Source organism: Nocardia ninae NBRC 108245, from assembly GCF_007990755.1.
GTDB lineage: Bacteria > Actinomycetota > Actinomycetes > Mycobacteriales > Mycobacteriaceae > Nocardia > Nocardia ninae.
The window spans coordinates 1-52,779 of sequence record NZ_BJXA01000066.1; the positions used below are offsets into that span (position 1 = coordinate 1).

50 protein-coding genes and 1 pseudogene are annotated in these 52,779 nt (G+C 68.1%); 26 read left to right on the forward strand and 25 right to left on the reverse strand.

Annotated features, from left to right (window positions below):
* From NN4_RS33465 to NN4_RS33475, 3 genes are all read left to right on the forward strand, one after another.
* Positions 1-1,287 (forward strand): glycosyltransferase (locus tag NN4_RS33465; protein WP_246181217.1); only part of this gene is annotated, 1,287 nt, incomplete at its 5' end.
* 25 nt (positions 1,288-1,312) lie between these two features.
* Positions 1,313-2,080, forward strand: coding sequence for an ABC transporter permease (locus NN4_RS33470; protein WP_246181218.1), 768 nt, complete (start codon positions 1,313-1,315; stop codon positions 2,078-2,080).
* Positions 2,081-2,149: 69 nt separating this feature from the next.
* Complete coding sequence (locus tag NN4_RS33475) at positions 2,150-3,031, forward strand: alpha/beta fold hydrolase (RefSeq protein ID WP_186818758.1); 882 nt, start codon at positions 2,150-2,152, stop codon at positions 3,029-3,031.
* Between the two features lie 4 nt (positions 3,032-3,035).
* Here NN4_RS33475 and NN4_RS33480 read toward each other — a convergent pair whose 3' ends face one another.
* The 9 genes from NN4_RS33480 to ligD form a co-directional block, all read right to left on the reverse strand.
* Positions 3,036-3,866, reverse strand: coding sequence for a MerR family transcriptional regulator (locus NN4_RS33480; protein ID WP_246181219.1), 831 nt, complete (start codon positions 3,864-3,866; stop codon positions 3,036-3,038).
* A 42-nt stretch (positions 3,867-3,908) separates the two neighbouring features.
* A complete protein-coding gene (locus tag NN4_RS33485) occupies positions 3,909-5,414 on the reverse strand; it encodes a flavin-containing monooxygenase (protein ID WP_147139744.1) in 1,506 nt (501 codons plus the stop codon).
* A gap of 5 nt (positions 5,415-5,419) precedes the next feature.
* On the reverse strand, positions 5,420-6,340 hold the full coding sequence (locus NN4_RS33490) for a ferritin-like domain-containing protein (protein WP_147139812.1): 921 nt from the start codon (positions 6,338-6,340) through the stop codon (positions 5,420-5,422).
* A 7-nt stretch (positions 6,341-6,347) separates the two neighbouring features.
* Positions 6,348-7,253 carry an SDR family NAD(P)-dependent oxidoreductase gene (locus NN4_RS33495; RefSeq protein ID WP_147139746.1) on the reverse strand — a complete coding sequence of 302 codons (906 nt, stop codon included), beginning with the start codon at positions 7,251-7,253 and terminating at the stop codon, positions 6,348-6,350.
* Between the two features lie 2 nt (positions 7,254-7,255).
* Entirely contained in the window at positions 7,256-8,284 is a 1,029-nt protein-coding gene (locus NN4_RS33500) for an alpha/beta hydrolase (RefSeq protein ID WP_147139748.1), read from the reverse strand.
* Positions 8,285-8,437: 153 nt separating this feature from the next.
* Entirely contained in the window at positions 8,438-8,857 is a 420-nt protein-coding gene (locus NN4_RS33505; protein ID WP_147139750.1) for a hypothetical protein, read from the reverse strand.
* A gap of 48 nt (positions 8,858-8,905) precedes the next feature.
* Positions 8,906-9,262 carry a nuclear transport factor 2 family protein gene (locus NN4_RS33510; RefSeq protein ID WP_107654826.1) on the reverse strand — a complete coding sequence of 119 codons (357 nt, stop codon included), beginning with the start codon at positions 9,260-9,262 and terminating at the stop codon, positions 8,906-8,908.
* Between the two features lie 142 nt (positions 9,263-9,404).
* Entirely contained in the window at positions 9,405-10,355 is a 951-nt protein-coding gene (locus tag NN4_RS33515) for a D-isomer specific 2-hydroxyacid dehydrogenase family protein (RefSeq protein ID WP_147139752.1), read from the reverse strand.
* Positions 10,356-10,576: 221 nt separating this feature from the next.
* A complete protein-coding gene (gene ligD / locus NN4_RS33520) occupies positions 10,577-11,551 on the reverse strand; it encodes a non-homologous end-joining DNA ligase (protein ID WP_147139754.1) in 975 nt (324 codons plus the stop codon).
* Positions 11,552-11,692: 141 nt separating this feature from the next.
* On the opposite strand from ligD, the gene NN4_RS33525 reads away from it, so the two are divergent.
* Both NN4_RS33525 and NN4_RS33530 read left to right on the forward strand, forming a co-directional pair.
* Positions 11,693-11,941, forward strand: coding sequence for a DUF6364 family protein (locus tag NN4_RS33525; protein WP_147139756.1), 249 nt, complete (start codon positions 11,693-11,695; stop codon positions 11,939-11,941).
* On the forward strand, positions 11,938-12,246 hold the full coding sequence (locus tag NN4_RS33530) for a hypothetical protein (protein ID WP_246181220.1): 309 nt from the start codon (positions 11,938-11,940) through the stop codon (positions 12,244-12,246). Before NN4_RS33525 ends, NN4_RS33530 begins: the two co-directional genes overlap by 4 nt.
* A gap of 278 nt (positions 12,247-12,524) precedes the next feature.
* On the opposite strand, the gene NN4_RS33535 is transcribed toward NN4_RS33530, so the two are convergent.
* Positions 12,525-14,648 carry a RecQ family ATP-dependent DNA helicase gene (locus NN4_RS33535; RefSeq protein WP_147139758.1) on the reverse strand — a complete coding sequence of 708 codons (2,124 nt, stop codon included), beginning with the start codon at positions 14,646-14,648 and terminating at the stop codon, positions 12,525-12,527.
* A 183-nt stretch (positions 14,649-14,831) separates the two neighbouring features.
* Here NN4_RS33535 and NN4_RS33540 point away from each other — a divergent pair, with 183 nt between their 5' ends.
* Complete coding sequence (locus NN4_RS33540) at positions 14,832-16,058, forward strand: GGDEF domain-containing protein (RefSeq protein ID WP_147139760.1); 1,227 nt, start codon at positions 14,832-14,834, stop codon at positions 16,056-16,058.
* Between the two features lie 18 nt (positions 16,059-16,076).
* Here the strand turns inward: NN4_RS33540 and NN4_RS33545 are convergent, their stop codons facing one another.
* Positions 16,077-16,967: an alpha/beta fold hydrolase gene (locus NN4_RS33545; RefSeq protein WP_147139762.1), complete on the reverse strand. Its 891-nt coding sequence runs from the start codon at positions 16,965-16,967 to the stop codon at positions 16,077-16,079.
* Between the two features lie 182 nt (positions 16,968-17,149).
* Here NN4_RS33545 and NN4_RS33550 point away from each other — a divergent pair, with 182 nt between their 5' ends.
* Positions 17,150-17,632 (forward strand): hypothetical protein, encoded by a 483-nt coding sequence (locus NN4_RS33550; protein WP_147139764.1) that lies wholly within the window; start codon positions 17,150-17,152, stop codon positions 17,630-17,632.
* Positions 17,633-17,672: 40 nt separating this feature from the next.
* Here the strand turns inward: NN4_RS33550 and NN4_RS33555 are convergent, their stop codons facing one another.
* The 4 genes from NN4_RS33555 to NN4_RS33570 form a co-directional block, all read right to left on the reverse strand.
* Positions 17,673-18,896: an RtcB family protein gene (locus tag NN4_RS33555; protein ID WP_147139766.1), complete on the reverse strand. Its 1,224-nt coding sequence runs from the start codon at positions 18,894-18,896 to the stop codon at positions 17,673-17,675.
* A 99-nt stretch (positions 18,897-18,995) separates the two neighbouring features.
* Entirely contained in the window at positions 18,996-20,066 is a 1,071-nt protein-coding gene (locus NN4_RS33560; RefSeq protein ID WP_147139768.1) for an amidohydrolase family protein, read from the reverse strand.
* Between the two features lies 1 nt (position 20,067).
* Positions 20,068-21,438: a type I glutamate--ammonia ligase gene (locus tag NN4_RS33565; RefSeq protein ID WP_147139770.1), complete on the reverse strand. Its 1,371-nt coding sequence runs from the start codon at positions 21,436-21,438 to the stop codon at positions 20,068-20,070.
* A gap of 54 nt (positions 21,439-21,492) precedes the next feature.
* Positions 21,493-22,371 carry a ribokinase gene (locus tag NN4_RS33570; RefSeq protein ID WP_147139773.1) on the reverse strand — a complete coding sequence of 293 codons (879 nt, stop codon included), beginning with the start codon at positions 22,369-22,371 and terminating at the stop codon, positions 21,493-21,495.
* 69 nt (positions 22,372-22,440) lie between these two features.
* Between NN4_RS33570 and NN4_RS33575 the strand changes: the two genes are divergently transcribed.
* The 11 genes from NN4_RS33575 (at position 22,441) to NN4_RS33630 (ending at position 34,584) form a co-directional block, all read left to right on the forward strand.
* The gene (locus NN4_RS33575) at positions 22,441-23,706 is read left to right on the forward strand and encodes a glutamate-5-semialdehyde dehydrogenase (RefSeq protein WP_147139775.1); all 1,266 of its coding nucleotides are present in this window, start codon (positions 22,441-22,443) and stop codon (positions 23,704-23,706) included.
* Positions 23,707-23,744: 38 nt separating this feature from the next.
* Positions 23,745-24,629, forward strand: coding sequence for an AAA family ATPase (locus NN4_RS33580; protein ID WP_186818759.1), 885 nt, complete (start codon positions 23,745-23,747; stop codon positions 24,627-24,629).
* A gap of 4 nt (positions 24,630-24,633) precedes the next feature.
* Positions 24,634-26,061 (forward strand): vWA domain-containing protein, encoded by a 1,428-nt coding sequence (locus NN4_RS33585; protein ID WP_147139778.1) that lies wholly within the window; start codon positions 24,634-24,636, stop codon positions 26,059-26,061.
* 8 nt (positions 26,062-26,069) lie between these two features.
* Positions 26,070-26,411: an MmcQ/YjbR family DNA-binding protein gene (locus NN4_RS33590; protein WP_147139779.1), complete on the forward strand. Its 342-nt coding sequence runs from the start codon at positions 26,070-26,072 to the stop codon at positions 26,409-26,411.
* A gap of 79 nt (positions 26,412-26,490) precedes the next feature.
* Entirely contained in the window at positions 26,491-28,341 is a 1,851-nt protein-coding gene (locus NN4_RS33595) for an HSP90 family protein (RefSeq protein WP_147139781.1), read from the forward strand.
* Between the two features lie 3 nt (positions 28,342-28,344).
* On the forward strand, positions 28,345-30,579 hold the full coding sequence (locus NN4_RS45330) for a hypothetical protein (protein ID WP_186818760.1): 2,235 nt from the start codon (positions 28,345-28,347) through the stop codon (positions 30,577-30,579).
* A gap of 47 nt (positions 30,580-30,626) precedes the next feature.
* A complete protein-coding gene (gene nadD / locus NN4_RS33610; protein ID WP_135235536.1) occupies positions 30,627-31,268 on the forward strand; it encodes a nicotinate-nucleotide adenylyltransferase in 642 nt (213 codons plus the stop codon).
* A 26-nt stretch (positions 31,269-31,294) separates the two neighbouring features.
* Positions 31,295-31,711: a ribosome silencing factor gene (gene rsfS / locus NN4_RS33615; RefSeq protein WP_135235537.1), complete on the forward strand. Its 417-nt coding sequence runs from the start codon at positions 31,295-31,297 to the stop codon at positions 31,709-31,711.
* Positions 31,712-31,760: 49 nt separating this feature from the next.
* On the forward strand, positions 31,761-32,420 hold the full coding sequence (locus tag NN4_RS33620; RefSeq protein WP_107654842.1) for a histidine phosphatase family protein: 660 nt from the start codon (positions 31,761-31,763) through the stop codon (positions 32,418-32,420).
* Between the two features lie 601 nt (positions 32,421-33,021).
* Entirely contained in the window at positions 33,022-33,738 is a 717-nt protein-coding gene (octT, locus tag NN4_RS46790) for a diglucosylglycerate octanoyltransferase (RefSeq protein ID WP_147139818.1), read from the forward strand.
* A gap of 3 nt (positions 33,739-33,741) precedes the next feature.
* Positions 33,742-34,584, forward strand: coding sequence for a DegV family protein (locus NN4_RS33630; protein WP_147139783.1), 843 nt, complete (start codon positions 33,742-33,744; stop codon positions 34,582-34,584).
* A gap of 186 nt (positions 34,585-34,770) precedes the next feature.
* Here the strand turns inward: NN4_RS33630 and NN4_RS33635 are convergent, their stop codons facing one another.
* A complete protein-coding gene (locus tag NN4_RS33635; protein WP_147139785.1) occupies positions 34,771-35,553 on the reverse strand; it encodes a DUF5984 family protein in 783 nt (260 codons plus the stop codon).
* A gap of 306 nt (positions 35,554-35,859) precedes the next feature.
* Here NN4_RS33635 and NN4_RS33640 point away from each other — a divergent pair, with 306 nt between their 5' ends.
* From NN4_RS33640 to NN4_RS33660, 5 genes are all read left to right on the forward strand, one after another.
* A complete protein-coding gene (locus NN4_RS33640) occupies positions 35,860-36,768 on the forward strand; it encodes a ComEA family DNA-binding protein (RefSeq protein WP_371865788.1) in 909 nt (302 codons plus the stop codon).
* Positions 36,769-36,911: 143 nt separating this feature from the next.
* Entirely contained in the window at positions 36,912-39,290 is a 2,379-nt protein-coding gene (locus tag NN4_RS33645) for a ComEC/Rec2 family competence protein (RefSeq protein WP_246181222.1), read from the forward strand.
* A 62-nt stretch (positions 39,291-39,352) separates the two neighbouring features.
* Positions 39,353-39,616: a hypothetical protein gene (locus NN4_RS33650; protein ID WP_147139790.1), complete on the forward strand. Its 264-nt coding sequence runs from the start codon at positions 39,353-39,355 to the stop codon at positions 39,614-39,616.
* Between the two features lie 148 nt (positions 39,617-39,764).
* Positions 39,765-40,733, forward strand: coding sequence for a DNA polymerase III subunit delta (gene holA / locus NN4_RS33655; RefSeq protein ID WP_135235543.1), 969 nt, complete (start codon positions 39,765-39,767; stop codon positions 40,731-40,733).
* A gap of 429 nt (positions 40,734-41,162) precedes the next feature.
* Positions 41,163-42,347: an LCP family protein gene (locus tag NN4_RS33660; RefSeq protein ID WP_371865787.1), complete on the forward strand. Its 1,185-nt coding sequence runs from the start codon at positions 41,163-41,165 to the stop codon at positions 42,345-42,347.
* A gap of 250 nt (positions 42,348-42,597) precedes the next feature.
* On the opposite strand, the gene NN4_RS33665 is transcribed toward NN4_RS33660, so the two are convergent.
* From NN4_RS33665 to NN4_RS33675, 3 genes are all read right to left on the reverse strand, one after another.
* Positions 42,598-43,230, reverse strand: a complete 633-nt coding sequence (locus NN4_RS33665) for a maleylpyruvate isomerase family mycothiol-dependent enzyme (RefSeq protein WP_147139793.1) — start codon at positions 43,228-43,230, stop codon at positions 42,598-42,600.
* 81 nt (positions 43,231-43,311) lie between these two features.
* Positions 43,312-43,563: a DUF2798 domain-containing protein gene (locus NN4_RS33670; RefSeq protein WP_107654851.1), complete on the reverse strand. Its 252-nt coding sequence runs from the start codon at positions 43,561-43,563 to the stop codon at positions 43,312-43,314.
* Between the two features lie 165 nt (positions 43,564-43,728).
* On the reverse strand, positions 43,729-44,799 hold the full coding sequence (locus NN4_RS33675; RefSeq protein WP_147139795.1) for an aldo/keto reductase: 1,071 nt from the start codon (positions 44,797-44,799) through the stop codon (positions 43,729-43,731).
* Between the two features lie 124 nt (positions 44,800-44,923).
* On the opposite strand from NN4_RS33675, the gene NN4_RS33680 reads away from it, so the two are divergent.
* Positions 44,924-45,865, forward strand: coding sequence for a helix-turn-helix domain-containing protein (locus tag NN4_RS33680; protein WP_246181223.1), 942 nt, complete (start codon positions 44,924-44,926; stop codon positions 45,863-45,865).
* Here NN4_RS33680 and NN4_RS33685 read toward each other — a convergent pair.
* Together NN4_RS33685 and rpsT are read right to left on the reverse strand one after the other, a co-directional pair.
* On the reverse strand, positions 45,849-46,100 hold the full coding sequence (locus NN4_RS33685; RefSeq protein WP_107654853.1) for a hypothetical protein: 252 nt from the start codon (positions 46,098-46,100) through the stop codon (positions 45,849-45,851). The two genes, NN4_RS33680 and NN4_RS33685, sit on opposite strands and share 17 nt — an antisense overlap.
* A 163-nt stretch (positions 46,101-46,263) precedes the next feature.
* Entirely contained in the window at positions 46,264-46,524 is a 261-nt protein-coding gene (rpsT, locus tag NN4_RS33690; RefSeq protein WP_107660148.1) for a 30S ribosomal protein S20, read from the reverse strand.
* A 342-nt stretch (positions 46,525-46,866) separates the two neighbouring features.
* Between rpsT and NN4_RS33695 the strand changes: the two genes are divergently transcribed.
* Positions 46,867-47,655, forward strand: coding sequence for an aquaporin (locus NN4_RS33695; protein WP_147139797.1), 789 nt, complete (start codon positions 46,867-46,869; stop codon positions 47,653-47,655).
* Between the two features lie 103 nt (positions 47,656-47,758).
* Here the strand turns inward: NN4_RS33695 and NN4_RS33700 are convergent, their stop codons facing one another.
* Positions 47,759-48,310 carry a type II toxin-antitoxin system PemK/MazF family toxin gene (locus NN4_RS33700; RefSeq protein WP_147139798.1) on the reverse strand — a complete coding sequence of 184 codons (552 nt, stop codon included), beginning with the start codon at positions 48,308-48,310 and terminating at the stop codon, positions 47,759-47,761.
* A 299-nt stretch (positions 48,311-48,609) separates the two neighbouring features.
* On the opposite strand from NN4_RS33700, the gene lepA reads away from it, so the two are divergent.
* Positions 48,610-50,469 carry a translation elongation factor 4 gene (gene lepA / locus NN4_RS33705; protein WP_147139801.1) on the forward strand — a complete coding sequence of 620 codons (1,860 nt, stop codon included), beginning with the start codon at positions 48,610-48,612 and terminating at the stop codon, positions 50,467-50,469.
* A gap of 33 nt (positions 50,470-50,502) precedes the next feature.
* Here lepA and NN4_RS33710 read toward each other — a convergent pair whose 3' ends face one another.
* The 3 genes and pseudogenes from NN4_RS33710 to NN4_RS45335 all read right to left on the reverse strand — a co-directional run.
* Positions 50,503-51,861 (reverse strand): sensor histidine kinase, encoded by a 1,359-nt coding sequence (locus tag NN4_RS33710; RefSeq protein WP_147139803.1) that lies wholly within the window; start codon positions 51,859-51,861, stop codon positions 50,503-50,505.
* Entirely contained in the window at positions 51,858-52,550 is a 693-nt protein-coding gene (locus NN4_RS33715) for a response regulator transcription factor (protein WP_107654860.1), read from the reverse strand. Before NN4_RS33715 ends, NN4_RS33710 begins: the two co-directional genes overlap by 4 nt.
* Positions 52,551-52,569: 19 nt before the next feature.
* A pseudogene (locus NN4_RS45335) lies at positions 52,570-52,779 on the reverse strand (hypothetical protein); the annotation flags it as partial.

A 52,779-nucleotide genomic window follows, 5' to 3' on the forward strand; every position in this document is an offset into this window, starting at 1 on the left:
GCTGGCATGAGAGTGGCGATTCCGTTGACGGGCACCCGCGGCGACGTGCAACCCGCGGTGGCGCTCGGGCTGGAGCTGCGCAGGCGCGGCCACGACGTCCTGGTCGGCGCGCCGCCGAACCTCGTCGACTTCGCCACCCGCACCGGCCTGGCCGCCGTCAGCTGCGGGCCGGACGTGCAGCAGCTCTACTCGTCCGACGAGGGCCAGAAGGCGCTGGCCGCGGGCAGCAGCTTCCGGCTGATGCAGCTGGTCGGCAAGCAGATGGCCGACTACGCCGAGCAGATGAACCGCGAGGTGATCGACGTGTGCGCGGGCGCGGACGTCATTGTGGCGACCATGCTGACCGAGGATCGGGCCGCGTCGGTCGCCGAGGCGATGCGGGTGCCGATGGTCTCACTGCACGGCTTTCCGTGCCGGAAGAACTCCGCGTATCCGTTCCCCGGCTCGCTGCCGCCGGCCTGGCACCCGCCCGCCGTGGTGAACCGCGCCACCTGGCTGCTCGCGGAGAACCTGCGCCGCGTCGTCTTCATGCGCTACCTCAACCAGCTGCGCAAGGAACTCGGCCTGCCGCGCACCACCGCCGCACCTGCCGACATGCTGGCGCGCGCGGGCGTGCCCGAGGTGCAGATCTACGACCGTGCCCTGGTGCCCGGCCTGGCCGAGGAGTGGGGCGAGCGCAGGCCGCTCGTCGGCTTCCTGCCGCTGGAGCGGACCGCCAGGGAGGCGCTCGGCGAGCTGGCCGCCGATCACGGGGAGGTGATCGCCTGGATCGCGGAGGGCGATCCGCCGGTGTACTTCGGTTTCGGCAGCATGCCCATCCGGGATACGCATGCCGTGCTCGCCATCGTCGAGGAGGTGTGCGAACGGCTGGGTATCCGCGGTTTGGTGAGTGCGGGCTGGAGCGATCTGGCCGCCGCCGACGCCGAAACCGGGCAGCAGGTCAAGGTGGTCGGCCCGGTCGCGCACGACATCGTCTTCCCCGTGTGTGCCGCCGCCGTGCACCACGGCGGCATCGGCACCACCTTCGAGAGCCTGCGGGCCGGGCTGCCGACGCTGGTCTGTTCGGTGTCGTTCGACCAGCCGATGTGGGGTGCGCAGGTCGAACGACTCGGTGTCGGTGCGCATCTGAGCTTCCGCAAGCTCGACCGGGAGCGGCTGGAAGCAGGAGTACGGACACTGCTGGATCAGGGAACCGCGCAACGGGCGAAAAACCTTGCCGGAGAGCTGCAATCGCACGCGGACGCGACGCCGCGCACCGCCGACATCGTCGAGGCGACCGCCGGGTGAGCAGGCAGACCGCAGGCGGGGCGCTATGAGTGGAGTGGCCCGCGCTTGCGGCGATTGCGCCGTCATGTTCCGGCGGGCGGTGCGGCATACGCTGCGTAGCCGAGACACGCTGCTGATCTCGCTGTTGTTGCCGGTACTGATCATGCTGCTGTTCGTGTACGTGTTCGGCGGCGCGATACAGGTGGACGGTCCCTACATCGACTATGTGATTCCCGGAATCATCCTGCTCTGCACCGGATTCGGCGCCTCGATCACCGCCACAGCGGTGGCGACCGATCTGCGCACCGGCGCGGTGGACCGATTCCGGACCTTGCCGATCTTTCGGCAGGCATTGCTGGCCGGGCATGTGGGGGAGGGGGTCGTGCGCAACATGCTCGCCGTCGCCGTGGTGCTGGTGGTCGGGGTGATCCTGGGCTTCCGTTCTAACGCAGGGTTTTTCGGGTGGATCGGCGCGCTCGCGGTGATCGTGCTCTTCGTGCACGCGATCACCTGGATCGCGGTGGCGCTGGGCCTGCTTGCGCAAAACCCCGAGGCCGCAGGCGGATTCACCTACGCCATCATGTTCATCCCCTACATCAGCAGTGCCTTCGTGCCGACCGCCACCATGCCGTCCTGGTTGCGCGGCTTCGCCGAGTATCAGCCCGCGACGCCGGTGATCGATACGCTCCGTGGCTTGCTCATCGGCGGCGAATGGCACAGCAGCGCGGCTCTTGCGGTGCTCTGGTCCGTCGGGCTCGCTGTGGTCGGCTATGCCTGCGCCGCAGGGCTTTTCGCTCGTCGGTCGCGGGTATGAATCCGTTTTGATGGTATGCCCGTACCATTTATATGGTACGTTGATATCACCAACACGGGAGGGGAGATCATGCCGAAGATCGGACGATTCACCAGCGACGAGGCGCAGGCCACCTACCTGCGAAGCTACGACGCCATGGCGGCACGGTGGCCGGTGTCATCGACAGAGCTCGATATCGAAACATCTTTCGGGACAACACGAGTGCGTAGGTCAGGCGCGGGGGAGGGCGTCCCGCTGCTGCTACTCCCGGGCATGTCGGGCAACAGCCTGGTGTGGGGCCCGTTCATCGAGGACCTGGCCCGCCACCGCATCGTGTACACCACCGATGTCATGGGATGGGCGGGCCGCTGTGTGCAGACCACGCCGATGCGCGACGAGACCGATATCGCCCGCTGGGCCGGCGAGGTGATCGCCGGACTCGGTGCGGATCGCGTCCACCTCGCGGGCTACTCGCTCGGCGCGTGGCTGGCCGCCGTTATCGCCGCTGAGCATTCCGATCGGCTGGCCAGTCTGAGCCTGCTGGAGCCGACCCCGGCCATCTTCGGCAGGCCGCCCTGGCGGGTGCTGCGGAAGTTCATCGCTGCGGGCTTCCGCCCGACCCGGGAGAAGATGCAGAAGCTCAACGATTGGCTCCAGCCGCGTATCCAGTTCACCGAGGAGGAATGGGGAATGATTCTGGCGGGCGTGAAGTTCCGGATGGCACTACCGTGGCCCCGCCCGCTCACCGACGACCGGCTGGCCGCGATCACCGCACCGGTGCTCGCCCTCTACGGCGCCGAGTCGGTCATTCACGATCCCGAGGTGGCGGCAGGTAACGTCCGACGGCATTTCCCCGCGGCCGATATCGAGACCTACCCCGGCGTCGGGCACGACATGCTGTGGGCGATCCCGGATCGGGTGATCTCGCGTTTCCTGGATTTCGCCGGAAAGCACGACTCGGTCCAGGTCTGAGCCGTCAGGACGGAGTGTCCGGCCGCGAATCCGTCTTGGCGCGTTCGCGTTCGGCGGCGGTGGCGAGGTAGTCGCCGAGCTCCCGCCGCAGCGTGACGTCGAGCGAGCGGGCCAGCGTGGAGTGCACCGAAGTGACGGCCAGCTCGCGCATCTTGCTCAACATCGTTGTGGTGTCGGCGATTTCGCCGCTGGTCTCGGGGAGCCAGCCCGCGCCGTGCTCATCGATGATGTGCTGCTTGGCGGCGGTGATCATGATGTGGGTGATGTCGTCGATCCGGGCGGCGACCTCGGCGTAGATCTCGATGAGGGTGCGCAGTTCCAGGCCGTACTCGTGCAGCTCGGCGAACGAGGTGAGCAGCTGCGTCTCGGTGAACACCACGGTGTCACCTTCGAGCCGGACCAGTTTCATCTCGCGCAGCCGGTCGACGAGCTCGTCGGCCTCCGCGCCGAGGATGGTGCCGATCAGCTCGCGCGGCACCTCGAAGGCTTCGTCCTTCGACCACGACGCGGTGACCGCGTGCTGCAAGCCGAGCACCTCGGTGAGGTCCTTGCCGGTCTCCCAGCTGGTGATGAAGTCGCCGATGTGCGCGGTGGTGAAGCCGCGTTGCAGCAGCGCGTCGATCAGCCGCAGTCGCTCGAGGTGCGAATTGTCGTAGATGCTGGCCCGGCCGTCCTTGCCGACGGGCGGGGGCAGCAGGCCACGCTCCTGGTAGGCGCGCACATTGCGGGTGGTGGTGCCCGCGGCGCGCGCGAGGTCATCGATGCGGTACTCCATCGATTCCACCTCCTCGCCCACCTGCGCGCCGGAATGCCGGCGACCGAACAGCCCGGTCATTGATCGACCGAGTCTATCGCCAAGGCCGCCGGCACCGGTCATCTAGGAAACCGCCGCGATCCGGGGCTTGCGGGCGTTGCGGTCCGCGGCGACGACCGTGTAGTCGGCGAGGTCGACGGTCCGCAGCTGATTAACGTACTGGGTGGCGAAGCCCGGATACATGGTCGCGTTGAAACCGTCCTCGGTGAGGTACCAGCTGCGGCAGCCCGAGTTCCAGGTGGTGCCGGTCAGCCTGCGCTGCATGCCCGCGTTGTAGCGGTCCTGCCGGTCCTTGCGGACGTCGAGCACGCGCAGATCCTGCTCCAGGATGGTGCCGATGGCACTGACCAGGTAGTCGATCTGGGCCTCCATGTACACCAGCGCCGAGTTGTGGCCTGGCCCCGAATTCGGTCCGAAGGTGAAGAACAGGTTCGGATACCCGGACACGGCGACACTCTTGTAGGCGTACGCGCCGCGCGACCATTCGTCGGCCAGCACCCGGCCGTCCCGGCCGACGACCGGGATCGGGGTGCCGGTCTTGGATACGTCGAAGCCGGTGGCGAAGACGATGCAGTCGGCCTGGTGCTCGATGCCTTCCGCGGTGCGGATGCCGTTTTCGGACAGCCGCGCGATGGGCCAGGTGATCAGCTTGCAGTTGTCCCGTTGCAGCGCGGGGTAGTAGTCGTCGGTCATCAGCAGGCGCTTGCAGCCCGCCCGGAAGTCCGGGGTGAGCTGGCGGCGCAGCCAGGGATCCTTGACCTGCCTGCGTAATTGGGCCCGCCCGACCAGTTCGACGACCCTGGTCAGCGGCGTGTTCCAGACGACGCCGAGCGCGACCGACTCGTGGCCGTAGAACCAGGCCTGCCGGGCGAGCTGCTCCGCGGCGGGCACCCGGCGGTAGAGCTCCTTGGTGACCGCGTTGGTGCGCCGGTTGACCCGGGGCAGCACCCAGCCCGGGGTGCGCTGAAAGACCTTGACCGAAGCGGCTTTATCGACCAGCTCCGGAATGATCTGCACCGCGCTGGCACCGGTGCCGACCACCGCGACCTTCTTGCCGGTGAAGTCGTAGTCGTGATCCCAACGGGCACTGTGGATCTTGTGCCCGGCGTAGTCCTCGATGCCGCGAATGTTCGGAAAGCTCACATTGGCAAGCGGTCCCGAGGCGAGCACCACGGCGCGGGCCCGGACGGCCTCGCTGCGGCCGTCGATGGTGATCTCCCACAGCCCGGCCGGCTCGTCGAAGGCGATGCCGGACACGTTGTGGCCGAACCGGAAATGCGGTCCGAGGCCGAACTCGGCCGCCATCGTCTCGATATAGCCGAGGATTTCGTTGCTGCCCGAGTAGGTGTGCGACCAGTCCGGGTTCGGCGCGAAGCTGTAGGAGTACAGCCGCGACGGAATGTCGCACGCCGCACCGGGATAGGTGTTGTCGCGCCAGGTACCGCCGATCGCGTCGCCGCGCTCGAAGATGGCGAAACTGTCGATCCCCTGCTGTTTCAGGCGAATCGCGCTGCCGATACCGGCGAACCCGCCGCCGATGATGGCGACGTCCAAAGTCTTGCTGCTCATCTGCCTCACGCCGCCGGCTCGTAGGTGACTTCCTTGACCCAGGTGGGGTCCCTGCGCAGCAGCGCCTTCGGCACCCTGGCGGTGATCTTCACCAGTGCGTCGGCGAACAGGTGGTACGGGTGGCCGCGGTCGATCACCCAGCCGCCCTGCATCTTCACCAGCTGATACATCGGCAGCCTGCGCGCGAATTCGCTGCGCTCACCGACATTGGCATAGCGCTTGAGCGCCGAGTACAGCTTCTCCTCGTCGACGCCCATCTCGACGATGTTGTCGCGCATCTTGTTCAGCAGCGGCACATAGCTCAGCACACCGATGATCAGCGACGGCTTCAGCCAGCCGCCGACGAGGTCGGTGGCGAGTTTGCGGATATGTGCGTGACCGAGCAGATCCATCACCGCGAAATCGACGGCCAGATGCCGGGATTCGTCGTTGTTGATCTTCTTGAAGACGTCCTGGCAGACCGGGTCGTGGATCTCGTCCATGATGAACTTGACCAGCGCGCCGTCCAGCGCGACCTCGAGCATCGGAATCACGGTGCCCAGGAACGACAGCGACATGCCGTCGGCGTACTTGTCCAGGAAGTCGATCACCAGCTTGACGTTCACATTCGGCTGCGGGATCTCGTCACCGTCGAGCATGCCCCAGCGCCGCATCAGCGCCAGCTCGGCATTGGCGTGGCGCTGCTCCTCGGCGTGGAAGTAACGGTAGATCTCGCGCAGCGTCTCGGTGGGCGCCTTCTTCGCCATGGCGGCGAAGCCGCGCGCGCCGACGTTCTCGATCCACATCAGGTCGGCCATGAACGGCTTGAGCTTGGCGTGCAGCTCGGGCGAGATCGTCTCGGCACCCGGTGCGTCCCAGTCGATATCGGCCAGCGCCCACTGCCGGTCCTTGATCTTGGCGAGCATGTCGTCGAAGTCCATCGTGATGGCCATGTCAGACTCCTGTCTTGTCGGTGACCGAGGTGCGGTCGGTGGCGGGGGAGTTGTCCTGGGGCAGAACCCGATCCAGGAGGCCGAGGACATAGGTGTACTGGGCGGGGAAGTAGCGCTTGAGCCGCCAGACGACGTGGGCGTCCAGCTGGGGCAGCACATACAACTGCCCACGATCGTGGGCGTCGAGGGTGTTGCGGGCGACGTGTTCTGGCGTGAAGCCGGTCCAGCGCATCAGGGTGTCGGCCAGCCGGGCCGACTGCTGGGTGATCCGGCCGTCCTTGGCCACATTGGTTTTCACGAAGGTGGGGCACAGCACGGTGACCGCGACGCCGGTGCCGCTCAGCTCGGCCGCCATCGTCTCCGACAGCGACATCACCCCGGCCTTGGATACGTTGTAGACCGACATCGACGGTGCGGCGGCGAACCCGGCCGCCGAGGCGACATTGATGATGCCGCCGCGCCGGGCGGCACGCAGCTGCGGCGTGAAGACCTCACACCCGTGCACCACACCCCACAGATTGATGCCGAGCGCCCACTCCCAGTCCTCGAAGCCGACCTGGCCGACCCGCTTGCCGCCGATCCCGACGCCCGCGTTGTTGATGACCAGGCTGACCGGGCGCTCGAACAGCGATTCGGCAAAGCGCGCAAGGTTTTCCACGTCCTCGCGGTGTGCCACATCGCAGCGGAACGCGTGCGCGGTGCCGCGATGCTTGCCTTCGATCAGCGCGACGGTCTCGTCGGCGCGCGCCTCATCGATGTCGGCGCAGATCACCTGCCCGCCGCGCTCGGCGATCTCCAGTGCGAAGGCCCGGCCGATGCCGCTGCCCGCCCCGGTCACCACCGCTCGCGCGCCGTAGCTGCGCCGTGGCCGATTACCCAGTGGCAGCAGCTTTTCCAGTCCGAACATCGTCAGCTCACCTTCTCGGAGACAGTGCGGGCGGCCAGTGCGGTCCGCAGGAAGTCGGCTGCGCGGGCCAGGGCCTGATCGGCCTCGGGCACCAGCGTCGGCAGCGCCTGGAAGACGTGCACCTGGCCCGGCCACACCTCCAGCTCGCAGCTGCCGCCAGCGGCGCGCACCATCGCGCAGAGCGCTCGCGCATCGGCACTGAGCATTTCGGTGCCGCCGACCTGAATCAGCATGGGCGGCAGCGACATGCCCTCCGGCACGGTCAGCCGCAGTCGCGGGGTGTCGTCGGGCAGGCCCCGCGTATAGGCGCGTGGCATCCGGCTCGCCGCCTTGGCGGAGATGAGCGGATCCCGTTGGCGCCGTTCTTGTTCGGCGGCCAGCTGCAGGGTGAGGTCGAACAGTGGGGAGAACATCACCACGGCCGCGGGCTGCGGAATGCGGCGGCGTTCGTTCTCGATGAGCAGGTCGAGCGCGAGATGCCCGCCCGCCGAATCCCCGGCGATCACCAGGTCGTCGGCGGTGTAGCCGCGGTCGAGCAGCCAGCGGTAACCCGCCTCGACATCGTCGGCCGCGGCCGGGAAGCGGTGCTCCGGCGCGAGCCGGTAGTCGGTCAGGAAGACCGGGAGACCCGTCTTGCGGGACAGCTGCGCGGCCAGTCCGCGGTGCGTGCGGGCGGAGCAGATGACGTAACCGCTGCCGTGGATGTAGTAGACGGCGCGCTTGCCGAAGGAGACGCCGGGCGCGCGGACCCATTCGCCGCGCACCGCCCCGGACCGCACCGGGGTGACGGCGGTGCCGCGGGGCACCGGGCCGCCGACTGCCATGAAGGTGGCGACGAGCTTGCGGGCGAACCAGACTCCCGGGGCGTTCATCGGCACCGCGTTGTTCAGCGGGCGCAACCCGAACTGGGTGGCCGCCGCGGCCAGGGTGGCCCGCGTGGAGGGTGCGGTGGGTACGCCTGTACTTACCCACCCCGCCGGCTCCGCCGGCTGCCGACCTCGGGAGATCGAGGTCCTCGTTGACCTTGTCATGTGTTCAGAATCATCGATGAATGTGCCAGTTGTCAATGGCACATTTGTTGCAGGCTGATCGCGATAGGGTCTGACCTGCGACGACGACCGCGGCATCAGCTGGTGTGCTGGTGCCGCGGTCGTCGGGGGCGGGGCTGTTCAGTTGTCGGATACTCACTGCGCTTTGCGCAGGCCCAGGTACTGCAGGGCGGCGAAACCGCCGACGGTGGCGGCCTGCATGACCGTCCAGATCGAGCCGACCAGATTCAGGTCGAGGGCGCCTGCGATGAGGGCGGCGAGGCTGACCACGGTCCACGCGGCGTTGCCTGCGATCACCACGCGGGTTGCCGCGGGGCTGATCGTCTGCCGGGTACCGACGATCGCCACCGCCACGCCGTACAGCGTCAGGAAGATCCCGATCGGAATGCCGAGCTCGGTGTTCAGGCCGAGCAGCGACTCCAGCGGTCCGGCGAGGGCGAGGTAGGCCAGGCCGTTGACGCCGGTGACCACGGCATCCAGGCGGAGCGAGAGGCGGAGCAGCTGCGGGCCGGGGGCCATGACGGAGGACAGGTAGGACGGGGCGGTGGCGTTCATGACTGTGGTTTCCTTCGGTGAATCAGTATGTGGTGGAGCGGGTTTCGATCAGGCGGCGGCGGGGACCTTGTCGAGGAAGCCGTACACGTTGGCGATGCGGCCGTCGGTGACCACGGCGACGTCGAAGCCGACAACCACCGCGGGGGCGTCGGCGGGGCCGAGCTCCCAGGTGAAGCGGACCTGGTCGTGGTGGGCGTCCACCGGGCCGGCCAGCCGGAAGGTCCAACCGGGGAATTGCGCTTGCGCCGCGGCGATCCCGGCGTCGATGGCGTCGTGCCCGGCCACCGCCATCAGCGGGTCGGTGTAGCCGGCGGTCTCGGTGAACACCCGGGCGACGGCGGCCTTGCGGGCGGCGGCGTCGGTGGTGTTCCAGGCTTCCAGGTACTGGGCGACGATGGTGTCCATGATGAGCTCCTTCGGGGCTGTGATCTGCGGTTTCGCTGTCGTTCTTGCTGACAGGAACTACGTTATGGCCGCAGGGGGGTGCCCCGAATCAGTCATCTATAAGTACTTTTCGCCGCCGTATACGTATAGGCGGCGCGTGGGATCAGTAGCCGCGGTCCGGATCGATCGGGGCCAGAAGATCTTTGCCCGCGACGAAGCGCTGCACGTTCGCGCCGACATGGTCGGCGAAGGCGGCCAGTCGCAACTGCGGCGGGTTCGAATCATGCGGCGTCACAATGGCATTCGGCAGCACCCAGAGCGGGTGCCCGTCCGGCAGCGGTTCCGGCTCGGTGACGTCGAGACCTGCGCCGGCGATCGCGCCGGAGGCGAGCGCGGTGACCAAGGCGTCGGTGTCGACGAGGCTGCCGCGGGCGATATTGATGACCCAGGAGGACGGCTTCAGCCTGGCGAGCACGTCCGCGTCGATGAGATGGTGCGTCGCGGGGGTGGCGGGAGCCGCGACGACGACGTGATCGGTGCGGGGCCACACGCGGGAGAGGTGGTCGGTGGAGATCGTCTCTATCGTGTCGGGGATGCCGGGGCCGGTGACCGGGCGGCCGGACCGGTTTACCGCGATCACCTGCGCGCCCAGCGGAGTGAGCATGGGGATCAGTGCGCGGCCGATACCGCCTGCGCCGACAATGGTGACCGTCTTGCCGCGCAGCGAACCGATGTGCGGTATGAAATCCTGCTGCCGCCAGCTGGCCGCGCGTAGATGCTCGGGCAGATAACGCACCCCGGCCAGCAGCAGCATCAGCGCGTGCTCGGCCACGCTCGCCGCGAAAGCGCCTGCGGCGGAGGTGAATTGCACCTTCGGGTGGGCGGCGATGATGCCCGCGTTGAACCATTCCTCGACGCCGGCGGCGGGGAGTTGCACCCACTCGATCGTGCTCGGCAACTCGTCCGGGAACTGTCCGGGCGTGCCCGCCCAGATCAAGCCCTGCGCCTCGCCGAGGTCGGTTATCGTCGCGCCGCCGTCCACCACCGCCTTCGCCAGCAATGCGGGCGGCGGGTCGGCCGGTCCGATCGCTATCGCTACTGCCGGTCGGTTCATGGAGGACCTCCTTCGGAGCAGTACAGCGGGTTCGCACGGCAGCTATGGCAGCGCCTCCGCGACGTTATCACCGTCGTCGAGCCTGCTTGCCGCGCCGCAGCGCAGGGGCCCCGTGAGTGTTCTCCGCCCCACTTGCCGCGTGCGCAGTTGCCTTCTGCCGGTGACTTCGCTGCCATCCGGTGGCAGGGGACCATGCGCGCGGCCGGTCAGATCGGTTGTGGCTAGTCCGCGTCGAGGTCGGTTTCCGCGTCCAGATCGGCGTCCACCTTGTCGCGATCGGCCCACTCCAGCAGCTGGTCGATCTCGAAGACGGCGTCGTCGATGCCCGCGTGCAGGTCGCCGAGTTCGGCGAAGCGGGCGGGGACGGTTTTCATGGTGAAGTCGCGCGGGTCGATGTCGGGGATCTCGTCCCAGCGGATCGGGGTGGAAACGGTGCCGGTCGGCACGCCGCGCACCGAGTAAGCGGCGGCGATGGTGTGGTCGCGGGCGTTCTGGTTGTAGTCGACGAACAGCAGCTCGGGATCGCGGTCCTTGCGCCACCAGGTGGTGGTCACGTCGTCGGGTGCGCGGCGTTCCACCTCGCGGGCGAAGGCCAGCGCGGCGCGCCGCACGTCCTTGAAACCCCAGTTCGGTGCGATCCGGACATAGATGTGTAAACCGTTGCCGCCGGAGGTCTTCGGCCAGCCGACCGCGCCGAGCTCGTCGAGCACCTCCTGCGCGACACCGGCCACCCGCTGCACCCGCGACCACGGACAGTCCGGCATCGGATCCAGGTCGATGCGCCACTCGTCGGGGCACTCGGTGTCGGCGGCGCGGGAGTTCCACGGATGGAACTCGACGGTCGACATCTGCACGGCCCAGATGACATCGGCCAGCTCGTGCACGCACAGCTCGTCGGCGTGCCTGCCGTAGCGGGGGAAGAAGACGCGCACCGTGGGAATCCAGTCCGGCGCGCCCGCGGGCAGCCGCTTCTGGTGCACCTTGTCCCCGGCCAGTCCCTTCGGGAAGCGGTGCAGCATGCACGGCCGGTCGCGCAGCGCGCGGACGATGCCGTCGCCGACGCTCAGGTAGTACTGCACCAGGTCGAGCTTGGTCGCGCCGGTGTCCGGGAAGTACACCCGGTCCGGGTTGGAAATGCGGATCGTGCGGTCGCCGACATCGAGTTCGATGGCCGGCGACGCAGACTTGCTGGCCACGCGTCCGACGATAGCCGAAGCGGCACCGGCAACGGGGGTGGAAAACGGGCCGCACACTGTGCAGCATCGTGGTATGCATGAGAGTATGAGCGGAGCGTGGCATGAAGATCATGCGGCGGCGAGTGCTGACGAGGCGGCGGCATGACCAAAGCGACACGGGTGACCGTGACCCTGGATCCGCAGGTGGCCGAATGGGCGAAGCAGGCCGCCGACCAGCAGAATCGCAGTCTCTCCTCGGTGATCAACGCCTCGCTGCGCACCGCGCTGGTGCACGACAGCCTGGCCAAGCTGGCCGTCGACGAGGCCGCCGAACAAGCCGCCGCCTACGACGACCTGACCATCGCCGAGGCGGCCGAAACCGACGCCCGCCGCAACCGCGGCGCGGCATGAGGCGCGGCGAAGTCTGGCGTTACTCCCCGGCACTGCGCGACGGCACCCCGCTGCCCCGACGCATGTCGGTGGTGCTGGTCTCCGACTCGGCCGTGATCACTTCCCCGTACCGCTGGCTGCACGTCATCCCGCTGCGCGACGCCGACCCCGGCCACGTCCTGGCCACCCACACCGAACACGGCTGGGCCGACACCCTCGAACTGCACCGCGCCTACCGCCCGTGGCTCACCGAACAACTCGGCGAACTCACCGTCTCCGAGTCCGAATCCCTCGACGCCCGCCTGCGCGCCACCCTCAGCCTCTGATCTGCGGCTTCGCTGCGCGTGAACAACGACGGCGGCTGCCGATTCGGCGAGCACACTGGACCCTATGATGCGAAAACTGCTCCGGGCCATTCGAAGACTGTTGGGCGGCAAGGTAGCCGGAGGTGGTCCGCCCCGCGGCGGTAGCGGCGGTGGTACGGCGGGCGTCCGCGAGCCCCGCCGACCGGTGCCGCCGGACAATCAACTGGGCGGTACCCGGCCGATCGAACCCGACCCGAAGACGATCACCCTGCCTGACGCTCGGCAGTGACTCCAGCCGGCTAGGTGACCGACGCGAGGGCGAACGGAAGGACGGCGTCCGCACCCGCCTTGCGCAGCGCGTGCGCGGCGAGGGTGAGGGTCCATCCGGTGTCGGACAGCGCGTCCACCAACAGGATCGGGCCCGCCACGTCGGTGAGGTCGGGGACCTCCCAGGAGTCGAACAGGCCCGCGACGCGGTGGGCGGAGTTGGCGGCGGACACCGGTGGGCGGTCCGGGCGGGTCGGCAGCGTGCCGAGGTCGTGCATGCGGCCCACCTCGGCGAGGCCCGCGGCGAGGGTGGCGGTCAGCACGGGGTAGCGCGGGGATTCGAGGGCCATCACCGCGGTCGGGCGAACGGCCCAATCCCAGTCGCGCAGTACGGCGATACAGGCCTCGAAGACCTTCTCGGGGATGGGATCGTCGGGCCCGTCGAGCAGGGTGCGCAGGCGCTGACCCCAGCCGAGATCGGTGAGCCTGCCGAGCACACGCCCCGTCTCGGCCCCGCCGGTGATCTTGCCGGACAACGGAACACCGAGCTTCGCCATGCCGGTGGGCCACTGCTTGCGCGGGCTCAGATCCAGACCCGGCCGGTCGAGCCGGGCTCGGGTGGCGGCAACCGCGTCGGCGTCCACCGTGACGTCGGGCCGGGTGCCGGTGCAGTTGTCGCAGCGCCCGCAGCCGGGCGAATCCGTTTGTCCCGCAGGCAATCCGGGGTCGTCGAGCTGGCGACGCAGGAACTCCATCCGGCAGGCGGTGGTCGACTGGTAATCGATCATGGCCTGCTGCTCGACCTCGCGCGCCTCGGACAGTCGCTCGTAGCGTTCGGTGTCGTAGGTCCACGGCTGACCGGTGGAGATCCAGCCGCCGCGCACCCGGCGCACCGCACCGTCCACGTCGAGCACCTTGAGCACCATCTCCAGCCGGGACCGGTTCAGCTCGACCAGCGGCTCCAGTGCGGCCGTGGACAACGCCCGATCCGTGTCGAGCGCGTCGAGCACCGAGCGCACGATGTGCTCGCGCGGGAACGCAACGGAGGCAAAGTAACTCCAGATCCGCGCGTCCTCGGGTCCGGGCAGCAGCACCACCTCGGCCCGCTCGGTGGCGCGGCCCGCGCGACCGACCTGCTGGTAGTAGGCGATGGGGGAGGACGGCGCGCCGACGTGCACGACGAAGCCGAGATCGGGCTTGTCGAAACCCATCCCGAGCGCCGAGGTGGCGATGAGCGCCTTCACCTCGTTGTTCAGCAGCGCCGCTTCCAGCGCCTCGCGTTCGGCGGGATCGGTCTGGCCGGTGTAGGCGGCGACGGTGTGGCCGTGCGAGTTCAGCACGTCGGCCAGATCGTGCGCGGCGGCGACGGTGAGCGTGTAGACGATGCCGGAGCCGGTCAGGCTGCGCAGATGCCCGCTGAGCCACGCGGTGCGTTCCACCGCGTCGTCGAAGCGCACCACCGACAGGTGCAGCGACTCGCGGTCCAGCGTGCCGCGCAACACCAGGGTGTCGGTGCCGATCTGGGTGGCGACGTCGGTGACCACCCGATCGTTCGCGGTCGCGGTGGTGGCCAGCACCGGTACGTCCGAGCCGAGATCGGCGATGAGTGTACGAATCCGCCGGTAGTCGGGCCGGAAGTCGTGGCCCCAGTCCGAGACGCAGTGCGCCTCGTCGATCACCACGAGGCCGGCGTCGGCGGCGAGTTTCGGCAGCACCTGGTCGCGGAAGTCCGGATTGTTCAGTCGTTCCGGGCTGACCAGCAGTACGTCCACCTCACCCGAGGCGACCTGTGTGTGGATCTCGTCCCATTCGGTGACATTGCCCGAATTGATGGTCGCGGCAACCACACCCGCCCGTTGCGCGGCGGCGACCTGGTTGCGCATCAGCGCCAGCAACGGCGACACGATGACGGTCGGCCCGCGCCCCGCCCCGCGCAACAGCTTCGCGGCGATGAAGTACACCGCCGACTTACCCCAGCCGGTGCGCTGCACCACCAGTGCGCGGCGCCGCTGCACCACCAGCGCCTCGATCGCCGTCCATTGGTCCTCCCGCAGCCGAGCGGCAGGTCCGGCGAGTTCGCGCAGCAAATGTTCCGCGCGCTCGCGAAGGTCGGGTGCGGTGAGGTCGATCGCCGGGACATCGGTCGCCGTGGTCATGGGCTCCATCGTGCCCGACGGTACCGACACGAACCGTGCTCGTCGCGCGCGCCCGCCCCGACCGTGCATGTCGCGGTCGATACCGATCGGACTCTCGGTATCCGCCGTGATGTGGCTTACACTGCCTGGATCGCTGCTATGTCGGCCGAAATCCCCGGCCACGGCGGCGTTCACCACAAGTGAGTGCGGTTCGAACGATACGAGGCTGCTGTCGACGCCGAGGACGAGTCGAATGAGCGAGACAACCGTGGCACGGCCCTCGGCGAAGCCGAGCGCAAGCGAGGCGCGGCCATGAGCAGTTATCTGCGACTACTGCGCGACTGGTGGCGCGACGGCGTCGACTACCGCTGGGTGGTGAACGCGCTCGCCGACCGCTCGGCGCTCGGCGTGGTGAAATTCGCGATCGGACTGTGCGGGCTGGCGACGCCGCTCATCAGCGTGCTGGTCGTGACGTCGTCGGCGGGCCCGCAGAGCATGTTCGGCCGCACGGTGCTGTGGTGCATCGTGGCGTTGGCGGCGGTGTGGGTGGTGCGCTGGTGGTGGTTGCCGTGGCCGAACCGAGTCGAATCGCTGACGTTGTGCTTGATCGGCGACGTGTGCATCACGGTGGTCTGCGTGCTGAGCCCCGGCTATGTCGTCCGGTCGGTCGGCATGATGCTGCTGTTGATCGTCGGCATCTACGTCAGCGCGTTCCACAGCCCGCAGGTGCTCGCCGCGCACACGGCCTGGTCGCTGGCTTCCGCGGTGGTGCTGTCGATTCCGCTGTTCGGGGTCGGCGACGCCGCGTCCGCGGTGATCATGATCCTCGGCATGGTCGCGGCCACGGTCGTGCCGCCGGGTTTGCAGTTCTGCTACTGGATGTTGCGCACCGACATGCTCTCCGACCCCTTGACCACCTTGCTGAGCAGGCGCGGGTTCGAGTATCACTCCGCGATGGTGGTCGGTGGCGCAGGCCCGGTTCCGGTCTGCGTCATGATGGTCGACCTCGACCGCTTCAAAGCCGTCAACGACACCTTCGGGCACGCCGCGGGCGACGAGGTGCTGGTGTGCACCGCCGACCGGTTGCAGCACGCGGCCCCGGCGCGCAGCATCGTTTCCCGGCTCGGCGGTGAGGAATTCGCGGTCGTCGCACGCCTGCCCGCCCCGAACGCGGTCGACGCCGCCGAGCGGTTGCGCGCCGCCGTCGCCGAACCCGTCGGGTCGATCTCGGTCACCGCGAGCATCGGCATCGCCGTCGCCGACGCGGGTGCCGACGGCTACAGCCGCAGCCGCCAGCTGGTACAGGATCTGATCCGCTGCGCCGACAGCGCGATGTACCAGGCGAAACAGCGTGGCGGCAATACCGTCGTGGTCGAGCACATCACGGCGTTGCAGGGCATCGACAACCACGACTCGACACGGCAGGTGTGAGGGCCGCTGTCGCGACTTTCAGACTTGCGAGTCGGGCCGGGAGGTGTCCGCGGCGAGGGTGATCAGACGTGCGCGCACCAGATCAGCACGCTCCTCGGTGATGAAGTGCCCGCAGTTCGTCACCCGTTCCAGGGTGTAGTCGTCGGCCTGCGCGGTTTCCGCGGCGGCGAGCGAATGGTGAACGGCACTGTCGTCGACGCCGAACAGCGCCCGAATCGGCACGGTGGCGCGGCGGGTCTCGCCGTTGCGGCCCGCGCGGGGCAGTTCGCGGAGCAGGAACGTGCGGTAGGTATCGGTCGCGGCGCGGGCCACCACCGGATCGCGGAACCGATCGGCATAGGCGCGCACCACTTCCGGACCGAACTCCGCGTGGTTCTCCACACCTTTGGCGAACATCAGGTGGAGAAACCGGGTGCGCTGATGGAGCAATGTGCCGAACGCGGCGACCGGCGGTTGATAGAGCATGAACCGCCACAGATGTGGCAGTACGGTGCGCGGCGTCTGCCAAGGATGCGCCATATTCAGCACCAGATATCCGTCGAAGCGCTCGGGTTCCCGCAGCACCATGAGGTAACCGATGTAGCCGCCCCAATCGTGGCCGACGAGCAAGACCCGGTCGAGCCCGAGTTCGTCCAGCAGCGCAAGGACATCGGAGGCCACCTCGTCCTTGACCCACCGATGCGGCGCCGGGCCGGACCAGCCGTAACCGGGAAGATCAACGGCGATGATCCGCAACCCTTCCGGCGGATCGGCCAGCAGATGACGGTAGGCGTAGTGATGTTGCGGCCAGCCGTGCAGCGCGAGCACCGGCCGACCGTCCGCGGGTCCGGCCTCGGTCACATGGAAGCGGATGCCACGCGCGGTGACGAAGTGGCGACGGACGCCCGGAATCGCGGGCGGATCAACCATTTCGGTCGCTGCCGGAGTTGCTGAGCCGGAATTCCGCTGCCGCTGACGCATACTCGATGGTAACCAGCCGCGTCCCGATCAACCGCTGGGCAGGAGCGGCATTCGCCGCGAAATGACCATGAACGACGGACAATAAGTGCGGAAGGGACTCCCGGTACCGGGATCCGCGCAGGAGGCCAATCATGTCGAGCCAATATCAGTCGCCGGCGGGCTGGTCGCCGCCGGGGGCCCAGTTCCAGAGTCGCAGCGGCGTCGGCCGCACGGTGATCGGCACGTTGATCGCGCTGGTGATCACGCCGATCGGGATCGGGCTATCCGCACACGGCGCGCTGGACACCAGGCAGTGGGTGATCCTCGGCACCTCGGCAGACCGCTGGGGTTCGAACTTCCAGATCATCGGCGGCGCGGTGCTGCTGTTCCTGGTCGCGGCGCTGGCCGCGTTCTCCCCGGTGGGCACGGCCATCGCGGGCCTGGTGTGGGGCCTGATCCCCGGGATCCTGCACATCCTGTTTCCGGAAGACACCTACCGGCAGATCGAGAACCTGCCCGAGCTGTCCGACGATTTCCATCTCGCACTACACAATTGGGTCCTGAACGGCTTCGCGCTACTCACCGGCATGTTCCTGGTCGGTGCGGCCTTCGCGGCCGTGCTACGACGCAAGTGAATCGGCGCCGCGCCCACCAGCCGGTGGGCGCGGCCCGAGTTCAGCCCTTGACGCAGAGCACCTGCCGCAGCGTCGCGACGACGTCGACCAGGTCGCGCTGCGCGGCGATGACCTCGTCGATGTCCTTGTAGGCGGCCGGGATCTCGTCGACCACGCCCGCGTCCTTGCGCGACTCGACGCCCTCGGTCTGGGCGACCAGATCGGCGACGGTGAACTGCTTCTTCGCCGCATTGCGGCTCATCCGCCGTCCCGCGCCGTGCGAGGCCGACTGGAACGAGGCCGGATTTCCCTTGCCGCGCACCACGTATGAGCGGGTACCCATCGAACCGGGGATCAGCGCGAGCTCGCCCGCGCCCGCCCGGACCGCACCCTTGCGGGTGACCAGCATCGGCATGCCGTCGATGAGCTCCTCGGCCACGTAGTTGTGGTGGCAAGAGATCGGCTGCTCGAAACGCACCGGACGCCCGGCGAATTCGTCGCGCACCGCGCGGCACACCAGGGCGAGCATCACCGCGCGGTTACGTGCGGCATACTCCTGCGCCCAGGTGAGGTCGCGCCGGTAGGCCGCCATTTCCGGTGTCCCGGAGAGGAATACGGCCAGATCGCGGTCGGGCAGATCGACGTTGTGCGGCAGCGTCCGCGCCACGGCCATGTGCCGCTCGGCGAGTTCCTTGCCGATATTGCGGCTGCCCGAATGCAGCAGGATCCATACCGCGTCGTCCTGGTCGAAGCAGACCTCGATGAAGTGGTTACCGCCGCCCAGGGTGCCCATCTGCTTGTGCGCCTTGCCTTCTCGCGCCTGCACTCCGTCGTCGAGCGAGGAGAACGCGCGCCAGAAGCTGTCCCAGCCCGCCCGCAGCGTGGCGGTGCTCGCGCCCAGCGCGGACACCTCACCACCGAGCTTGGTCACGTTGACCGCGCTGTCGTGCGCGGTGAAGCCGACCGGGACGGCGGCCTCGATCCGGGAGCGCAGCGAACGCAGATCGTCCGGGAGGTCCGCGGCGGTGAGGTCGGTCTTGACACTCTCCATGCCGCAGCCGATATCCACCCCGACCGCGGCCGGGGCCACCGCGTCCTTCATCGCGATCACCGAGCCGACCGTTGCCCCCTTGCCGAGGTGCACGTCCGGCATCACGCGGACGCCGTGGACCCATTGCAGCGCGGCGATATTCCGCAGCTGCTGCAGCGCGGCCTGCTCGACCGCGTGCTCTTCGGCCCACATGAGCGTCTGCGCGCGGGTGCCGCGCAGCTCGACGGGAAACATTGTTCGATCCTTTCGTTGGTTCGTGATCAACGGTAAAGATCGACGCGGCAAGGCGCACTCGAATAAATACCCGCCGCGGGCGAGTAATTCCACTCGGTGTCACCGAGCGGGGGTGCTCGGATAAGCATCCTCGGCGTTGATATGGGCGATGCCCGCGGCCAGGCGTTCGGCGTCGGCGGTGGTGATCAGGTCCTCGGCGAGCCACTCGTCGAGCAGTCTGCCCAGGCCACGGCGCCACCAGAACGCGCCGAGAAAATGCAGTTCGGGCAGGCCGTAACCGTCCGAGGAGTAGCACAGCGAGCGAAAGGGGGCGAGTTCGAGCGTTTCGGCCAGCACGGCCTGGGCGCGGTGCCCCACGTAGGGCACGGTGAGCCCGATATCCATCCGGACATGCCCGAAGGCGTGCGCCAGGTAGGCGGCATTGCGATGGAATGGCCAGCAGTGCAACAGCATCACGGTGAGGCCGGTGTTCGCGGTTTTGCGAAGAAAGTCGGTGAGCAGCAATGGATCCGCGCGGTGCAGCCGCAGGTCGGTGTCGCCGAAACCGGTATGGAATTGCAGGGGCAGGCCGAATTCGGCGCCGATGCGCGCGCCGAGCCCGACCAGCCAGCCGAGCAGGTCCGGCTCGGTGAGGCGGTGCTCGGGGAACACGGTCTTCGGTGGTCGATCGCGCAGCGGAAAATCCAACCCGCATCGGTAGGCGACGATGGACTTGAGTCCGACGGCCTGACGGGCACGATCGCGCAGCCGGGCCTCGATCTCGTCGAACACCGCCCGTCCCGCGCCCACCTCGGCGATGACCTGCTCGGCGACCTGTTCGAGCCGCACCACCTCGCGCACCTCGCCCTCGGTGAGCGGGCTGAATTCCGCTGTGCCGCCGCCGAACCCGGTGTCGATGAACCAGCTGGTGGTGCCGGTGGCGGCGAGCAGCCGGACGGCGACCTCGCGCCAGCCGAGCTCGGCGCGATGCGCCAGGTAGGCGTCGGCGCCGACGTGCGGCGGTAAATCCAGCGCCGGTGCGCACCATCGGCGCACCGCCAGCCCGACCGCGGAATCGAAGCTGCCGGTGGCGCCTTCGCCGAGCAGCTGCTCGAACCCGGCTCGGTCCACATCGTGGGGAACCACGCCGTGGCAGTGGTGGTCGGTCAGGGTGAGGCCGTCGGTCAGCACGTCAGAACCGCCAACGGGTCAGCGCGACAAGCTCTTCCGGGCTGCTGTCGCGGTAGCGCTCGGCCTCGGCGCGGCGCACGGTGAGCAGTGCGTCGTGCAGTTCGGGGCCCATCGCCTCGGCCAGCACCCTGGAGTCCGCCAGCCGGACGGCGGCCTCGGCGGGGCCGGTCGGCAGCCTACGGACACCGGAGATCATCAGCTGTTCGGCGTCGAAGGTGACCGGGTCGCCGTTGATTTCGGCGGGCAGTCGTAATTCCTCCGCGATACCGGCCAGTCCGGCGGCGATGACCGAACCGACGATCAGATACGGATTCCCGGTCGCATCAAAGCATTTGACCTCGGCATTGGCCGCCCACTCCTCGGTACCGCACACGCCGGTGATGAAACGCAGCGCCGCTTCACGGGTTTCGCGGCCCCAGCACTGCCAGGTACCCGCCCATCGCGACGGCACCAGTCGTAGAAAACTCGCCGGATTACCCGCGCCCACCGCGACCAGCGCGGGTAGTTCACGCAGTACTCCGGCGAGGAACGCCTCGCCCGTCCGGCGCATTCCGTACGGACCGTCGCCGGTGGCGAACAGCGGGCCGTCCGCGTCCTGCGCGGAAAAGTGCAGGTGCGCACCGGATCCGGTGCCGTCCGGATCGAGGCAGGGCGCGAGCAGCGCCCGCCAACCGTGCTTGAGGCTCACCTGGCGGATGGTGTGGCGCACCAGCACCGCGTCGTCGGCCGCGCCGACCGGGTCGGCGGGTTGGACGGACAGCTCCAACTGTCCTGGTGCGTATTCCGGATGGAATTGGTCGACGAGGATCCCTTGCCGATCCAATATCGCGACCAGTTCCCGTGCGTAGTCGGCCACCTGTCCGAGCCGCAGCATGCTGTAGGCGGGGCCGTGCACGGCGGGGATGAAGTCTGGGGGGTCGTCGGTGCCTACAGACCATTCGGTCTCGAATGCCATGGACAGCCGAATCCCGGCCCGGCGTGCGGCCTCGTCCTGGCGGGCTGCGAACCCGCGCTGGCAGGCGACGAAAGGGGTCCCGTCCTGGGTGTACTTGTTGGTCGGAGCCCAGGCCCAGCCCGGTTGGCAGGCGAGCTCGGTCAACGCCGACAGGTCCGGGATCAGCCGTAGATCGCCGTCGGGCCCGCCCAGGTATTTGCCGACCGCCATCAGGTCGTCGAAGGCGAAGGTCTCGAAGCAAGGCGACACCCCGACCCCGTACCGCGCCGCCTGCCCCAGCCGCCGCATCGGCACCGTCTTCACCCGGGTGATCCCCGCATTGTCGACAAAGGTCAATGCGACGATCTCCGCGTCCAGCCTGTCGATCACCGCTTCGTTGTCGCCGTCGAACGGGATGCGCTCCGGCATGGTGGACATGAACATCAACGATAGTCGGCAGACTGCCCGTCGGCGTTGCCTTTTCCCGCGGTGCTACTTCGTGGTGAGGGCGGCTGAGATTTCTTCTTCGCTGGGGATCGAGGTGCTCGCGCCGAGCTTGGTGGTAGCCAACGCGCCTGCCGTTCCTGCCCAGGTCAGCGCCCATTCGGGGCCACGGTGCCAGGCGGCGGCCAGTGCACCGGTGAAGGTGTCGCCCGCGCCGGTGGTGTCGACGACCTCTACGCGGGGGCTCGGCTGGGACAGTTGTTCGCCGTCCCGGCCGCGATAGACCGCGCCGTCGGCGCCACGGGTCACGACCACATGGGCGACCGGGTCGAGGTCGGCGCCGAGCTGTTCGGCTTCACCCGAATTCACCACCGCCACATCGACATTCGCCCACAGTTCGGCGGGAACATGTTGCACCGGCGACGGGTTGAGCAGCACGGTGGTGCCGTTCGCGCGGGCGTGCCGCGCGGCAGCGGCCACCGTATCGAGCGGAATCTCTAACTGGCACAGCAGAATATCGGCCGCGGCGATCACCGCGAGATCGGCCTCGGTGAGTTCGGTCATCCGGGTGTTCGCGCCGCCGACCACGATGATGCTGTTCTCGCCGCCACCGTCCACCACGATCGCAGCCACACCGCTCGGCCCGTCCACCGTCCGCAGCTGCTCGACACCCACCGACGAATCCGTCAGTGCACGACGCAGTTCGGCGGCGAACACGTCGTCACCGACCGCCCCGAGGAACTGCACGGCACCGCCCGCCCGCTGCGCGGCGATCGCCTGATTCGAGCCCTTCCCGCCGGGCACCATCGCGAATCCGGTGCCGAGCACCGTCTCGCCCGGCACCGGCCGTCGATCGGTGGTCGCCACCAGGTCCATATTGATACTGCCGAGCACCGCGATCGAGGGAGTGTCCGTCTTTTCGGCCATGCCGGAACAGGGTAGTAGAGGCGCTACAGCGGTGGTTCCGGCCCGGCGGCGGGAAAGTACGCTGTACCCATGACGGTAGGAACGACGACCGAGCCGGATGTCCGCGAGGTGGTGCACGAGGCCGCACGCAAGGCTCGGGTCGCGTCGCGTGTGCTGGCCCAGCTGACCACCGCACAGAAGAACGACGCATTGCACGCGGCGGCCGACGCGCTGCTCGCCGCGGCCGACCAGGTGCTCGACGCCAACGCCGAGGACGTGCAAGCGGCGCAGTCGGCGAACGTCGAGGAATCGCTGATCGACCGGCTGCGGCTCACCAAAGCCAGGATCGACGGCATCGCCTCCGGCCTGCGCCAAGTGGCCGGCCTGCCCGACCCGATCGGCGAGATCGTGCGCGGCTCGGTGCTGCCGAACGGGCTGGAGGTCCGTCAGGTCCGGGTGCCGCTCGGCGTGATCGGCATGGTCTACGAGGCCAGGCCGAATGTCACCGTCGACGCGTTCGGGCTGACGCTGAAGTCCGGCAATGCCGCGCTGCTGCGCGGTTCGTCCTCGGCCGCGCACTCCAATGCCGCGCTGGTCGCGGTGTTGCGCGAATCTCTTGTCGCACACGATCTTCCGGCCGATGCGGTGCAGTTGCTGCCCAGCGCGGACCGGTCCAGCGTCACACACCTGATCCAGGCCCGCGGTCTGGTCGACGTGGTGATCCCGCGCGGCGGCGCCGGTTTGATCAGCGCCGTGGTCCGCGATGCCACCGTGCCGACCATCGAGACCGGCACCGGCAACTGCCACGTCTACGTACACGCCGCCGCCGACCTCGAGATGGCCGAGCAGATCCTGCTCAACGCGAAGACCCGCCGCCCCAGCGTCTGCAATGCCGCCGAGACGGTGCTCATCGACGACGCGATCGCAACCACCGCGGTGCCCAAGCTGATCGAGGCGCTCGAACGGCACGGCGTCACCGTGCACGGCGACCTGCCCGGCCTGGTGCCCGCGAACAGCAAGGACTGGGGCGAGGAGTACCTCACCCTTGATATCGCGCTCAAGGTGGTCGACGGCCTGGACGCGGCCATCGAGCACATCAACACCTGGGGCACCGGGCACACCGAGGCCATCGTCACCGGTGAGCTGGCCGCGGCCCGCGAATTCTCCAGCCGGGTCGACGCCGCCGCCGTGATGGTGAATGCTTCGACCGCGTTCACCGATGGCGAGCAATTCGGCTTCGGTGCCGAGATCGGCATCTCCACCCAGAAGCTGCACGCCCGCGGCCCCATGGCGCTACCGGAGCTGACCTCCACGAAGTGGATCGTGTGGGGCGACGGCCAGATCCGGCCTGTTTAGGTAACAGGGGGCGACCAACCCCCGAGGAAGGACTGCACGTGGCCCCCATTTCCGAGACGACCCAGGAGCCGATCTTCAGCTCGGTCGACGATGTGATCGACCAGCTGGCGACCACGGGCTATCTCGCCGACAAGGCCACGGCCACCTCGGTGTTCCTGGCCGACCGGCTCGGCAAGCCGCTGCTCATCGAGGGTCCGGCCGGTGTCGGCAAGACCGAGCTGGCGCGGGCGGTCGCGCAGACCTCCGGCGCCGAGCTGGTGCGTCTGCAGTGCTACGAAGGTGTCGACGAGGCGCGCGCGCTCTACGAGTGGAACCATGCCAAGCAGATCCTGCGGATCCAGGCGTCCAGTGAAAACGACTGGGAAGAAACGAAAGCCGACGTTTTCACCGAGGAGTTCCTGCTGTCGCGGCCGCTGCTCACCGCGATCCGGCGCAGCGATCCGACGGTGCTGCTGATCGACGAGACCGACAAGGCCGACGTCGAGATCGAGGGCCTGCTGCTCGAGGTGCTCAGCGATTTCGCGGTCACCGTGCCGGAACTGGGCACCATCGTCGCGAGCCGCAAGCCGTTCGTGGTGCTGACCTCCAACGCGACCCGCGAGCTGTCCGAGGCACTCAAGCGTCGCTGCCTGTACCTGCACCTCGACTTCCCGGACGAGGAGCTGGAGCGCCGCATCCTGGCCAGCCGGGTGCCGGAACTGTCCGCCGCGGTCGCCGCCCAGCTGGTGCGGATCGTGCACGTGTTGCGCGGCATGCAGCTCAAGAAGCTGCCCTCGGTCGCCGAGTCGATCGACTGGGGCCGCACGCTGCTCGCCCTCGGCATGCATGATCTGGACGACTCGGCGGTGCGGGCGACGCTCGGCGTCGTGCTGAAGCATCAGAGCGATCACCAGCGCGCGCTGGCCGAGCTGAAGCTGGCCTGAGGCGATGCCCGCGCGTTCGCAGCCCGCGCCCGACGCGGACCTGACCGCGCCACACGGGTTGTCCGGTCACCTCGTCGGGTTCGTCGAAGCGCTGCGCGAACGCGGCATTCCGGTGGGCCCCTCGGAAACTGTGGACGCGGGCCGGGTGGTCACGGTGCTCGACCTGCTCGACCGGGAGGTGCTGCGCGAGGGGCTCGCGTGCTCGTTGCTGCGCCGGACCACCCACCGCGCGACCTTCGACCGACTGTTCGACCTGTGGTTCCCGATCGCGATCGGGGAGCGCAGCGGTGCCCGCGACGAGGTCGAGATTCCCCGGACCCCGACCGGTGAAGTCGACATCGCCGCGCTGCGGGAACTGCTCGCCGAGCTGTTGAGCCAGGAATCGGCCGATGCGCAACTCGAGGCGCTGGCCGCCCAGTTGGTCGAGCAGCTCGGGCAGTACACGTCCGCGAGTGGCGCGTCGTTCTCGGCGTATCAGGCATTGAAAGACGTTCAGCCGCAGACCTTGCTGGCCAAGATCCTGGCCGGCCTCGCGGTCGGACCGGATACCAGCGCGTTCGACACCGAGATCGCCCGGCGGGCCGCGCGCGGCCGGATCGACGCGTTCCGGGCGTCGGTCGAGGCGGAGACGCGGCGGCGGGTGGCCGAGCGGATCGGGCGGGAGCGGGTCGCCAGCTACGGTGTCCCGCGCCAGTCCGAGGACGTGGACTTCCTGCGCGCCTCGGAATCCGAGCTGATCGAGATGCGGCGCAGCACCCAGCGCCTCGCCCGCATCCTCGCTTCGCGACTCGCGGTGCGGCGCAGGCATTCCCGCCGCGGCGAGATAGATATGCGCAAAACGCTGCGTAAGTCGATGTCGACCGGCGGCGTGCCCATCGATCTGGTGAACCGCAAACCACGGCCCGGTCGTCCGGAGCTGGTCCTGCTGTGCGACGTGTCCGGCTCGGTGGCCGGGTTCAGCAACTTCACCCTGTTGCTGGTCAGTGCGCTGCGCGAACAGTTCTCGCGGGTAAGGATTTTCGCGTTCGTCGACCAGACCGACGAGGTCACCCAGTTCTTCGATCCGCGCACGCAGCTGGACAAGGCGATGAACCGGATCTTCACCGAGGCCAAGGTCGTCGGGATGGACGGGCACTCCGACTACGGCAACGCGCTGGCCGGCTTCGCCAGAGACTTTCCGGATGCTGTCACCGCCCGCAGCTCGCTGCTGATCCTCGGCGACGCGCGCACCAATTACCGTGACCCCGAACTGGAAACACTGCGGGGGCTGGTGCGCACCGCCAAGCACGCGCACTGGCTCAATCCGGAGATGCGCACCAACTGGGGTTCGGGCGATTCCGCCGCCGACAAATACCAACAGGTGATCGAGATGCACGAATGCCGCTCGGCCAGCCAGCTGACGGCCGTGGTGTCGATGTTGCTACCGGTGTAGGAGCCGACATGGATGGTGCGCAACTGCTCGAGTACTGCCTGGCGAAACCCGGCGCGTGGCAGGACGAGCCGTGGGAAGGCGACGTGGTCGCCAAGGTCGGGGACAAGATCTTCGCGTTCCTAGGGGACACCTCGGTGGGGCTGAAGTGTGGCCGCAGCCGGGAGGAGGCCGACGAGCTGACCCGGGTGTATCCGAATGACGTGGCGGCTTCGGCGTATATCGGGCGCTACGGCTGGAATGTGGTCACGCTCGGTGGTGCGGTGCCGGGTGATGAGTTGCGGGAGCTGGTCGATCAGTCCTACGACGCGATCGTGCGCAAGCTGCCGAAGTCCAAGCGGCCGACCGGCTGAAGTTCTTATAGGCCCGTCAGGCGAGACCATCAGCGTTCGTTAAGCGAACCATTGGGCGCTGCGGCGAGGATTGCCCACCATGGTGGAGAGAGCGCCCAATGGTGTGGCGGCGGTGGAGGACAGCTATACGTTCCAGGTGGATCTGCGGGGGATCGTCGACTTACTGTCTCACCACCTGTACTCCAGTCCCCGGGTGTATCTGCGGGAACTGTTGCAGAACGCCGTCGATGCCGTCACCGCGCGGGCCCGGCGAGACCGGTTGGCGCCCACCGCGATTCGGATCTGCATCGACGAGACCGGCCTGCGGATCGCCGATCCCGGGATCGGGCTGACCGAGGCGGACGTGCACCGCTTCCTGGCGACCATCGGCCGATCGTCGAAGCGGGACGACATCGAGGGCGCGCGGCGCGAATTCCTCGGGCAGTTCGGCATCGGCCTGCTGGCCTGCTTCACCGTCGCCGAGACGATCCGGGTGGTCACTCGCTCCGCCGACGATCCCGCCGCGGCGCCGGTCGAGTGGCTGGCCGCCGCGGACGGCACCTACTCGGTGCGGTTGCTGGAACCGGCGGAATATCCCGAGCCAGGCACCACGGTGCATCTGACGCCCCGGGTCGGCGCGGAGTCGTGGTTCGGCCCGCGCCGGGTGATCGAACTCGCCCGTGAGTACGGGTCGTTGCTGCCGTATGCGGTGACGGTCGAGTCCGATGGCGTCATCGTGCCGGTCACCGATGGACCGGCGGTGTGGCATCGCGAATATTCGTCCGTCGTCGAGCGCCGCGACGCATTGCTCGAATTCGGTGAACGCGTCCTCGGCTTCGCACCGCTCGACGTCATCGACTTGGACGCGGAACTGGCCGGCGTGAGCGGCGTCGCGTATGTGCTTGCGCAGCCGGGCAATCCGGCCGAGAGCAGCGCGCACCGGGTGTACCTGAAGGGCATGCTGCTCGGCGACGCGGTGCGCGGCGTACTGCCGGACTGGGCGTTCTTCGTGCGCTGCGTGATCGACACCGACTCGTTGCGGCCCACGGCCTCCCGGGAGGGGCTCTACGAGGACGAACGGCTCGCCATCATCCGCGAGGTGCTCGGCGATCGAGTGCGCGACTGGCTCACCGAGATCGCGGCCGAACAGCCGCAGCGGCTGGCGGCGTTCCTCGCGGTGCATGCGCTCGGGGTCAAGGCGATGGCTCGGCATTGGCCGGAGTTGTTCCGGATCATGCTGCCGCACTTGAATTTCGAGACCACCGACGGACCGCTTCCGCTGACCGAGTTCGCGCGCAACCACCCGGTCGTCCGGGTGACCGCGTCCGTGGAAGAGTTCCGCCAGGTGGCCTCGACCGCTGCCGCGCAGGGGATCGGGATCGTCAACGGCGGCTACGCCTATGACCGCGAGCTGGTGGCGTTGCTGCCACGGCTGCTGCCCGGCGTCGAGGTGATCGACCTCGATACCGACGCCATCACGGCCGCGCTCGACCCGATCGATCCGGCCGAGGAACTGGCGTTGACGCCGGTGCTGTCCATTGCCCGCGCGGTGCTGGATCCGCTGTCGTGCGACGTGATAGTTCGTGCCTTCCATCCTGTTTCGGTGCCCGCGCTGTATCTGGACGACCGCGGCGCGCGCAATGAACGCACCAGGGCCGAGACGGCGCTGGGCGCGGACGAGCTGTGGAGCGAGATCCTCGGCGCGCTGGACGCCGCGGCGCCGCGCGCCCAGCTGGTGCTGAACCATCACAGCCCGGTCGTGCGCAGGCTGGCCCGGATCGGCGATCCCGCTTTCCTGAAGACGGCGGTGGAATCGCTGTACGGGCAGGCCCTGCTGATGACCCACCGCCCGCTGCGGGCGGCCGACACGGCGCTGCTCAATCGCGCCTTCGGCGAGTTCCTCAGCTGGGCGACGCAACGTGCCGCGGGCACCGGCGAAGAGACGGAGTGACAAGTGGATACCGCCGAGATCAATGAGGCGCTCGCGCAGGTCTACTCGTTGCCGCACGGCCGACTACGCGTCGAGCGGCTGGAAATGCTTGCGGCGGCGGCGAAGTCGGCCACCGACCGGCATCTCGAAGGACGGGTGTTGCTCGAGCTCGCCGAGTCCTACACCTATGCGGGCGAGCGTGACCTGGCACCGGTCGCCTACGGCAGGCTGCTGCGGATCTACGACGAGTTCCCCGCCGAGCTCGGCTCGCTGACGCATTCGGTGCACTGGTACCTCAAGTGGATGACCTGGGGGCTGATCGACAATCCCGCGGTGCCGCCGACGACGGTCTACCGGTGGTTCGACGAGCTCGAAAACCGTTACCGCCAGCGCGGTTACAGCCTGCGCCCGGTGCTCGCGCTGCGCGCCGAATTGGCCAGGAAGCTGGGCGACGCCGAGCACGGTGCGCTGTTGCACGAGGAAGCGATGGCGGCGCCGCGCGACGGCATGTCGGACTGCGATGCGTGCGAGCGCAACGAATGGGGCACCGGCCGTGCGGCTTTGGGTGACGATGCTGGTGCGCTCGCGCACTGGCAGCCGGTCATCGACGGTGATCGGGTCTGCGCGGAGGAGCCGCACCGAGTATTGGCGCAGGCGCTGCTGCCACTGCTGCGCACCGGACGGGTCGCTGAAGCACGTGGCGCGCATTTGACCGGGTATCCGCTGGTCCGGCACAACGACAGCCTCCGGCCATCAGTTGCGTTGCACATCGAGTTCTGTGCGTTGACCGGCAATGAAGGACGCGGGCTGGAGATCCTGGCCGAACATGCCCGCTGGCTCACCGATCCCGGCGCGGACGCCGGTGCTCGGCTCGCGTTCATCACCGGGGTCTGCGTGCTGCTGCGCCGGCTCGACACGCTCGGCCTCGGCTATCTGCCGATCGCGGGTGGGACGGTGAATTCACTACTGGCGGAGCTGGATACGGAGATTGCGGGGTTGTGTGCGCGGTACGACATCCGTAACGGGAATGCTGCGGTGAGTACCCGCGTCACCGCTCGGTTGGCGAGACAGCCATTGCTGGAACGGCTTCCGCTCGGATTGCGCAGTCGGTTGCCGGGGGTGTCGGCAGGTTGTGATGCTGCCGATGGTGCCGCCGCGACGTTCGGTGCCACGAGCGGGCAGGCGTCGACCGGCGGGGGCGCGCCGGCAGGCGGCGGCATCGAGGGCGGTTCGGGTCCGGATAGCGCCGTGCGGACGGGCGATGGCACTGCGACGATCGGTGTCGGTTCTATGAGCGTTGCAGGCTCGGCGGGCGGCGTCGGTTCGGCCTCGGGTTCCGTGCTTGCCGACAGTGCTGCCACTGGTGTGAGCCGAACGGCGGTCCCGTCGTCCGGTGAGTGGGCTGCGGACGTCACCGCCGAAGCGGACAGGCGAAGCGAAGCGCGGCGGTTGGCGGAGCTCGGTGCCGCCCGGCTGGCCGACGCCCCGGAACAGGCCGAAGCTCGACTGCGTGAGGCGTTGACGATCGGGTCCGGTGTGCTGCCCGCGGAACACCTGGCGCGAGTCAGCTCGCAATTGGTCATCGCGATCGCCGGACAACCGGATCGCGAACTCGACCTGGCGGACGCGGCGGTGCGCGCGGCCGCTCGGTGGGAGGGGTTGTCCGAGCCGGATCTGCTGCACCACACCGTGATCGCCGCGCGAGCTTTCCATCGCGGTCGGCGGCACGGCGAGGCCGTCGCGCTCTTCGAGGAAGCGCTGGCGGCGAACGGGGTTCCTTATCCACCCGCCGAACTGGCCACGGTTCGCGCCCAGTTCGGCGAATCGCTGAACGCATTGCACCGATACGACGACGCCGCCCGGCAGTTCGCCCTCGGCGCTCAGCTGGTGGAGCACGATCCCGAACGTCGCGCACTGCACGCCCAACTCGCCATGTCGGCGGCGGCCGCGCTGGACTACTCCGATCACGACGCGGCGGCGGTGGCCGCGTATCAGCGGGCGGCCGAACTGTTCGGCGAGCTCGGGGACGTAGTATCGCGAGCCCGGTGCGTCCGATCGGCGGCTTGGTTGCAGCTGTGGGGGTCCACGGCGGGGCCGGGCCGGCCGTGGTTCGCCGCGATGCAGGCACTGATCGCCGAGCTGGCCGAACTGGACGGCGGCTCGTCGAGCAACGAGGTCGCCGAGGAACTCGCCAGGGCCCGCCGGGAGCTGACGGAAATGCTGGACGCCGAGGACCGGGACTGGGTGGCCGGGGAGTAGCTTGCCGCTCCCGGCCGCGGGGAGCAGACCGGTTAAGCTCGGCACTCATGCAAGAGACAGGTCGGCGCGGCCGCAAACTGGGCGTGATGGGCGGCACCTTCGACCCCATCCACCACGGTCACCTGGTCGCCGCCAGCGAGGTCGCGAATCGGTTCGAGCTCGACGAAGTGATCTTCGTCCCCACCGGTCAGCCCTGGCAGAAGGCGGATAAACAGGTCAGTCCGGCGGAGGACCGCTACCTGATGACGGTGATCGCGACCGCCTCGAACCCCCGATTCTCGGTCAGTCGCGCGGACATCGACCGGGGCAAGGTCACCTACACCGTCGACACACTGCGGGAGATGCGCAGCCAGCATCCCGACGCCGAGCTGTACTTCATCACCGGAGCGGATGCGCTGGCCAACATCCTGACATGGCAGGATTGGGCCGAACTGTTCGAACTGGCGAGGTTTGTCGGGGTGAGCCGTCCGGGGTACGAGCTGAATACCGATCATCTCGAGGAACATCTGCGTGATCTTCCGGCCGATGCGGTGACCATGGTCGAAATCCCGGCGCTGGCGATCTCGTCGAGCGAATGCCGTCGCCGCGCCGCCGAGAATCGGCCGGTGTGGTACCTCGTCCCCGATGGCGTGGTGCAGTACATATCCAAGCGGCACCTCTATGTGCCCGCAGGAGCGGAAGGTAGCTGAGTGAGCGAGCGTAGCGGGGAGCAAGCATGAGTGCGTCTGTGGAGTCGGTGGAGATCGCGCAGATCGCGGCCCTGGCGGCGGACGAGAAGCTGGCACTCGACGTGGTGGTGCTCGATGTGTCCGAGCAGTTGGTGATCACCGACTGTTTCGTCATCGCGTCCGCGCCGAACGAGCGCCAGGTGAACGCCATCGTCGACAACATCGAGGACAAGCTGCGCGACGCCGGGCACAAGCCGGTGCGGCGCGAGGGGACCCGCGAGGGGCGCTGGGCGCTGCTCGACTATGTCGACGTCGTGGTGCACGTCCAGCACAACGAGGAGCGCAATTTCTATGCGCTGGAACGGTTGTGGAAGGACTGCCCCGTGGTGCCGGTGGACGGACTCGGCACACCCGAGGCGCGGGCCGCGGCGGTGAACGGTGCCGCGGAGAGCGATGCCGAGTGAGCGAGCGAGTCGTCGGTAAGTCAGCGTCCAGCGTCAGAAAGGCGCGACCGTGAGTAAGTACGCCGGCGTGCGCACCCTGATCCTGCTGCGCCACGGGCAGACCGAATGGAATGCCGCCGACCGGATGCAGGGTCAGATCGACACCGATCTCACCGAACTCGGCCGTCGTCAGGCCAAAGAGGCCGCGCGCGAACTGGTTTCGCGCAATGCGATCGCCATCATCTCCTCGGATCTGCGCCGCGCCTTCGAGACCGCCTCCGCACTCGCCGATCACACCTCGCTCGACGTGGTGCCCGACCCGCGACTGCGGGAAACCGATCTCGGCGACTGGGAGGGGCTCACCCACCTCGAGGTCGACGCCGACTACCCCGGCGCGCGCAAGGCCTGGCGGCTCGACGCCACCTTCCGGCCGCCGAACGGGGAGAGCAAACTCGAGGTCGGCGCGCGGTCGCTGCCGGTGGTGCGGGAACTGCTCGTCGAACGGCAGGACTGGCCCGGCCGGACTATCATCCTGGTGGCGCACGGCGGGCTGATCGCCGGCCTCACGGCCGCGCTGCTCGATCTGCCGCCAGCGAACTGGCCCGTCCTCGGCGGACTGGCCAACACCAGCTGGGTGCAGCTCAGCAGTCACGGTCCGAGCATCGACCAGCCCGGCTGGCGCCTTGACGTGTGGAACGCATCGGCGAAGGTGGCCCCGGATGTCCTCTGAAGACCCGATTCGGCAGGTGCCGGACGAACTGTTCCGTAAGGCGTCGGCCAAACCGGAACGGTCGATCCCGGACGCGCTGTTCGGCCCGCCCCCGGTACCCCCGGCGGTGGAGCCCGAAGCCGCTGAGTCGGGCACGGATGAGGGTGAGGCGCCGGGGGAACCCGAGGGTTCCGCACCCGCCAGCTCGGTTGATCCGCCGCCGCCGGAGCGGGTAGCTGGCGTTGTTTCGCCCGCTGCAGCAGTCGCCTCGGCTGACTCGGGCGTGGCTACTCCGAAATCTGCCACTTTCGACGCGGTGTCGGAGGGCGAGTCGGGCGCGGCGACTACGGTTCCCGCAACAGTCGACCCCGTGCCGGAGGGCGAGTCGGTCCTCGCTGCTGCCGACGCCGTTGCCTCGGCTCTGGTTGCCGAGCCGGACACCTCTCGTGAACCACTCAGCGCCGCAGTCGGTTCGGCGACTCCCCGTGTGGGAGCGTCCGCTGCGGCGGTCGCCGCCACTTCGGCCGACTCGGGTTCGGCAACTACGGAATCCGCCACCGTCGATCCCGTGCCGGAGGGCGAGTCGGTCGCCGCTGCTGCCGACGCCGTTGCCTCGGCAGACGTGGCGGCGACCGAGCGGCCGGTGCTGCTGGTGATCGCGGATTCGTTGTCCTACTTCGGGCCCAAGGGTGGGCTGCCCGCGGATCATCCGCGGATCTGGCCGAATCTGGTTGGGGCCGAGCTGGATTGGGATGTCGAGGTGGTCGGGCGGATCGGCTGGACCTGCCGGGATGCTTACTGGGCGTTGATCGGTGATCCTCGGGTGTGGGCGGCCGTGCCGCGCGCGGGTGCCGTGGTGTTCGCGGTCGGCGGCATGGACTCGCTGCCCTCGCCGCTGCCGACCGCGCTTCGTGAACTGATCCGCTACGTGCGGCCGCCGGCCCTGCGCCGCCGCGTCCGGGCCACCTACACCTGGTTGCAGCCCAAGTTGTCGAAACTCGGTCGCCCCGTGGCGCTTCCGCCGAAAGTAAGCGTCGACTACCTGGAGCAGTCGCGGGAAGCGTTGGCGCACTTGCGACCCGACCTGCCGTTCGTCGCGGTACTGCCGTCGGTGCACAACTGCGAGGCCTATGGTCGCGTGCATTCCGGGCGGGAGCCCGCCGTCAAGGCGCTACGGGCATGGTCGGCGCGGACCTCGGTGCCGCTGGTCGATCTCGGTGAAGCGGTGCGCGACAACATCTTCTCCGGCGACGCGAACCCGGACGGCATCCACTGGGGCTGGGCCGGGCACACGGCCGTGGCCAACGCGATGGTGAAGACCTTGCAGGAGGTTCGGTAGTCCGTGGCCGTCGTGGTCGTGACAGATTCGTCCGCCAGCCTCCCTGCCGAACTCGCCGCCGAGCTCGCTATCGCCGTCGTACCACTGCATGTGCTGATCGGTGACCGCGCGATCCGCGAGGGCGTCGACCCCATCGACATCGATTACAGCTCCGACACCGTGACCACCTCGGCGGCGTCGCCCGGTGAACTGCGCGCCGTCTACGAACAGGCCTGGGAGCTCAGCGGCGGCGATGGTGTTGTCGCGGTGCATATTTCGCGCCAGCTCTCCGGAACGTGGGAGGCGGGGCGGCAGGCGGTTCGCGACATGGACGCGGCTGACCGGGTGCGGCTCGTCGATTCGCTCGGCGCGGGCCTGGCCACTGGGCTGCCGGTGCTGGCCGCCGCGCGCCGGGCGCAGGGTGGGGCGTCGCTGGATGTCGTGTACGACACGGCCGTTGCGGCTTCGAGTCGTGCGCGGACATTTATTCTGGTGAACCGCACCGAACAGTTGCGTCGGGGTGGTCGATTGAGTTCTGCCGCCGCGTTTTTCGGCAGCGAGCTGGTTACCAAGCCGCTGTTGCAGATTGTCGAGGGGCGGCTGGAACTCCGGGAGAAGGTCCGCACTCGGTCCAAGGCGTTCGCGAAACTTGTTGCGGCAGCGGTCGATGCGGCGGGCGAGGACGGTGCCGCCGTGGCCGTGCAGCACCTCGGCGCCGAAGACGCGGCACAGACCGTCGCCACCCAGCTCCGAGACCTCGTCCCCGGCATCCGCGAACTAATCATCGCCGAATTCGGCCCCGCCCTGGGTATCCACCTCGGCATCGGCGCGGTAGGCGTCCTAGTCCTCCCCGGCGGCTGCACCTAGCGATCGTTGCGCCGAACGGGACATAGGGGTGCCGACACGCCGGGTAGGGCTGCCGTCATGTCCCGTCCGGCAACCGGCGGATCGGGGAGTGGTACATGGCTGCGGCGAACTGCGAGAAGAGGCTCTGTGGTGTGCCGGTCACGGGGCTTGCAGGTCGGCGTGCTGGGAAACCTGGCCCGGCTGGGGTCAGCGTGCTGCGGTGGCGGATTGACTCAGGGTGTGGGCGCCAGCGCGGACGGCTGGCCAGTCCGTGTCGGGTCTGCGATCGAGGGCTTGGGAGAGCCATCGCGCTCGGTCGCGTTGTTCGTAGGCCAACTGGGCTGAGTCGATCTCGATACCTGGTGGCGGGCCGGAGCTTTCGAATTCGCGCAGGCGCGTTGACATCGCGGCGAGCAGGGCGCGATCGAATTCGATGACGGCCGTGCGGAATTCGTCGGTCGGGACGCTGACACGGCCGGTCGACGGTCCGGTGAACTCGATTTCCCCCTCCGGATCCGCCGGGTAATGCCAGGCGACGGTGACGGTGTCGGCGCTGCCGTCGACGGTTCGCCACCAGCGCAGGTGCGGGCCGAACCACAGGTAACCGGTGTCGAGAGTGTGATCGCCGTACCAGGTGGACGCGGCGTCGACCTCCGGGGTGTCCGCCCAGGACCAGTCCGTGGCTTCGGCGGCGATGAAGTCGACCAGGTCGTTCGGCACCGGCTCCAGTGCGTTCGGGAGCAGCGCGAGTACGTCCTCCCACAGGCGGGCCACGTAGTACTCGACGTAGCAGTCGTGCGGAGCCTTGTGCCGTCCGGATTGGGTGCGCAGTAACTCGGTCGTGCGGTCGGAGAAGCGGAGTAGATGGTGGTCGCCCAGGTCGATGTAGTACCAGCCTTCAGTGAGCGCGAACCAGGGCAGAGTCCGGGACCGATCTCCCCACGGCCCGACTCGGTCCCACGGCGCCAGGCCGAAACGGAATCGGATCACGGGCCAAGTTTTGCACCTAGGCCACGCCCGACCGAGCTGCGTGCCGTCGGCGAGTTGTGCACACCCCGGCAGTTGTCAACAGGACGGACGAATTCCCTGGTCGGCCACGATCCTTCGGTGCCACCCGGAACTACCGTCGCCCCCATGCCACGACAGGACGAACGCGAACGGATCCGGCGCCGGATGAGCGCACTGACCTGCCGCGTCGGCGCCAGCCGGACGGGAATCGCAGGCGCCGCCGAGGCCGCGCAACCCCTCGGCGGTCGCCGCGCGCAGTTGGCGAGCGCGCTGCCCGCGGCGCCCCGGATGTCGGGTGGACTCGGCGAATCGGCGCACGACCGATCGAGAAACGGTAGCGCGAGTCCTGGACGGTGGGATCTGGCAGAGCTGCCGTCCGATGACGATGCGGACGATGGTGAGGTGCGTTCGCCGGGGTGGCTGGCGGAGCCCGTCACCACCGGGTGGCGGGATCGGCTTGTGCCGGAGCGCTTTCGGGGCATGCGGCTGGATCCGGGACGCCGGGGGATGTGCATGCTGCTGCTGGTCGGGGTGGTGGCGATGGCGATAGCCGCCGTGGTGATATTTCGCGAGCGGCCCGTGGCGCGGCCGGTGCCACCGGTGCCCGCGGTGCGAACGACCACGGATCCCGCCGTCGCGCGATTGTCGGGTGCGGTGCCGAGGAGTCCGGCCGCCACGCCCGGTGCCGCACCGGCGCCCGCCGAACCAGGGGCGGCAGGCATCGAATTGGTAGTCAGTGTCGTCGGTTTGGTGCAGCGCACCGGCCTGGTGCGGCTGCCCGCCGGTTCCCGGGTCGCCGATGCCCTCGCGGCAGCCGGTGGTGCACAAGACGGCGCCGACCTCGCCGGACTCAACCTGGCGCAGCGACTGCTCGACGGCGACCAGGTACTCGTCGGCCCACCCGGCCCGAACCCCGGCCCGCCGCAACTCGGCAGCGCGACCATCAACTCGGGTGCCCGCCCTTCGGCCGCACCATCCGGATCCGCACAGCCGTCCACACCGTCGGGCCGGGTAGACCTCAACACCGCGACAGAATCCGAACTCGACGCCCTTCCCGGCATCGGCCCGGTCACCGCCAAAGCCATCGTCACCTGGCGCACCACCCATGGACGCTTCACCGACGTCGCCCAGCTCGGCCAGGTCGACGGCATCGGTCCCGCGCGTCTGTCCCGGCTGCGCGAGCTGGTGAAGGTATGAGCGCGGTGGGCTGGAGTCAGCGGCAAGCGCCCGGCGGACGCGGGCAGGACGCAGAACGGGATGACGCCGATGGCGAGGCGCAGGTACTCGATGCTCGGTTGTTGCCCGCGGCGTTGTGTTGTTGGGCGGCAACGATTGTGGCGGTGACAGCCGGGTGGGTGGCCGGGCTGTGGCTCGCGGTGGCGTTGGTCGCGCTGGCGATCGGGCTGTGGGTGCTGCTGCTGTCGGCGATGGCGCATCCGGGGGAGCGGCACCGGGGCGTTGCGGTGGTGGCGTTGGCCGCGGTGCTGCTGGCGGGCGGGTTCGCGGTGGCCGCGGCGTGGCGGGAACATCGGGTGGCCACGCATCCATTGCGGGCCGTGGCGGGGATGTCGCTGCGGGTTGTCGTGACGCCCAGCGACGATCCGAAGCCGGTGCGCGGCAGTTTGTTCGGGGGCAGCCGGTGGGTTGTGCGGGCAAGTCTGGACGAGTACCGGCTCGGCGCGACGACGGTGCGAGCCGGTGGGGCGGTGGTGGTGCTGGCGTCCGGCGAAGTATGGGCGGAATTGCTGCCCGGACAGGCGGTCGAGTTCCAGGCGCGAGTCGACCGACCACGGGGTCGTGATCTCACGGTGGCCACGCTGCTGGCCCAGGGACCACCGCAGGTTGTCGGCGCCTTGCCGTGGTGGCAACGCGTAGCCCATTCGATCCGTACGGATTTCGCGACCGCGACAGCTCGGGCGTTGCCTGCGGAACCGGCCGGGTTGCTACCCGCACTCGTCGATGGAGACACCTCTGCACTGCCCGACGAGCTTCGTGAAGAGTTCGATGTCGCAGGTCTGGGTCACCTATGCGTGGTCAGCGGGGCCAACTTCACCATTCTGCTCGGCGCCGTGCTGCTGGTAGTGCGGGTGCTTACCCTCGGTCCGCGCACCGGTGCGCTGGTCGCGGGCGCGGCACTGGTGCTGTTCGTGATCATCGCGCGGCCTGATCCGAGTGTGCTGCGCGCCGGTGCAATGGGCGCGATCACCCTGCTGGCCTTGGTGACCGGGCGTCGAAAGCAGGCGCTGCCTGCGCTGTGCGCAGCGGTCATCGGACTGCTTGCCGTGTGGCCGGCGCTCGCGGTTTCGGTCGGCTTCGCCTTGTCGGTGTGCGCGACCGCCGGATTGATTCTGCTGGCACCGAGTTGGGCCGACTGGCTGCGTGCGCGGGGTTGGCGGCGTGTGCCTGCCGAGATCGTCGCGGTGGCGGCGGGTGCTTTCGTCGTCACCACGCCGCTCATGGTCGCGCTGGACGGGCAGCTCAGTCTGGTCGCGATTCTCGCGAATGTGCTGGTAGCGCCCGTGATCGCGCCGATAACGATCATTGGGGCGCTCGGCGCTGTGCTGTCCTGCGTCTGGTCGCCGCTCGCCGAAGTCGTATTGCCTTGTGTCGCACCACCGATGTGGTGGCTGTTGTTCGTCGCCGAACGCGCGGCCGATGTGCCCGGCGCGTCCGTCGGGGTACCAGACGGAGTGTTCGGCGGAATCGTCGCCCTCATAGTTGTCGCCACGGTCATCATCGCGTTGCGATTCGCCGCCGTCCGCAGGGTGGTCCTGACCGTGGCGTTCGGCATAGCGGTGGTGTTGATCCCGGTGCGAATCTGGCATCCCGGCTGGCCACCGTCGGGCTGGGTGCTGGCCGCCTGCGATGTCGGTCAAGGTGATGGGCTCGCGCTGTCGGTCGGCGAGGGCACCGCGGTGGTCATCGATGTCGGGCCGGAGCCGCGGCCGATCCGAAACTGCTTGGACCGTTTGCACATATCGCGGATCGCGCTACTCGTGCTGACGCATCCACACGCCGACCACATCGGCGGTATCAACGGCGCGGTGGACGGACGTGCCGTGGCCGCCGTGGCGGTGGGGGCGCATGAGCTCGGTGCGGTGCAACCGGATACCCGCGGTGCGTCGACCACCGGAGATGCCCGGACGGCGTCGGCTGATCGCCAGCCGTCGTCGAGCAAAGCGGCGCAGCGGAGAGGACACGGCGAAGGGCTTGCACACGTAGTCGGTGTTGCCAAGGACGCGGAGATCCCGGTCATGGAATTGTCGGCCGGACAGCTGTTTCGTTTCGGCACAGTCGAAATAGAGGTCCTCGCCCCTGCGGTGGATGGACTACGACCGACCCCCGGCGCCGAAGCCGAGGAAGCCAACGACCGCTCGGTCGTCCTAGCGGCGACCACCCCAGCGGGACGAATCCTGCTCACCGGAGACATCGAAGCCCCCGCACAACGTGCACTACTGCAAACCGGCATCTCACTACAAGCAGACATCTTGAAGCTCCCACACCACGGATCCAGAACCACCACAAAAGAATTCCTCGCCGCAGTACGACCGCGGCTGACCGTGATCAGCGTCGGCACCGAGAACACTTTCGGACATCCGAACCCCGGCATCCTCACGGAGCTATCCGCCCTCGGCACAAATGTGGTGCGTACAGACCAGCGAGGAGACGTGCTGATCCTGGGCGGCGGGCCGGAGCTTCGGATGGTGACCTCGCGGTGAGCTTCCTGTGCGGCAAGGCAAATTGGCACACGTCAGGTGCGGGCATCAATAGATTAGGAAGCGTGACAGAACCCGTGAACATACGGCTACCTGCCGATCTGCTCGCGGCAGCGGAGCTGGCCGCCGAGGACGACGGCATCACCTTGATGGTGTTCGTCACCCGGGCGATCGAGGAGAAACTGCTGCGCAGCGAGTTCGATCGGCACGCTCGGATGGTGGACGCGGCCGCCGCGGCGGCTCCCGGTCATCTTCTTCAGAAGTCCCGCGCGATTTGCGACGGCCTCGCCACATGGAAAGCAGCGCAGCGCTTCGACGGGTCGCCGTGACGTGAACACGCGGAACCTGCGGGGTGGGGGTGTCGGTGGGGGACCGTAGGATCGCTGCCGTGACCGAGCGCAGCGAGCGTCAGCGAGAGGACCATCGAACCGGCGCGCGTATGCGTGTGGCGGAGGCGAGCGTCGGCGAGGTGATGTCATGACCGAGCGTCCTGCGCTGCACCTCATGCTGGGGGACGAGGAACTGCTGGTCGAGCGGGCGGTGGCGGAGGTGACCGCGCAGGTGCGTGCGCTCGCGCCGGATGCCGATGCGGTGCCGGTCGATCGGATGCGGGCGGGTGACGCCAGCACGGCGGAACTGGCGGAGCTGTTGAGTCCGTCGCTGTTCGCCGAGGATCGCGTGATCATCCTGGAGTCGGCGGCCGAGGCGGGCAAAGACGCGGTCGCGGTGATCACCGCCGCCGCCGGTGATCCGCCCGAGGGCGTGGTGCTGGTGGTGCTGCATTCGGGTGGCGGACGGGCCAAGGCCTTGGTGCCCGCGCTGCAGAAAGCCGGTGCGGTGGTGCACGACTGCGCCAAGGTGACCAAGGCGGCCGAACGCGTGGAGTTCGTGCGCGGCGAATTCCGCAACGCCGGAGTACGCGTCGCGGGCGACGTGGTGCAGGCGATGCTGGAGTCCGTCGGATCCGAACTGCGCGAGCTCGCCGCGGCCTGTTCGCAGCTGGTCTCCGACACCGGCGGCAAGATCGATGTCGCTGCCGTGCATCGCTATTACTCGGGCAAGGCGGAGGTCTCCGGTTTCGACGTGGCCGAGCTCGCCGTCGCCGGTGACCGCCCCGGCGCGATGGAGGCGCTGCGCTGGGCCAACGACCGCGGCGTCCCCCATGTCCTGCTCGCCGACGCCCTCGCCGACTCCGTGCACACCATCGCCCGCGTCGGCTCCGCAGGCCGCGGCGACCCGTTCAAACTCGCCCAGCAACTGGGCATGCCGCCCTGGAAAGTCAAGAAGGCCCAGGCGCAGGCCCGCAACTGGACCCCCACCACCATCGGCTCCGCCCTCCAGGTGGTCGCAGCCCTGAACGCCGACGTCAAGGGTGGGGCCGCCGACGCCAACTACGCCCTCGAACACGCACTCACCCAAATCCTCGACCTCCACGCGGCGGGCTGAGCCGCCATCTCGGCCTCGGTCGGATGGCAGTCGGGTGGGGGAGTCCGACGGGCAGGGCAGTCGAGAAAATCGGGATGCCGGATGTGTGCTGTGGCACATGTGGGCGAGAACTCAATCAGTTGGATTGAGAGAGCTGCCGAGCAAGAAACGGCAGCTGTTCGGGTGCGGCTGTGCCGTCAGATCGCAACGTCAGATGAGGTTTGTCCGGTCTCGGATCGGCACCACCGACGCACCCGCTAGTTCGCCTGCGACGTTCTGGCCAGCGGTTTCGCGAAGAATCGAGCCAATTGTCGGCTAATCGTTCATGTCAAACTGGAATCGGTTATGGACGAACGAACAGCACCGATCTTTCCGGTCGATGATTCCCGGCGGGGCCGCCTACGGCGCGGTCGGCCGCAGAGTGGTGTGCATCGTCGTCCGGAGCGTCGAGTGGGTCGAACCGCGCTGAAGGTGCTGGCCGGAGGTGTGTCGATGGCGGTGCTCGCGGGCACCGCAGTCGGATGGGCGACCGAGGGCCGGTTCGATCGCGGATTCACAAGGTCGGCGGCATTGGGTGTGGATGCACCGAGGTCGCTGGCCGGTGATACCAACGTGCTGCTGATCGGCCTGGACACCCGCAAGGATCAGGCCGGGAACGACCTGCCGAAGGAAATCCTGGATCAGTTGCACGCCGGAGACGGCGAAGAGGGCGGATACAACGCGAACACGCTGATTCTGGTGCACATCCCGGCAAATATGAAAAAGATTGTCGCCGTGTCGATTCCGCGTGACGACTACGTCAAGGTCTCCGGCATTCCCGGCTACACCAACGTGAAGATCAAGGAAGCCTACGGTCTGAAGAAGGCGGCCGTGCAGGATGAACTGATCAGTCAGGGCGTGACCGACAGCAAGGCACTGGAGCGCGCGGGACGCGAGGCGGGGCGGGCCTCGATCGTGCAGGCGGTGCGCGACCTGACCGGCGTCCCGATCGATCGATTCGGCGAGGTCACCCTGGCGGGTTTCTACGATTTGGCCAAGGCATTGGGCGGAGTCGACGTCTGTCTCAACAAGCCGGTGAACGACAGCTACTACTCCGGCGCCGATTTCCCTGCGGGCAGGCAGCGGCTCGACCCCGCGCAATCGCTGGCGTTCGTCCGGCAGCGGCACGGCTTGGAGAACGGTGATCTCGATCGGACCCACCGCCAGCAGGCCTTCCTCACCTCGGTGGCCCTCGATCTGCGCAAGGCGGGCACGTTCACCGATGTCGGCAAGTTGTCTGCGCTGATGGACGTCGCGCACCGCAATATCGTGCTGTCCGACGGCTGGAACATCACCGACTTCCTGCGCACCCTCGGCTCGTCCGAGAGCCCGGCCGTCGAATTCCGTACCTTGCCGGTGCTGCGCTACGACACCATCGATGGTCAGGACGTCAACATCATCGACCCGGCGGCGATCCGCCGCGAGGTCCGCGCCGCGTTCGGCGATCCGGACCCCACCGTCGCGTTGTTCAAATCGAGCCGACCGCCGACGCTGCCGACCACCGACCCACTTGCCGGAACAGCAACGCCCACACCGGATGTCGGAGCGCCGGTCGCTACCACCATCACCGGCAACACCATCCCCTGCGTCAACTGAGTGTCCCGCACCGGCTTGCCCGAAGCCATCCGCTTCGACCGGGATCGCGATTTCGACTCCGTTGGCGGTCGAGCATCGCTTCGGTCGGTGTCATCCATGCTGGATTTGCGCCCATTGACCCGAAATGTCCTGCCTGGCAACCTGATACCCGGTGGCCTCCGATGCGGCAACCGGCGACACCCGGGGCGCGGCGACACTAGTTCCCCTACGTCGCAACACTGATCCGCTGCGCCGCAACAGCACCGACCTGTCACATAGCGGCAGTAACTCGGTCGACTCCCGGCCCGGTCAATGCCGCGAGCCCAGCCTTCCGCCCCGTCGCGACAAGCAGCAGATCACTGATCGGCCCCCGGATTTCCTCGGGTCCGTCACCGCCCGCCCATTCCACGTCCGTGGCAACCAGCCGAATCCCACGCAACCGCTTGTGCGAACCGTAGAAAATATTGTTCCGCACATGTTCGAGCGCCGCGCACGCCTGCTCGATGGGCACCTCCCGCACCCGGCCGAGCGGTCGCGCAACGTCCTGTCCGTGAATCATCATGTCCACCAACGGATCTATCGGACTCGCCCCGGGCGCCCGGTGCGTCGATCCGGCCGACTCACGCACTTGCGCGATCAACTCGGCGGGCGTGAACCGGGCTGCGCGATCGCGAGCCAGCTTGTCGGTCATCCGGTCCCAATCGCCACGGGCCTTGATGACCCCCACCAGCGTTTCCCGCAGGCTGACCTTGCTGGACAGCGAGACGTGGGCCAGCACCTGATGCACAGTCCAGCCGGCACACAGTGACTCCACCTGCCATTCGTGCTCGTCGAGGCCGTCGAAGAAGTCGGCCAGCGAGAGCCTTTCGGCCGTTACCCACGCCTGGATCTGATCTCGGTCCACTGTGTTCCTCCGGGTTCGGTGTCGTCACCGGTACTGACGACCCGAACCACAGAATTTCATCGCAATGCCGGAAAGTGAGCGTTATGCCTGCTGCGGCGGCTGGACCAGAGCGGCCGTGACTTTGCGGACGAGCGGCAGCACGAGCAGCAGCGTCGGAAAGGCGATGGGCCAGGACACCGCCCAGGACCGCAACCAGACGCCGACCGCGAGACCGTCGCTCATCAGCGTGCTGATCAGGGACACGATGCAGGTCATCAGAATGGACAGCAGCATCGGCAGAATCACCGCGGAATACCGGGCGGGCAGCTTGCCAAAAGTGTTGCGAGAGTTCATCGGTCGCTCCGTAAGTGTTCGTCAGGCAACGGCACCGCCGGATCAGCGGGGCCGGTGCGTTGGTTGACGTGAACGCTTACGGCGACAGGAAGTCGCGGCGCCGAGCATAGGACAGCCGCACGCGGCGGCGCAAGCCGTGCCCGCACCGCCGCGTGCACCGATTGCTCAGGCGCGGGCTTCGATCTTCAGGTCGCCGGAGACGACGCCGCGGGTCATCGGCCGCGCCAGCATGTCGTGCGGGAAACCGAGTTCGATGGCGCTGGCCCGCTCGAGCCGAGCCAACTGCGCGGGGTCGAATTCGACATCGAGCGCGCCGAGGTTGTCCTCGAGTTGGGCGGCGGTGCGGGCGCCGATGATGGGCGAGGTCACACCGGGATTGCGCAGCGTCCAGGCCAGCGCGACCTGCGCGGGCGTCTTGCCCAGCTCGGTGGCGACATCCTTGACCACGTCCGCGTTGGACAGCGACCGCTCGGTGAGCGCGCCCTGCGCGGCCGCGACGTTCTTGCGAGTGCCCTCGACCGAGCCCTCGCTTCGGTGATCCAGGTCTTCGCGGGTGTATTTGCCGGTGAGCACGCCGCTGCCGAGCGGTGACCACGGAATCACGCCCAGTCCCAGCTCGCGAGCCATCGGGATGAGGTCGCGTTCGACGGTGCGCTCGATCAGGCTGTATTCGATCTGCAACGCGATCAGCGGTGACCAGCCACGCAGGTCGGCGATGGTCTGCATGCGGGCCACCTGCCAGGCCGGCGCATCGGAGATACCGACGTAGAGCACCTTGCCCGAACGCACGAGATCGTCCATGCCACGCAGGATTTCGTCGACGGGAGTCATGAAGTCCCAAGCGTGCAAGTAGAGCAGATCGATGTAGTCGGTGTTCAGCTTGCGCAGGCTCGCCTCGACCGAGGCGAACATCGACTTGCGGTGGTTCCCACCGGAATTGGGGTCACCCGGTCGGCGCAGCATGGTGTATTTCGTTGCCAGCACCAGGCTTTCGCGATTGTCCGCGGTGAATTCGCCGAGGAGTTGCTCGGAGGTGCCGTTGGTGTACTGGCTCGCCGTGTCGATGAAGTTTCCGCCGCGGTCGAGATAGGTGTCGAAGATCTTGCGGGCCTCGTCCTTATCGGCGCCCCAACCCCAGTCGGCGCCGAAGGTCATCGTGCCGAGGGACAGCGGAGACACCCGAAGACCGGAGCGGCCGAGCAGCCGGTAGGTGTCGAGGGTACGGACTCCGGACATGTCCAGCTCCTTGTCGTTGGTGCTGCGTTGGTGAGGAAACCCAGTCTTCAGCGGTGCGACAGGAGGGGTAAGGGAAGGTTTTTCCTGGGAAAGCCAGTCCTAGGCAGCCGTAATATCGACGGTGATGACCGGAATGGTGAACGCGACAGACGGCGCGAACTCGGGGGCCGGCGGCGGCCGCAGGGCGGCGAGCGCCACCGATCCCACCCAGGAATTGGCGGCCTTCCTGCGCGACCGGCGCGAGCGCCTGACGCCCGCTGACCTCGGGTTACCGCCGCGCAGGCAGGCGCGGCGCACGCCGGGGCTGCGGCGCGAGGAGGTCGCGGAGCTGGCGGGGGTCAGCACCGACTACATCGTCCGGCTGGAGCAGGGACGCGGCCTGCGTCCGTCCGCCGACGTGCTGGAGGCCTTGTCGCGGGCGCTGCGGCTGACCGCCGACGAACGCGCCTACCTGTTCGATCTGGCCCGGCAGCGGCAGCCGAATGCTGGGAAACCGGCCACCGTACCCGCGCCCGCGTTGGCCATGCTGGTGCATGATCTGTCGCCGCTACCGGCGATGCTCATCAACCACCGCTACGACATCCTGGCCTGGAATCGGGAGATGTCGCGGCTGATCATCGACTTCGACACGGTGCCGCCGCGCCAGCGCAACTCCATGTGGCTGTGCCTGATGGAGCCGAGCATGCGCGATTTCTACGTGGAGCGGGAGCGCATCATCCGCGAGGGTGTCGCGGATCTGCGTGCGGCCTGGGCGGCCCATCCGGACGATCAGGTGCTCGGCGAGCTGATCGCGGAGTTCACCGCACGCAGCGCCGAGTTCGAGGAGGGTTGGGCCAGGCACGACGTGCGGGTGCAGGGCCGCGGCGCGAAACCGCTGCGGCACCCGGTCGTCGGGCGGCTGGTGGTCAATTACGAGGTGTTGATGCCGGTGCAGGATCCGGACCAGCGCATCATCATCTATCGGGCGGCCGACGCGGATTCGCAGACGGCGCTGGACCGGCTGATGGCCGATCCGGCGCCGTTGGTCGATCGGACGGCCTCGGCGGAGCTCACTCCACCGAGCTGAGCACTAGCTCCTCGTCCTCTTCCTCCGACTCCTCGTATCGGCCCTCCCAGTCGTCGTACACGGGTACTTCGTCGTCTCGCGTGACAACCCACTCCAACGAGTACGAGCCCTCCTCGTCGATGGGAACCATCACGTTCTCGATCTTCACCCCGATGCCCAGGACCTCGGCGGCCCGGATCACGTCGGGCAGATCCTCGCCACGGACCACAGTCTGATTGGCGTAAACGGTAACCATGCGCCGAATGGTAGCTGGAACCTCCGACAGGCTGTGGGCCGATCCAGAATCCTCGCGGACGAACAGGCGCTGACCGGGGTATGTGTACGACAAAAGCCGCCGTGGTCGTCGAGGCCACGGCGGCTGCGTCAGAAGCATGCGGTACCGGATCGGTACCGGGGAATCAGATCTTGTTCAGAGCCAGCGCGAGGGCCGACTTCTTGTTGGCGGCCTGGTTGGCGTGGATGACGCCCTTCGAGGCAGCCTTGTCGAGCTTGCGGCTCGCGGTCTGGAGCTGCGCGGCGGCCTTCTCTTTGTCGCCGGCCGCGGCAGCTTCCCGGAAGCTGCGGATCGCGGTGCGCAGCGAGGACTTCACCGACTGGTTACGCTTGCGCGCTTCCTCGTTGGTACGGATCCGCTTCAACTGGGACTTGATGTTGGCCACGCCTGTTTCCTCGTGTTCCTGTCGCTGAGTGGTCTGTGCTGGAAAAGTTCCTGCGCGTGCGTCGCACCCTCGATAAACGGGTAACGCAACGCCGAAGGTCGAGAATACCAGCCGCCGCTCGGGGCACGAAATCAGCACCGTCGTCCAGCGCTACGCCGACGCGTTCGACCTCGCCGCCCGTGCCGCGGCGGCCGACGGGGCTCAGCGATCCCGAGGTCGTTGTAGAGAGCACACCTCTGGCGTAGCGTCCCCGGTACAACCCGTTGATCTTGAACGGCACTGTTTTCTGAGCGACACCACGGCTGGCAATAGCTATACGTCTGGAACGCGGAAGGTGGACAGATGTCTCCAACGGCTCAAGAAGTTGTGGAAGAAGTCGCCGAGTACGGGCCGATTCCCGACAGCAAGAAGTGGGGAGCGGAGGCGCTCGGCACGTTCGTCCTGGTCATGGGCGGTGTCGGGACGGCGGTGCTCGCGGGGGATCGGGTCGGGGCGCTGGGTGTGGCGTTGGCCTTCGGACTCTCACTGTTGTTTCTTGTTTATGCGATCGGGCCGATCTCCGGCTGCCACGTGAATCCCGCCGTGACGGTCGGTCATCTGCTGCTCGGCAGAATCAGCGTGGTCACCGCGGTCGGTTATTGGATCGCGCAATTGATCGGTGGATTCCTGGCCGGACTCGTGCTGTTCGCGCTGGCGAAGAATCTGCCGTCCTACGACCGCGACGTCAATGGACTCGGCGCGAACGGCTGGGGGGCGCACAGCCCTTCGGCGCAGAAGGGGCCACTCGGTGAGGTCGTGCTGCAGAACGGCTACGGGCTGGCCGCGATGATCATCATCGAGGTGATGTTGACCGCGCTGCTGGTGTTCGTGGTGCTCGCCTCGACCGATCAGCTCTCCGATGTGCCGCTGGCCGGCCTGTCGATCGGTGTCACGCTGGCCGTCATCCACCTGATCTCGATCCCGGTGGACAACACCTCGGTCAACCCGGCGCGCAGCCTCGCCGTCGCCCCCTACCAGGACGGTGCGATGGGGCAGGTCTGGGCTTTCGTGGTGTTCCCGCTGATCGGCGGTGCACTCGGCGCGCTCGTGTACGGCCTGCTGTTCGGTCGCTCGCGCAACGTGCTGTCCTGAGTTGATCCGAGAGCCCATCGGCGCCGAGGGGTGCCGATGGGCTCGCGGCTATTCCGTGGTTCGGGGAACGGCGTTGCAGGTCAAGACGATTGCCGTAATCGATTCAGTGCCAGGCGTATTCGGCGCACAACCGGTGGGCGACGAGGTCGAACGACTTGCGGGGCAGGATGGCGCCCTCGCGCCGGATACCCGCCTCGGGCACGTCGAGCACCCGATCCAGCCGAACCCAGCTCGGCCTGCCCTCCGGATCCCAACTGCCGCTGCCGATTCCGACCCAGTTCGGGTCGCGCGCCCGGTCCGCCTTCGACGACAGCATCAACCCGAGCAGGGTCCTGCGGTCGCGCCCGACCACCAGCACCGGCCGGTCCTTGCCATTGCTCGGATCCTCCTCGAACGGCACCCAGGTCCACACGATCTCACCCGGGTCAGCCCGCCCGTCCAACTGCGGCGAGTACACGATCTGCCGGGCCCGCTCGGCCGTCGGCACCGGAGTGGACGCGGTCGGGCGCACCTTCACCGGAGGCGTGCGCCGCTGACTCAACGACCCCACCAGCCGCTCCACCAACCGCGGCCCCTGCTGCCTGACGAGCTTGGGACCCTGCTCCTTAGCGATAAGTCCGAGCTGCTTGCCGAGGGAGTTCCAACTTCGGGCCATATTCGCAATATAACGGCGCACCGCCGTCTTCTCACGCGCGCCGCGACAGTCCTCGATGCGCCGATTCCGGCGCACAATGCCGGACCGAACGACCAGTCCCAGCCAGGACCTTCGCGACCAGGGACGAACCGGCTACCAAGAGGATTCGGGTTCATAGCAAAACGACACCAGGTGTGTGAGCGCCCACTGTTTCCGGCCGGGGATCACCCTCGGTGGCACCCCGATCCAGCGCTTCAGCACACCGATGGCGGAAGCTTCGTACTGCTCATGGGACGATAGAGGACAGTTTGCCGATACCCATGAGGAGTGGAGTGCCCGCCAGCTTCGCCGACACGACGTTCACCGATCCGTCTCGGATCCGGAACTTTTGCATCATCGCGCACATCGATCACGGGAAGTCGACGCTGGCCGATCGGATGCTGCAACTGACCGGTGTGGTCGAGGAGCGGCAGATGCGCGCCCAATATCTGGACCGGATGGATATCGAGCGTGAGCGCGGCATCACCATCAAGGCGCAGAACGTGCGGCTGCCGTGGCAGGTGGACGGCACGGATTACGTGCTGCACCTGATCGATACGCCGGGCCACGTCGACTTCACCTACGAGGTGTCGCGCGCACTGGAGGCCTGCGAGGGCGCGGTGCTGCTGGTCGACGCGGCGCAAGGGATCGAGGCGCAGACGCTGGCGAACCTGTACCTGGCGCTGGACAAGGATCTGACGATCATCCCGGTGCTCAACAAGATCGACCTGCCCGCCGCCGACCCCGACCGCTACGCGGCCGAGATCGCGCACATCATCGGCTGCGACGCCGATGACGTGCTGCGGGTCTCGGGCAAGACCGGTGTCGGCGTGACCGAACTGCTCGACGAGGTCATCAAGACGGTGCCCGCGCCGGTCGGCGACCCGGACGCGCCCGCTCGCGCGATGATCTTCGACTCGGTCTACGACACCTACCGTGGCGTCGTCACTTATGTCCGCGTGGTGGACGGCAAGCTCACCCCGCGCGAGAAGATCAAGATGATGTCCACCGGCGCCACGCACGAGATGCTGGAGATCGGCATCGTGTCGCCGGAGCCCAAGCCGACCCAGGGCCTGGGTGTCGGCGAGGTGGGCTACTTGATCACCGGCGTGAAGGACGTGCGCCAGTCGAAGGTCGGCGACACGGTGACCGCCATGCGCAACGGTGCGACCGAGCCGCTCACCGGTTACCGCGAGCCGCGCCCGATGGTGTACTCCGGTCTCTACCCGGTCGACGGCTCCGACTACCCGGACCTGCGCGACGCCTTGGAGAAGCTGCAGCTCAATGACGCCGCCCTGACCTACGAGCCGGAAACCTCGGTGGCGCTGGGCTTCGGCTTCCGCTGCGGGTTCCTCGGCCTGCTGCACATGGAGATCACCCGGGAGCGGCTGCAACGCGAGTTCGACCTCGACCTGATCTCCACCGCGCCCAACGTGGTCTACACCGTAGAGATGGAGGACGGCACCAAGCATGTCGTCACCAATCCCTCGTACTGGCCGGAGGGCAAGGTCCGCCACGTCTTCGAGCCGGTGGTGAAGTGCACCGTCATCTCGCCGAGTGAGTTCATCGGCTCGATCATGGAGCTGTGCCAGGCGCGCCGCGGCGAGCTCGGTGGCATGGACTACCTGTCCGAGACCCGCGTCGAGCTGCGCTACACCATGCCGATGGCGGAGATCATCTTCGACTTCTTCGACTCGCTGAAGTCGCGCACCCGCGGCTACGCCAGCCTCGACTACGAAGAGTCGGGCGTGCAGGACGCGGCGCTGGTCAAGGTCGACATCCTGCTCCAGGGTGAGGCAGTGGACGCGTTCAGCGCGATCGTGCACAAGGACGCCGCGCAGGCCTACGGCAACAAGATGACCAGCAAGCTGCGCGAACTCATCCCGCGCCAGCAGTTCGAGGTGCCCATCCAGGCCGCCATCGGCTCGCGCATCATCGCCCGCGAAAACATCCGCGCCATCCGCAAAGACGTGCTCGCCAAGTGCTACGGCGGCGACATCAGCCGCAAGCGCAAACTGCTGGAGAAGCAGAAGGAAGGCAAGAAGCGGATGAAGACGATCGGCCGCGTCGACGTCCCGCAGGAAGCCTTCGTGGCTGCGCTCTCCTCCGACGCCGCGTCGGACAAGCCGAAGGGGAAGTAGGGCCCGCCCGCTCCGGGACCGGATCGACCGAACTCAGCCTGCGGGCTGCACGGCGATCCGGACCTGGAGGCGTACGCCACCTGCCGGGCTCTTGGCGAGTTCGGCTGTGCCGGAGTGTAATTCGGCTTGTTGCTGTACCAGCGCGAGACCCAGCCCCGAGCCGGGGGAACCCGGTCCTTTGACGAAACGGTCGAACGCCTTGGGGCACAAGGTGTCCGGGATGCCGGTTCCGTCGTCGTCGATGAGGATCTCCACCCTGTCTGCGGCGGGGCGGACGGTGATGGTGACGGTGTCGGCGTGACCGTGCTGGACGGCGTTGGCTACGGCGTTGGTGACGATGAGCATGAGGCCGCCGGGGAGGCCGGTTACCGTGACGGGCTCGCATTCGACGAGTTCGATGCGGACACCGGGGTGTCGGCGTTGCGCGTCTTGGGTTGCGCGGTCGAGGGTTTCGCAGAGGTCGAAGGGTTCGAAGATGTCGGGCTCGGTGAGTTCGCCGACGGCGAGCCGTTCGAGATCGGTGAGGGTGTTTTCGATCTGTTGTTCGGCGAAGAGCACCTCGTTGAGGATGGTGCCGCGCTGGTCGGCGGGAATCTCCTTGGTGGCCAGCACTTGTAGGTCGGTCCGCAAGGCGGTGAGCGGCGTGCGCAATTCGTGGGCGCAGACGGCGGCGAAATCGCGGGCGCTGGTGAGGGCGTGGTTGGTGGCGCGGTGGGCGGCCTCGAGCCGGGCGAGCATGCGGGTGATGGCGTCGGAGAGCTCCTCGGTCTCCTTGGCGCCGCGGCCGGACAGCGGTGGGAGCTCCTCGAGGGTGTCGATGCCGTGCGTCGCGGTGGCCAGTGTGCGCAGCGGTCGCGCGGCATAACCGGCCAGCAACCAGCCGAGCAGGGCGGCGACGACAGCGCCGGCCACCCCGATGCCGAGGCCGATGAGCTGGCTGCGGTGGATGGCCGAGGCGACCACGTCGCGGTTCGGATCGAGCGATACCAGCACACCGGGCAGGCCGTCGACCCGGGTCACCGCTGCGTCGCTGGGTACGCCGGGCACCGAGTATTCGGGGACATCGACGACCGAAGGGGCGCGGGCGTCCACCGAGGGTTGCGTTTCCGTGTACGGCGACGCGACAGACGGTGGGGGCAAAGGGGTTTCCGCATAGGGAGGTGTGCCGGGTGCCTGCGATCCCGGATACGGCGGCGGAAGCGGCTCCGCCGGAGCACCTTTGAACGGCGGCGCAACCCTTACCGCCATCGACGAAACGGTCTCGTCCAACTGCCGCTCGCCGGTCGCGTTGAGCAACGCGGCGAACGTGATGGTCAGGGTGAGGGCGACGAGCGCGGCGACGACCGCGGACACCAGCGCCACCCGGGTACGCAGCGACGGTGACCGCTTCACGGCTGCTCCCGTAGTACGAAGCCGACCCCGCGCACGGTGTGCACCACCCGTGGCGCGCCCGGCGCCTCGAGCTTGCGCCGCAGATACGAGACGAACACATCGACCACATTGGTGTCGGTGGCGAAGTCGTAACCCCATACGGCGGAAAGGATCTGCTCGCGACCGAGCACGATGCCCGGATGCTCGGCAAGCAAGGCGAGTACCTCGAACTCTCGTTTGGTCAGGTCGACCGGGGTGCCCGCGGCCAGCACCCGGTGCCCGGCCAGGTCGATCTGCACCTGACCGATCCGCACCTGGGTGCCGGGACGTTCGGCGGGGGTCACCCGGCGGCGCAGCAAAGCCCGCAGCCGGGCGACCAGCTCGCCTAGGTCGAAGGGTTTGGTGAGGTAATCGTCGGCGCCGCGTTCGAGGCAGGCGATGCGGTCGGTCACCGCGCTGCGCGCGCTGAGCACGCAGATCGGGATGTCGTTGCCCATCGCGCGCAACGCGGTGACCACGCCTTCACCGTCCAAGGTCGGCATGTTCACGTCCAACACCATGGCGTCGGGGGCCGCGGTACGCACCATCGACAGCGCCTCGGCGCCGTCGCTCGCGGTCACCACCTCGAAATCGGAGAGTTCCAACCCGCGTCGTAGCGAGGCGAGCACGCGAACCTCGTCGTCCACGACCAAGATCCGGTGTCCGGTCATGGATCAACATTAGTCCCGGTCAGCGCACGCTGGCGACGACGCACCCCGGCTCACCCGGAGCGGCGGGCAGGGTTTCGGCCGGTGCGCCGGGTACGTCGTCGGCCGGGATCGCGGGCATGGGCGCGATCGGGACGGCGGGGACGGCACCGGGCGGCAGTTCGCGTTCGATGGTGACCCACGGGCCGTCCGGTCCTTCGCCCCGGGTGATCACCACCGGCTCGCTGGGATC

Bases quoted from the DNA above. Each gene is read 5' to 3' on its own strand.
- NN4_RS33515 (WP_147139752.1), bottom strand. From the start codon at position 10,355: ATGAACCGACCGGCAGTAGCGATAGCGATCGGACCGGCCGACCCGCCG.
- NN4_RS33535 (WP_147139758.1), bottom strand. From the start codon at position 14,648: ATGACCACGGCGACCGATGTCCCGGCGATCGACCTCACCGCACCCGAC.
- NN4_RS33505 (WP_147139750.1), bottom strand. From the start codon at position 8,857: ATGAACGCCACCGCCCCGTCCTACCTGTCCTCCGTCATGGCCCCCGGC.
- NN4_RS33470 (WP_246181218.1), top strand. From the start codon at position 1,313: ATGAGTGGAGTGGCCCGCGCTTGCGGCGATTGCGCCGTCATGTTCCGG.
- NN4_RS33530 (WP_246181220.1), top strand. From the start codon at position 11,938: ATGAGGCGCGGCGAAGTCTGGCGTTACTCCCCGGCACTGCGCGACGGC.
- NN4_RS33575 (WP_147139775.1), top strand. From the start codon at position 22,441: ATGACGGTAGGAACGACGACCGAGCCGGATGTCCGCGAGGTGGTGCAC.
- NN4_RS33480 (WP_246181219.1), bottom strand. From the start codon at position 3,866: ATGACCGGGCTGTTCGGTCGCCGGCATTCCGGCGCGCAGGTGGGCGAG.
- NN4_RS33510 (WP_107654826.1), bottom strand. From the start codon at position 9,262: ATGGACACCATCGTCGCCCAGTACCTGGAAGCCTGGAACACCACCGAC.
- NN4_RS33555 (WP_147139766.1), bottom strand. From the start codon at position 18,896: ATGTTTCCCGTCGAGCTGCGCGGCACCCGCGCGCAGACGCTCATGTGG.
- NN4_RS33550 (WP_147139764.1), top strand. From the start codon at position 17,150: ATGTCGAGCCAATATCAGTCGCCGGCGGGCTGGTCGCCGCCGGGGGCC.
- NN4_RS33570 (WP_147139773.1), bottom strand. From the start codon at position 22,371: ATGGCCGAAAAGACGGACACTCCCTCGATCGCGGTGCTCGGCAGTATC.
- NN4_RS33545 (WP_147139762.1), bottom strand. From the start codon at position 16,967: ATGGTTGATCCGCCCGCGATTCCGGGCGTCCGTCGCCACTTCGTCACC.
- NN4_RS33695 (WP_147139797.1), top strand. From the start codon at position 46,867: ATGTCTCCAACGGCTCAAGAAGTTGTGGAAGAAGTCGCCGAGTACGGG.
- NN4_RS33590 (WP_147139779.1), top strand. From the start codon at position 26,070: ATGGATGGTGCGCAACTGCTCGAGTACTGCCTGGCGAAACCCGGCGCG.
- nadD (WP_135235536.1), top strand. From the start codon at position 30,627: ATGCAAGAGACAGGTCGGCGCGGCCGCAAACTGGGCGTGATGGGCGGC.
- rsfS (WP_135235537.1), top strand. From the start codon at position 31,295: ATGAGTGCGTCTGTGGAGTCGGTGGAGATCGCGCAGATCGCGGCCCTG.
- NN4_RS33670 (WP_107654851.1), bottom strand. From the start codon at position 43,563: ATGAACTCTCGCAACACTTTTGGCAAGCTGCCCGCCCGGTATTCCGCG.
- NN4_RS33585 (WP_147139778.1), top strand. From the start codon at position 24,634: ATGCCCGCGCGTTCGCAGCCCGCGCCCGACGCGGACCTGACCGCGCCA.
- NN4_RS33485 (WP_147139744.1), bottom strand. From the start codon at position 5,414: ATGAGCAGCAAGACTTTGGACGTCGCCATCATCGGCGGCGGGTTCGCC.
- NN4_RS33675 (WP_147139795.1), bottom strand. From the start codon at position 44,799: ATGTCCGGAGTCCGTACCCTCGACACCTACCGGCTGCTCGGCCGCTCC.
- NN4_RS33565 (WP_147139770.1), bottom strand. From the start codon at position 21,438: ATGTCCACCATGCCGGAGCGCATCCCGTTCGACGGCGACAACGAAGCG.
- NN4_RS33700 (WP_147139798.1), bottom strand. From the start codon at position 48,310: ATGGCCCGAAGTTGGAACTCCCTCGGCAAGCAGCTCGGACTTATCGCT.
- NN4_RS33715 (WP_107654860.1), bottom strand. From the start codon at position 52,550: ATGACCGGACACCGGATCTTGGTCGTGGACGACGAGGTTCGCGTGCTC.
- holA (WP_135235543.1), top strand. From the start codon at position 39,765: ATGACCGAGCGTCCTGCGCTGCACCTCATGCTGGGGGACGAGGAACTG.
- lepA (WP_147139801.1), top strand. From the start codon at position 48,610: ATGAGGAGTGGAGTGCCCGCCAGCTTCGCCGACACGACGTTCACCGAT.
- NN4_RS33525 (WP_147139756.1), top strand. From the start codon at position 11,693: ATGACCAAAGCGACACGGGTGACCGTGACCCTGGATCCGCAGGTGGCC.
- NN4_RS33595 (WP_147139781.1), top strand. From the start codon at position 26,491: ATGGTGGAGAGAGCGCCCAATGGTGTGGCGGCGGTGGAGGACAGCTAT.
- NN4_RS33640 (WP_371865788.1), top strand. From the start codon at position 35,860: ATGTCGGGTGGACTCGGCGAATCGGCGCACGACCGATCGAGAAACGGT.
- NN4_RS33475 (WP_186818758.1), top strand. From the start codon at position 2,150: ATGCCGAAGATCGGACGATTCACCAGCGACGAGGCGCAGGCCACCTAC.
- NN4_RS33685 (WP_107654853.1), bottom strand. From the start codon at position 46,100: ATGGTTACCGTTTACGCCAATCAGACTGTGGTCCGTGGCGAGGATCTG.
- NN4_RS33680 (WP_246181223.1), top strand. From the start codon at position 44,924: ATGACCGGAATGGTGAACGCGACAGACGGCGCGAACTCGGGGGCCGGC.
- NN4_RS33500 (WP_147139748.1), bottom strand. From the start codon at position 8,284: ATGACAAGGTCAACGAGGACCTCGATCTCCCGAGGTCGGCAGCCGGCG.
- NN4_RS33495 (WP_147139746.1), bottom strand. From the start codon at position 7,253: ATGTTCGGACTGGAAAAGCTGCTGCCACTGGGTAATCGGCCACGGCGC.